Here is a 50,288-nt window from a genome sequence, read left to right on the forward strand (position 1 = left end):
CACCATCCCAGGTTATGATGGGAGATAGCGCCCCCCCCCCCCCCCCAACAACCCCCCCCCCCCCCCCCCCCCCCCCCCCCCCCCCCCCCCCCCCCCCGCGCCGGATCGGCGAAGTGGGGCGATTGCCTCGGGGGCCGAGGTGCTACCGCTTGCTCGAACGAGCGGACTTCGGGGTCACCAGCCGGCTGCCGCTCCAGTCCTTGCCCGCGTTGATGCTCTTGGTCTGGGACAGACCCGCGGTCGTCGACGCCTCGTTGATGTCGCTGGCCTCGACGTAGCCATCGCGGCCGGTCTTGGGCGTCATCAGCCAGACGGGGCCGCCTTCGTCGACCAGACCGATGGCATCGACCAGCGCATCCGTCAGGTCGCCGTCGTCGTCTCGGAACCACAGCACGACGACGTCGGCGACGTCGTCGTATTCCTCGTCGACGAGCCCCTGGCCCGTGACGGCCTCGATCCCCTCGCGGAGCTCCTGCTCGACATCATCGTCGTAGCCGATCTCCTGGACCACCTGTCCGGGCTCGAAACCCAGCCTGGCGGCAGGGTTGATCCGCTCCTCCGCGTGGTCCGCGGTCGCGCTCACGGATTGCCTCCTGTCATCTTTCGATAAGTCGTTGGAACCTCGCGTGTACGCGAAGCATTGGGCGTAGTCCACACGTGCCGGGCGGATCGCGCAAGTACCCGGCCTCCGAGACCGCCGAAACGGTGACCTTTGGGGCCGTCTCGACGCATCTCGAACCATGACGGAACGGGTCTAAGTGATGCACGCCACAGCGATCTGCCCGGTTTGTGAAGTTGCACCCCTCCATTGTGACAGCTAAGGCCGAACGGCCGTACGCAGGCGACCTCCATAGGGGGCGTATGGTTGCGATTTGGCCGTCCGCGGCCGGGCGGCCTGGGGCCGCCGCCTCGTGAGGTGGTGGTTACCCCTCAGTAGAGGTGACGATTGCGCCGCCGCGGTCCACGATGGAAAGCGGCGCGGCCAGCAGGGACAGTATTCAACCGCGTGCGCGGCATCATCGCGTGCAGAGCACGTCACGACCCGAACAGCGAAGGAACAGCGTGGCTTCCGGATCCGATCGCAACCCGATCATCATTGGCGGCCTTCCCAGCCAGGTCCCGGACTTCGATCCCGAAGAGACCCAGGAATGGCTCGACTCGCTCGACGCAGCCGTCGATGAGCGAGGCCGGGAACGTGCCCGCTACCTCATGCTTCGCCTGATCGAACGCGCGCGCGAGAAGCGTGTCGCCGTGCCCGAGATGCGCAGCACGGACTACGTCAACACCATCGCGACCAAGGACGAGCCGTTCTTCCCCGGCAACGAGGAGATCGAGCGCAAGGTCCTGAACGCGACCCGGTGGAACGCGGCCGTGATGGTCTCGCGCGCCCAGCGCCCCGGCATCGGGGTCGGCGGCCACATCGCCACCTTCGCCTCCTCGGCCTCGCTGTACGACGTGGGCTTCAACCACTTCTTCCGCGGCAAGGACGACGGCAAGGGGGGCGACCAGATCTTCTTCCAGGGGCACGCCTCCCCCGGCATCTACGCCCGCGCGTTCCTCCTCGACCGCCTCTCCGAGCAGCAGCTCGACGCGTTCCGGCAGGAGAAGTCGAAGGCCCCGTACGGCCTGTCCAGCTACCCGCACCCGCGGCTGATGCCGGACTTCTGGGAGTTCCCGACCGTCTCGATGGGCCTCGGCCCGCTCGGCGCGATCTACCAGGCCCGGATGAACCGCTACATGGAGGCGCGCGGCATCGCCGACACCTCCGACTCGCATGTCTGGGCGTACCTCGGCGACGGCGAGATGGACGAGCCGGAGTCGCTCGGCCAGCTGTCGATCGCCGCCCGCGAGGGCCTCGACAACCTGACCTTCGTCGTCAACTGCAACCTGCAGCGCCTCGACGGCCCGGTGCGCGGCAACGGCAAGATCATGCAGGAGCTGGAGTCGCAGTTCCGCGGCGCCGGCTGGAACGTGATCAAGCTGGTGTGGGACCGCTCCTGGGACCCGCTGCTCGCCCAGGACCGCGACGGCATCCTGGTCAACCGGCTCAACAGCACGCCGGACGGCCAGTTCCAGACGTACGCGACCGAGACCGGCTCGTACATCCGCGAGCACTTCTTCGGCGACGACCAGCGGCTGCGCGCGATGGTCGAGAACATGACCGACGACCAGATCCTGCACCTGGGCCGCGGCGGTCACGACCACAAGAAGATCTACGCGGCGTACGCGGCGGCCAAGGCCCACAAGGGCCAGCCGACCGTGATCCTCGCGCAGACCGTCAAGGGCTGGACCCTGGGTCCGAACTTCGAGGGCCGCAACGCGACCCACCAGATGAAGAAGCTCACGGCCGAGGACCTCAAGCGCTTCCGTGACCGGCTGCACCTGCCGATCGCCGACAAGGATCTGGAGGACGGCAACCCGCCGTACTACCACCCGGGCCGCGACTCGGAAGAGATCCAGTACATGCACGACCGCCGCACGTCGTGCGGCGGCTATGTGCCGACCCGGGTCGTCCGGGCCAAGCCGCTGAACCTGCCGGACGACAAGGCGTACGCGGCCGCGAAGAAGGGCTCCGGCCACCAGTCGATCGCCACCACCATGGCGTTCGTCCGGGTGCTCAAGGACCTGATGCGGGACAAGGAGATCGGCAAGCGGTTCGTGCTGATCGCGCCGGACGAGTACCGCACCTTCGGCATGGACGCGTTCTTCCCGACGGCGAAGATCTACAACCCGATGGGCCAGCAGTACGAGTCCGTGGACCGCGAACTGCTGCTCGCCTACAAGGAGTCGCCGTCCGGGCAGATGCTGCACGACGGTATCTCCGAGGCGGGCTGCACGGCCTCGCTGATCGCGGCGGGCTCGGCCTACGCCACGCACGGCGAGCCGCTGATCCCGGTCTACGTCTTCTACTCGATGTTCGGTTTCCAGCGCACCGGCGACCAGTTCTGGCAGATGGCCGACCAGCTCTCGCGCGGATTCGTGCTGGGCGCGACCGCCGGCCGTACGACCCTGACCGGCGAGGGCCTGCAGCACGCGGACGGCCACTCGCAGCTGCTCGCCTCCACCAACCCGGCCGTCGTCGCGTACGACCCGGCGTTCGGCTACGAGATCGCGCACATCATGCAGGACGGCCTGCGCCGGATGTACGGCGAGACGCCGGACGGCAAGGCGGGCGAGGACGTCTTCTACTACCTCACCGTCTACAACGAGCCGATCCAGCACCCGGCCGAGCCGGCCGACGTGGACCGCGAGGGCATCCTCAAGGGCCTCTACCGCTTCCGGGCGGGCGAGCAGGGCTCGATCCCCGCGCAGATCCTCGCCTCCGGCGTCGCGGTGCCGTGGGCGGTCGAGGCCCAGCGCATCCTCGCCGAGGAGTGGAACGTCAAGGCGGACGTCTGGTCGGCGACCTCCTGGAACGAACTGCGCCGCGACGCGGTGGCGGTCGAGGAGCACAACCTGCTCCACCCGGAGGAGGAGCAGCGCGTCCCGTACGTGACGACGAAGCTCCAGGGCGCCGAGGGCCCGAAGGTGGCCGTGTCCGACTGGATGCGCGCCGTCCCGGACCAGATCGCGCGCTGGATCCCCGGCACGTACCAGTCGCTGGGCGCCGACGGCTTCGGCTTCGCCGACACCCGGGGCGCGGCCCGCCGCTTCTTCCACATCGACGCGCAGTCGATCGTGCTGGGCGTGCTCACCGAGCTGGCCAAGGAGGGCAAGGTGGACCGCTCCGCGCTCAAGCAGGCCATCGACCGCTACCAGCTCCTCGACGCCTCGGCGGCGGAGCCGGGCGCGGCGGGCGGCGACGCGTAACGGCCGTACGGCCCGTATCGAGTGCCGGGACCCCGGCCGACCTCTTCGTCGGCCGGGGTCCCGGCGTATTCACGGCCGGAGCCGTGCTTTTGCCGCCGGGGCCGGCGGCACGGTGCTTTCGCGAGCCGGGGTCCGGGGGCCGGAGCCTCCGCGGGTCCGGGTCCGGGTCCGGGGGCCGGAGCCTCCGCGGGTCGGGAGACCGGTGATTTCACGGGCCAGGGCCCGGAGCTTTCGCCGAGCCGACGGCTCGGCGCTCTCGCGGGCCAGGGCCGGGTCCCTCGCGGGTCGGTGGCCGAGGCCGTCGCGAGGCCGGGCCCGCCGCCCGCGCGCCGCTCGCGGCCGGGACCGGCGCCGGGGCCCATGGCTCTCGCGGTCTGCCGTACGCGGGCCGACCATGGCCGGCCCGGCACTCCCCCGGCCGGAGCCCGACGCTTTCCCCGCCAGGCCCCAGCGCTTCCCCCGCCGGAGCCCGACGCTCCCCCAGCCAGACCCAGCGCTTCCCCCAGAACACGACGCTCTCCCAGCCAGGCCCCGGCCCTTCCCTCGGCCGGAATCGGCCCTTCCCCGGCCAGGGCCCAGCGCTTCCCCGCCGGTCGCCTGCGGGTCGTTCGTGGCCGGTCGCGGCCTCGTGGCGGAGTCGCGAAGGTCACACAGCCAGAACCCCCGGCGAGCGGCGGCTCAGTTCTCCCAGATCTTGAAGGCCCGTACCCGGTACGGGGATTCGGGGGCATAGGAGCCGGGCGGATAGGTGTTGAACTCGCCGGTCTCCGCGCATTCGGCGCTCTGGTAAGTGGTGACGGGGCGCCCGGTGCGGTTGGCGAGGGAGGCGGCGGAGGTGCCGGCGGGGAGGGGTTCGCAGCTTGCGATGTCGGTGTTGGAGAGTTCGTGCGTCTGGCGGGTGCCGCGGAAGCCGTTCTTGGGCCACAGGCACAGCTGGCCGGCGGCGCAGGCGCCGAGCCGGGGCGCGGCAGCGGCCGCGGCCGCTGCCTTCGGGGCCTTCGAAGCCGCGGCCGTGGCCGGCCCCGTCTGCGGCAGGAGTACGGCCGCGGCGGCGGCCAACGTCATGGCGACGACGATTTTGTTCATGTGGACTGCTCCCCCGTGCGGCGCGCCCATCGGCGCGCGGACCTCGATGACGGCTCCATGCCCGGGCAGTTGCCCGTGGCAGGTGCGGCACCGAGCATCGCGGGCCGCCGAAGCGGACGCCAAGGGGGTGCGGAGCGGTTCACCTGGATAGGGGGCGCTACGGGCGTCCGCCCACGGCGAAGGGGCCGAACCGGTTCAGCAACCGGTTCGGCCCCTCGCTCGTCGGGAGCCGCCGCGTCCGCGGCGAACGGCGTCAGATGTGCGCCGCGCCCGCTCCGGCCTCGGCGTTGTCCCCGCGTTTGGTGAACATCGCGACCGCGGCGGCGACGACCGCCACGATGCCGGCGACGGTGAAGGCGAAGCCCATGCCCGACACGAACGTGTCATGCGCGACGCCCGTGATCTTCTCGGCGAGCTGCGGCGGAGCCTTCGGCGGCACCGGGCCGACGCCGACGGCGACCGCGTCGGACGCCTGGGACATCTGCTCGGGCGTGAGCTTGGGCAGCCCCGCACCGGCCCACTTGTCGGGCAGGTCGCTGCTGACGCGGGAGGCCATCACCGCGCCCAGCACGGCCGTGCCGAGGGAGCCGCCGACCTGCATGGCGGCCTGCTGGAGGCCGCCCGCGACGCCGGAGTGCTCCAGCGGCGCGTTGCCGACGATGACCTCGGTGGCGCCGACCATGACCGGGGCGAGGCCGAGGCCGAGCAGCGCGAACCAGACGGACATCCCCAGGTTGCCGGAGTCCGAGGAGAGGCTGGACATCCCGAAGCAGGCGACGGCGGTCAGGATCATGCCGCCGACCAGCGGGATGCGCGGGCCGAGCTTGGTGATGAGGGCGCCGGCGATCGGCGAGGCGACGATCATCATCGCGGTGAGCGGCAGCAGATGGAGCCCGCTGTCGACCGGGCTCATGCCGTGCACGTTCTGCAGATAGAAGGTGACGAAGAACAGGCCGCCCATGAAGGCGAACGCCATCAGCACCATCAGGATCGTGCCCGCGGAGAGCGGTACGGAGCGGAACATGCTCAGCGGGATCAGCGGTTCCTTGACCCTGGTCTCCCAGAGGGCGAAGAGCACGAAGGCGACGATCGCGAGGCCGAGGAAGAGGAGCGTCTTGGTCTCGCCCCAGCCGCCCCACTGGTTCTCCTTGATGAGCGCCCAGATGAGGCAGAACATGGCCCCGGAGAGCAGCACGATCCCGAGGATGTCGAAGGACTTGGCGGCGTTCTTGGCGCGGTGGTCCACGAGGATCACCAGGCCCAGTACGAGCGCGATGACGCCGACCGGGACGTTGATGAAGAAGACCGACTGCCAGTTGACGTGCTCGACCAGCAGGCCGCCGACGATCGGTCCGGCGGCGGTGGAGGCGCCGATGACCATGCCCCAGATGCCGATGGCCATGTTGAGCTTCTCGGCCGGGAAGGTGGCGCGCAGCAGGCCGAGCGCGGCCGGCATGAGCAGGGCGCCGAAGAGGCCCTGGAGCACCCGGAAGACGATGACCAGCGCGACGCTGCTGGAGATCCCGATCGCGCCGGAGGCGAGCGCGAATCCGGCGATGCCGATGAGGAAGGTCTGGCGGTGGCCGAAGCGGTCACCGAGCTTGCCGGCGGTGATCAGCGCGACGGCGAGGGCCAGCAGATAGCCGTTGGTTATCCACTGGACGTCGGCGAGCGAGGCGCCGAGGTCCTTCTGGATGGCGGGGTTGGCTATCGCGACGATCGTGCCGTCGAGCGCGACCATCATCACGCCGATCGCGACGGAGATGAGGGTCAGCCATGGATGGCCCCGCAGCCCCTTCCGGGGCCCCGGTACGGGATGTTCCGGCGCCGCGTCGGCGACGGTGGTCTGAGACGTCATATGGGGAGATTATGGCAGTGGCTGACAATTGACAAACCAGTTCATGAGTCGGTAACTGTCATGTCGGTCACAGATATCGTGAGCAGCGGAAACCCGCCGAGGAGAGGGCCGATCGGTGAAGACCGAACAGGAGACCGAGCAGTCGGCCGCGGAGCCGGCGGCGCTCTGCGGGCTGCGCGAGCGCAAGAAGCGGCGGACCCGTGACGCACTGGTCCGCGCGGCCCTGGAGCTGTTCGTGGCGAACGGGTACGAGCAGACGACCGTGGACGAGATCGCCGACGCCGTCGACGTCTCCCAGCGCACCTTCTTCCGCTACTTCTCCAGCAAGGAGGAAGTCGCCTTCGCCCTCCAGGAGCTGATCGAGACGCGCTTCTTCACGGAGGTCCGCGCGCGCCCCGCCCATGAGCCGCCGATGGCCGCGCTGCGCAACGCCGTCGCGAACGCCTGGGCCACCATCGACGAGGAGGTGAAGACGGTCGCGCCGCCCCAACTGCACATGCGCATGTACCAGGTGATCGAGTCGACGCCCGCGCTGCTCGCGGCCCATCTGCGCCGCCAGTACGACACGGAGGAGCGGATCGCGCGGGAGATCGCCCGCCGGGAGGGTCTGGACGTCGACGCCGACCCGCGGCCGCGCGTCCTGGTGGCGGCGTTCACCGGGGCGCTGCGGGTGGCGGGCAAGATCTGGGGCGAGGGCGACGACTGGACCTCGGACGCCATGCGGGGCCTCGCCGAGACCTCCCTCGACGTCCTGGGACCCGCGCTGTCCGGGAATTGGCGGACCCCGTCCCGACCCTGACCCTCAACTCGCACTCCTGTGCACAATTGTCCGCTATCAAACGTGAGATGACTCACGCGTTTGGCGGCTACCGCCGGGTTTCTCCTAGGGTGGCCCGCGGTGACTTCCTTCCCGGAGCTCGGTGCTCCCTCCCCCCTGCCTTGGACGAACTCGGCCACGGTCTGGCGCGCGCTGCTCGCCCTCGCCGTGGTCTTCGTCATGCTCGCCACGACCGGCTGGACCGCCATCCGGAGTCACAGAGGGGAATCCGACCCGAGATCGGCCTCGCTCACCGCCTGGCTGCACGGCTCGCTCGCCGGACACCGGCTGCCCGACCCGAACAGCCCGCCGGGCGCCCTGTCGCGCTTCTTCGCCACCCTCACCGGCAGCCAGCTGAGCTACCTCGTCGACCGCTACCCGCTGGTCGTCGGCAACCTCAACGGCGCGCCCGCGCCCCTGCGCTACCGCGCCAACCGCGTCGCGCTCGGCCAGGCCCGCACGATCGAGGAGAAGCGGGCGCACGACCAGCGGCTCACCTCGCTCGGCCGGCATGAGGCCGACCGCCGCATGCACCGCTTCACCTCGCTGATGCGCGACGGGCGGCAGATCTTCGCGTTCAACCCCGCCGGATCGGGGCGGGTCGCCGAGGTCTTCGGCGACCTCGCCCACGCCGACCGGGTCTCCGTCGTGGTGCCCGGCGTCGACACCACCGCGCTGACCTACGAGAAGACGGCCCGCGCCTACACCGCGTCCGCCGGCATGGCCACCGCGCTGCACAACGCCGAGCGCCGGACCCGGCCCGCCGCGAAGACCGCCGTCATCGCCTGGGCCGACTACACCTCGCCCTCGGGACTCGGGATGGACGCGGCCACCGGCAAGCTCGCCGCCGAAGGCGCGCTGCGGCTGCGCGCCATGGTCCGGGGCCTGCCGAACGACGCGCGGGTCTCCCTGTTCTGCCACAGCTACGGCTCCGTGGTGTGCGGCGTCGCCGCCCGCGACCTGCCCGCCAAGGTCTCCGACATCGCGGTCGCCGGCAGCCCCGGCATGCGCGCCGATCGCGCGGCCGACCTGCACACCAGCGCCCGCGTCTGGGCGATGCGCGACCGCGACGACTGGATCCAGGACATCCCGCACATGGAGTGGGGCGGTCTCGGCCACGGCGCGGACCCGGTATCCACCGCCTTCGGCGCCCGCCTGCTGTCCGCCGACGGGGCGGTGGGCCACCCCGGGTACTTCCAGCCGGGCACCACCAGCCTGGAGAACTTCGCGAAGATCGGCGTCGGCGCGGCCGACTCCGTACGGTGCGCGGCGGACGACGGAAGCTGCGCCGCGGACCTGAGCTAGTACGCACGATTCCCGAGCCAGTACGCACGATTCAGGACGCGCACCCGGGCGCGTGTACGTACGTGTCATGAGGTTTTACGCGCGTAGCGCCGGAGGGGGGACAGGCGGGCGACCGCCGCCTACGATGAACGACATGGGTGATGTGCTGGCCGGTTTTCACACCGTCTGGGAGTTCGACACCGACTCCGTGCTCATCCGCTTCGAACGGGGGCTGCGCACACCGAAACTACTCCAGGCGCTGGGTGAGCGCCGCGTGCCCTACGAGGCGCTCGCCGCCGTCGAGATCACCCCGGGCAAGCGCGGCACGGTCGTGCTGCGCGCCACGCCCCGGCCCGGCGCCGACCCGCTGACCCAAGCGGCCGACGGGCAGCTCAAGGAGGGGTCCGACCCCTACCGGCTGGTGCTGCCCGCCGAGCGGGAGACCCTCGCCGAGTACTACGCCGACGAGCTGCGCGCCCGGCTCGGGCCCGATGCGGACACGGCGGCCGAGCGGTATCTGGTGGCCGCTCCCCCGCCGCCGTCCTTCAAGGCGTACGACGCCAAGGCGTCCTTCGACGGCGAGGCCGTCGTCTTCCGCTGGTTCTGGACGGGCGCGTCCACCGTCAAGTGGAAGGCTGGCGACCAGCGTTTCGCGGTGGACGAGCTGTCCGGCGTCGAGTGGCGCTCGCCCGAGATATTCAACGGGCACCTGCGGCTCCTGCCGCGCGGCGCGACCGCCGAGGACCGGCCGGGCGCCGCCGACCAGGACCCGGCGGCCGTCGTCTTCGGCATGGGCTACGGCCTCGCCCACGAGTCGCTGCCGTTCGCCGCCGCGGTCCTGGAGGCCGTACAGGCCGCGACCCCGGCCCTCGTCCCGGACCGCTCCCCCGCGGCCCGCCCGGACCCGGCCGACATCGCCGACCGCATCCGCCACCTCGGCGCCCTGCGCGAAGCCGGACTGCTCACGGACGACGAGTTCAGCCACAAGAAGACCGAGCTGCTCGCGGAGCTGTAACCCGCCCGGCCCGGGGCTCACCGAGGGAGGGGCTCGGGGCCGCAGGGCCTAGGCTGACCTGGTCATGCCCACTTTCCCCTCGTCTCCCGCCGTGCGCGGGCCGGCCCGGTGGCTGCCCGTCGTCGCGGCGTGCGCGGTGGCGGCCGGGCTGCTCCAGAGCACGTTCAACGTGCTGGTGAACGACTACCGGCTGAGCGTCGCGGTCTCCGCGGTACTCGCCGTCGCCCAGACCGTGCCGCTGCCCCTCGCGATGAGCCGGCCCCTGCCCGCCTGGGCGATCGTGTTCGCCGCCGATCTCGCGGGCGGCTTCGTCCTGCTGTCGGCCGACGGCCTGCACGGCCGGTCCTGGCCGTGGACGCCGCCCGCGATGATCGGCTACCTCCTGGTGGCGGCCGCCGTGGGACTGCGCGAGGGGCGCCGCCGACTGCTCGTCGTATGGGCGGCGACGGGCGCCACGGCCGTACTGCCCGCGGTGTTCCCGACCGAACCCGAGAACGCCACCCAGTTGCTGCTCTTCCTCCTCACCGGCGCCGTGCTGCTGCTGACCGGAGCGGTGCGCGAGCGCGGCGAGGCGCGCCGGGCGCTGGCCGCGCAGCGCGAGGTCAGCGAGGCGGAGCGGGCCCGCCGCACCCTCCTTGAGGAGCGCGCCCGGATCGCTCGGGAGATGCACGACGTCGTCGCGCACCACATGTCCGTGATCACGGTGCAGGCGGACAGCGCGCCGTACCGGCTCGGCGGCGTGCCGCCCGGGACGGGCGAGGAGTTCGCCGCCATCGCCGCGACCGCCCGCGAGTCGCTCACCGAGATGCGGCGGCTGCTAGGCGCGCTGCGCGGCGTGGACGAGAAGAGCGGCGGCGAGCGCGCGCCGCAGCCCGGCCTTGCCGAGGTGGACCGGCTGGCGGAGGCGACGGTACGGGCCGGGGTGCCCGTGGAACTGTCCGTCGAGCCGGGCCCGGGGCCGGTGCCAGGGGCCGTGGACCTGTCCGCGTACCGCGTCGTGCAGGAAGCCCTCGCCAACGTGGTGCGGCACGCGCCGGGCGCGGCCACCCGCGTGACGGTCGCCTCGGACCGTACGGGCGTGAGCGTCCTGGTCGTCAACGCCCCGGCCGCCGCGCCCGGCGCGCCGCTGGAGAGCGGCGGCACGGGCCACGGCCTGGTCGGGATGCGCGAACGCGTCCGGCTGCTCGGCGGCTCCCTGGACACCGGCCCGCTGCCCGGCGGCGGCTTCCGCGTGGCGGCGCGGTTCCCGGTCGCCGCCGCCCGTATCGACCCCGACACCGCAGAGGAACCCCACGCCCCATGACCATCAGGGTGATCATCGTCGACGACCAGGCCATGGTGCGGGCGGGGTTCGCCGCGCTGCTCGCCGCGCAGCCCGACATCGACGTCGTCGGCGACGCGGCGGACGGCCGGCAGGGCGTGGAGCTGAGCCGCCGCACCCGCCCCGATGTGGTCCTCATGGACGTACGGATGCCCGAGCTGGACGGCCTGGAGGCGGCCCGGCTGCTCCTCGCCCCGGACCCGGCCGCCGACGGCGAGCACCGCCCCAAGGTGCTGATGCTCACCACCTTCGACGTCGACGACTACGTCTACGAGGCGCTGCGCGCCGGGGCCAGCGGCTTTCTGCTCAAGGACGCGCCGCCGGCCGATCTGATCTCGGCCGTACGGGTCGTGGCCGGGGGCGAGGCGCTGCTCGCCCCGTCCGTCACCCGCCGGCTGATCGAGGAGTTCGCCCGGCAGCGCCCGGCCCCGCGCCGGACGCCCGTACCGCGTCCGCAGGGGCTGACGCCGCGCGAGACGGAGGTGCTGGGGCTGATCGCGCGGGGGCTCTCCAACCAGGAGATCGCCGGGGAGCTGTTCCTCGCCGAGCAGACGGTCAAGACGCACATCGGCCGCGTCCTCGCCAAGCTCCAGCTCCGCGACCGGGCGCAGGCCGTGATCTTCGCGTACGAGTCCGGGCTGGTGGCCCCCGGCGAGCGGTAGCGGCGTGCGGCCGGCCGGCGGCCGCACGCGCCTCGGCGGTGGTTACTCCCGGCCCGCCGACGAGAACGCCATGTCCGCGTAGCGCCCGCCCGCGACCTGGCCCGCGATCGGCTCCAGCCGGGCCAGCTCGCCGTCGCCGAGCACGATCCGCGTCGCGGCCGTGTTCTCGTCCACCCGCTTGCTCTTGGTCGTGCCGGGGATCGGCACGACGGTCAGCCCGCGCACCCGCGCCTGCTGCTGCACCCAGGCCAGCGCGATCTGGCCGGGCGTCACCCCGTGCTCCCGCGCGATGGCCCGTACCGGCTCCAGCAGCGCGGCGTTGACCGCGGCGTTGTCGCCGGTGAAGCGGGGCTGCGTGCGGCGCCAGTCGTCCTCGGGCAGGTCCTGGTCGGCGTTGGCGAAGGAGCCGGTCAGGAAGCCGCGGCCGAGCGGCGAGTACGGGACGAAGGCGACGCCGAGCTCCTGGGCCGTGGGCACCGCGCTCCGCTCCACGTCGCGGCTGAAGAGCGACCACTCCGACTGGACGGCCGCGATGGGGTGCACGGCGTGCGCGGCGCGCAGTTCGGCGCCGGTCACCTCGCTCAGCCCGAGGTGCTTGACCTTGCCCTCCTTCACCAGTTCCGCCATCGCGCCGACCGTCTCCTCGATCGGGACGTTCACGTCGCGCCGGTGCATGTAGTAGAGGTCGATCTGTTCGACTGCGAGCCGTCGCAGGCTCGCGTCGATGGCCCCCCGGATGTACTCGGGAGAGTTGTCGATGATCCGCTTGTCGGGGTCCGCCGAGTCGGCGGAGAGGGCGAACTTCGTGGCGAGGACGACCTCGTCGCGGTGGGCCCGTATGAACGGCGAGATGAACTTCTCGTTCTCCCCGTCGCCGTACAGGTCGGCGGTGTCGAAGAGGGTGACGCCCAGTTCGAGGGCGCGCTCCAGGGCGGCCCGCGACCCGTTCTCGTCGGCCGGCCCGTACGCGTGGCTCATGCCCATGCAGCCGAGGCCCTGGACACCGACCTGGGGGCCGTCGGTACCGAGGGCGACGTGTGCGATCTTTTCCGTGCTCATACAGGCATCAGGCCCTTTCGGACGCCCGTCGGGCGTCTCCGTAGGTGTCTATCTTGTAGTCGAGGACTTCCAAGGTGCTCTGCAATTCCGCGATGCGTGTGCGCACGTCCTCCCGGTGAGCGGTCAGCAGCCGCTCGCGCTCCGCGAACGTCTCCTCGCCGGCCCGGACGAGTTCCGCGTAGCGGACCATGTCGGCGACCGGCATCCCGGTCAGCCGCAACTTGCCCACCAGGTCCAGCCAGTCCAGGTCGCGGTCGCCGTAGCGGCGCTGGCCGGTGTGGGAGCGGTCGACGTACGACATGAGCCCGATCCGTTCGTACCAGCGCAGGGTGTACGCGGACAGCCCGGTGTACGTCGCCACCTCGCTGATCGTGTAGTCGCCCCGCCCGCCGGGCCGGGGGTGCTCGTGCACCTCAAGGCACCGGTCCGGACGCACGGCCCTGATCGTCCCGGTCTCGGCTTCGGTCACTGTCATGCCACTCCCCCTTCGCCCTCGCTGCGTCTTCGGCGTCTTCGGCGGCCCTTGTGGACTCTCAACGCTAGAGACTTGGAGCGCACTCCAAGCAAGCGGATCCTTGACCGGATTTTGAGCGGGTTAGGCTCGTCGCCATGGAGAGCATGGCGAGTCTGAGCAAGATCGAGAGCTGGCCGGTCGAGACCGCCGCGGCCGTGGTCGTACGGGCCGACGGCACGAGGGCCGGATCGTACGGGCCCACCGGGCACCGCTTCCCGTTGGCCTCGGTGACCAAACCGCTCGCCGCGTACGCCGCGCTGCTCGCCGTCGAGGAGGGCGCGATCGAACTCGACGAGCCCGCCGGGCCGCCCGGCGCCACCGTCCGCCATCTGCTCGCCCACACCTCCGGGCTCGCCTTCGACGAGCACCGGACCATGTCCGAACCGGGCACGCGGCGGCTCTACTCCAACGCCGGCTTCGAGGCGCTCGGCGATCACATCGCCAAGGCGACGGACATCGACTTCCCGGAGTACCTGCGGCAGGCGGTGCTGGAGCCGCTGGGCATGACCGCCACGGAGCTGGCCGGGTCGCCCGCCAAGGACGGCGTCTCGACCGCCGACGACATGGCGCGCTTCGCGGCGGAGCTCCAGGCGCCGCGGCTGCTGTCGCGCCAGACGCTGACCGAGGCCACGTCGGTGGTCTTCCCCGGGGTGAGCGGGGTGCTGCCGGGCTACGGGCACCAGCGGCCGAACGACTGGGGGCTGGGGTTCGAGATCCGCGACGGCAAGGCCCCGCATTGGACGGGGGCGTCCTCGTCGCCGCGCACGTTCGGCCACTTCGGGCAGGCCGGAACGTTTCTGTGGGTCGACCCCGAGGCCGGGGCCGCTTGCGCGGCGTTGACGGATCGGGCGTTCGGGCCGTGGGCGGTGGAGGCGTGGCCTCCGCTCACCGACGCCGTTCTCGCGGAGCTCGGCCAGGGCCACTGACTCGGGGCTCCGCCCCGGACCCCGGTCCTCAAGCGCCGGACGGGCTTGATTGGGCCGGGCTCTGCTTCGCAAGCCCTTGTCCTCAGACGCCTGACGGGCTGAATGTGGCGCGGCCTGCCCGGATGGAGCGGGTCGTCAGCCGAACGACGGTTCCCTGTGCATCTCCCACACCAGGAGCTCCGACCTGCCGATGGACCGCGCCTCGCGCGGCTCCCGCGGCGTGGTGTTCTCGACGCGGGCCGCGTCGCCCTCGTGGAGGGTCTCGTCGCCCAGGCTCACCGCGCCGCGCACCACATGCGCGTACGTCCACGGCGCGGCCGGCAGCGCCGTGCGTTCGCCCGGGGCGAGGCGGCGGACGTGGAGGACCGCTTCCGCGCGGTGCAGGGCGTACGGGGTGCCGTCGGCGATGCCGCGTACCACCTCGTAGGCGGGGTCGCCGCCGAACTCGGTCGGGGTCACCCACATCTGCACGAACCGCAGCGGGGCGCTCCCGGCGTTGCGTTCCGTGTGCCGCACGCCGGTGCCCGCGCTCAGCCGCTGCACATCGCCGGGGCGCACCACCGTCACATGCCCGGCGGAGTCCTCGTGGGTCAGCTCGCCCTCGACGACCCAGGTGACGATCTCCACATCGCGGTGCGGGTGCTCCGCGAATCCGGCGCCGCCCGCCAGCCGCTCCTCGTTGCAGGCTTCGAGCAGCCCGAAGCGCACGTTGTCCGGGTCGTAGAAGCCGGAGAAGGAGAAGGCGTGCCGTGTCTCGATCCCGGCCGCGGGGTCGCCGCCCCGGTACCGCTCGTCGCCCCGCTGCACCCGCGTCATCCGGCTACGGTAGCCCGGCCGCTCCGCACGCCGCGCGAATAGGGCAGGCTTGTCCCGTGCCTCAACCCGCCGCTAACACCCCGCATCCGCACAGTGCCACCCTGCGCCGGCTGGAGAAGTCCTCCGGGAAACTGGCCGCCAACGCCATCGCCCGGATGGATGAGCAGCTGCCGTGGTACCGGGCGATGCCCCCGGAGAACCGCTCCTGGATCGGACTGGTCGCCCAGGCCGGCATCGCGGCCTTCACCGAGTGGTTCCGGCACCCGGAGACCCCGCAGGCGATCAGCACGGACGTCTTCGGGACCGCGCCCCGCGAGCTGACCCGGGCGATCACGCTGCGCCAGACCGTGGAGATGGTCCGTACGACCATCGAGGTCATGGAGTCGGCCATCGAGGAGGTGGCGGCCCCCGGCGACGAGTCGGTGCTCCGTGAGGCGCTGCTCGTCTACGCCCGTGAGATCGCCTTCGCGACCGCGCAGGTCTACGCGCAGGCCGCGGAGGCGCGCGGCGCGTGGGACGCCCGGCTGGAGTCGCTGGTGGTCAACGCCGTGCTCTCCGGCGAGGCCGACGAGGGGGCGCTGTCCCGTGCCGCCGCGCTGGGCTGGTCCTCGCCCGACCATGTGGCGGTGCTCCTCGGCACCGCCCCGGACGGTGACAGCGAGCTGACCGTCGAGGCGATCCGGCGCGCGGCCCGGCACGCCAAGCTCCAGGTGCTGACCGGGGTGCTGGGCAGCCGGCTGGTGGTGATCGCGGGCGGCTCCGACAACCCGTTGCAGACGGCGAAGTCGCTGATCGGCCCGTTCGCGGCGGGCCCGGTGGTGGCCGGTCCGGTGGTCTCGGACCTGCTGGCCGCGAACCGTTCCGCGGCGGCGGCCACGGCCGGTCTGAAGGCGTGTGCGGCATGGCCGGACGCGCCGCGGCCGGTGCTGGCGGACGATGTCCTGCCGGAGCGCGCGATGGCCGGAGACGTGGCGGCGCGCGAGCAGCTGGTGGAGGAGATCTACAGACCACTGGAGGAGGCGGGGTCGGCTCTGCTGGAGACGCTGAGCGTCTACCTGGAGCAGGCAAGCAGTCTGGAGGGCGCGGCGCGGATGCTTTTCGTGCACCCCAACACCGTGCGATACCGCCTCCGACGTGTGACGGACGTCACTGGATGGTCACCCTCCGATGTGCGGTCCGCGTTCACGCTGCGTATCGCGCTCATCCTGGGGCGCCTGGCCGACGCCGGTACCCAGTCGTAGGCTTTTAGCGGAAACCCACAATTACCCCGACGGTTCTTCGTCCCTGTCCCCACGGGTGGGCGAGGCCGTCCGCAAGAGAGAGTGTGAGGGTGCTCGTACTCGTCGCTCCCGGCCAGGGCGCTCAGACGCCCGGCTTCCTGACCCCCTGGCTCGACCTTCCCGGCGTCACCGAACGCCTCGCGGAGTGGTCGGCCGTCGTCGACCTGGACCTGGTCCACTACGGCACCAAGGCCGACGCGGAGGAGATCCGTGACACCGCGGTGGCCCAGCCGCTGCTGGTCGCCGCCGGTCTGCTCACCGCGCGGCAGCTCTTCGCGTCCCCGGCCGACCTGATCCGCCAGGCCGGCGCCGTGGCCGGGCACAGCGTCGGTGAGATCACCGCCGCGGCCGCCGCGGGCGTGCTGTCCGAGCACTCCGCGATGGCGCTGGTCCGCAAGCGGGGACTGGCGATGGCCGAGGCCGCGGCGGTCACCGAGACCGGCATGGCCGCGCTGCTCGGTGGCGAGCCGGACGCCGTCCTGCCGCACCTGGAGCGGCTCGGCCTGACCCCGGCCAATGTGAACGGCGCGGGTCAGATCGTGGCCGCCGGCACCGCCGAGCAGTTGGCGGCGCTGGCCGAGGACAAGCCGGAGGGCACCCGCAAGGTCGTGCCGCTGAAGGTGGCCGGGGCGTTCCACACGCACCACATGGCCCCGGCGGTCGCGACGCTGGAGGCGCTCGTCCCCACCCTGGACGCGAGCGACCCGGGCACCCGCTACGTCTCCAACAAGGACGGCCGCACCGTCGCCACCGGCGCGGAGATCCTTCAGCGGCTGGTCAACCAGGTCTCGAATCCGGTCCGTTGGGACCTGTGCATGGAGACCTTCAAGGAACTGGGCGTCACCGCGATCATCGAGCTGTGCCCGGCGGGCACGCTCGTGGGTCTCGCCAAGCGCGCCCTGCCCGGCGTCAAGACGCTCGCGCTCAAGACCCCGGACAACCTCGACGCCGCCCGTGCGCTGATAGCCGAGCACGCGGCCGCGGACACCGCGGCCGACTCCGCGCAGACCCCGGCCGAATAAGGAGCCCCGAGAGCATGACTGCGAAGATCAAGCCCAGCCAGGGTTCCCCGTACGCGCGCATTCTCGGCGTCGGCGGCTACCGCCCGACCCGGGTGGTGGGAAACGACGAGATCCTCAAGCACATCGACTCCTCCGACGAGTGGATCCGTTCTCGCTCGGGCATCGCCACCCGGCACTGGGCGGGCCCCGAGGAGACGGTGGCCATGATGTCGGTGGAGGCGTCCGGCAAGGCCATCGCCGACGCCGGCATCGACCCCGCCCAGATCGGCGCCGTGATCGTCTCGACGGTCTCGCACTTCAAGCAGACCCCGGCCATCGCCACGGAGATCGCCGACCGGGTCGGCGCGGGCCGGCCGGCCGCGTTCGACATCTCGGCCGGCTGCGCGGGCTTCGGCTACGGACTGACCCTCGCCAAGGGCCTGATCTCCGAGGGCAGCGCGGAGTACGTGCTGGTCATCGGCGTGGAGCGGCTCTCGGACCTGACCGATCTGGAGGACCGCGCGACGGCCTTCCTGTTCGGTGACGGCGCGGGCGCCGTGGTCGTGGGCCCCGCGAAGGAGCCGTCGATAGGCCCGACCGTCTGGGGCTCGGAGGGCGACAAGTCCGAGACCATCAAGCAGACCCTCTCCTGGGAGGAGTACCGGGGCCGCACCGATGTGAGCGATGTACGATTCCCCGCGATCACCCAGGAGGGCCAGGCGGTCTTCCGCTGGGCCGTGTTCGAGATGGCGAAGGTCGCCCAGGAGGCGCTGGACCGGGCGGGGATCGCCGCCGAGGACCTCGACGCCTTCATTCCGCACCAGGCGAACATGCGGATCATCGATTCGATGGTCAAGACTCTCAAGCTGCCGGAGCACGTCACGGTGGCCCGCGATGTCGAGACCACCGGCAACACCTCCGCCGCCTCCATTCCGCTCGCCATGGAGCGGCTGTTGGCGACGGGGCAGGCCAAGAGCGGGGACACGGCGCTCGTCATCGGCTTCGGGGCGGGTCTCGTCTACGCCGCCACTGTCGTTACCCTCCCCTAGGCAGGAACTGCGCAGCCCGGAGCCACCGGACGCTGCACAGAGCTTCACCACTGACCAGTCAGACCGTAAAACATCGAAGGAGCGCCGCAATGGCCGCCACTGAGGCAGAGATCACCGAAGGTCTCGCGGAGATCGTCAACGAGATCGCCGGTATCCCCACCGAGGACGTCAAGTCGGAGAAGTCGTTCACCGACGACCTCGACGTCGACTCGCTGTCCATGGTCGAGGTCGTCGTCGCCGCCGAAGAGCGCTTCGACGTCAAGATCCCCGACGACGACGTCAAGAACCTCAAGACGGTCGGCGACGCCGTCTCGTACATCCTCAAGCACCAGGGCTGATCGACAGCCCACGCGTTTGTCGCCACCCGGCGGTGGCGCCGTAGATTCAGACCCCTCTACACGTGGAGAAAGAATTCCTGTGAACGCGACCAATCGCACCGTGGTCGTCACCGGTATCGGCGCAACCACACCACTGGGTGGCGACAGCGCATCGACCTGGGAAGGGTTGCTCGCCGGCCGGTCCGGCGTGCAAGCCCTGGAGGGCGAGCGGTGGGCCGACCTGCCCGTCCGGATCGCCGCCCGCAGTGCGGTCGAACCCGGTGAGAGCATCCCCCGTCCGCAGGCCCGCAAGCTGGACCGGTCGGCGCAGTTCGCGCTGATCGCGGCCCGCGAGGCGTGGGCGGACGCGGGGTTCACCGCGAAGGCCGGTGAGGACGCGAGCGTCGATCCGCACCGGCTCGGCACGGTCATCGCCTCCGGCATCGGCGGCGTGATCACCCTGCTCGACCAGTACGACGTGCTGAAGGAGAAGGGCGTCCGCAAGGTCTCCCCGCACACCGTGCCGATGCTGATGCCGAACGGCCCGGCGGCCAACGTCGGCCTGGAGGTCGGCGCCCGCGCGGGCGTGCACACTCCGGTCAGCGCCTGCGCCTCGGGCGCGGAGGCCATCGGCTACGCCATCGAGATGATCCGCACCGGCCGCGCCGACGTGGTCGTCGCGGGCGGCACGGAGGCGGCGATCCACCCGCTGCCCATCGCCGCGTTCGGCAACATGATGGCGATGTCGAAGAGCAACGACGACCCGCAGGGCGCCTCCCGCCCGTATGACGCCGACCGCAACGGCTTCGTCCTGGGCGAGGGTGCGGGCGTGGTCGTCCTGGAGTCGGCCGAGCACGCCGCGCAGCGCGGCGCGAACGTCTACTGCGAGGCGATCGGCCAGGGCATCTCGGCCGACAGCCACCACATCACCCAGCCGGAGCCCTCCGGCAGCGGCATCGCGCAGGCGCTCCAGAACCTGATGGACTCCACCGACATCAAGCCCGTCGAGATCGCGCACATCAACGCGCACGCGACCTCGACCCCGCTGGGCGACGTGGCGGAGATCAAGGCGCTGCGCAAGGTCTTCGGCGACGACGTGGACCACATGGCGATCTCGGCCACCAAGTCGATGACGGGTCACCTGCTGGGCGGCGCGGGCGGCATCGAGACCGTGGCCTCGGTGCTGGCACTGAAGAACCGTGTCGCTCCGCCGACGATCAACATCACCAACCTCGACCCCGAGGCGGATGCCGACGTCGTGCGGGACGAGGCCCGTCAGCTGCCCGAGGGGCCGGTCACCGCGCTGAACAACTCGTTCGGGTTCGGCGGCCACAACGTAGTGCTCGCCTTCCGCTCCCTGTGATCCCGCGGTAGCCGTACGTACGAGGGCCCGCCCGGTCTTTCCGACCGGGCGGGCCCTCGCGCGTACCGCCTCGTATGAGCGATGCCCCGCAGTACGCGGCGTCCTGCTCCCGTGCCTCATGCTCCCCTGCGCGCCGGAACCGCTCGGCCGCGGGAGCGGGGGCCGGGTGCGGGCCGGGGGCCCGTGGGTCCGGCCCCGCTCAGACGACCTGGTGAAGCCACCGCACCGGGGCGCCCTCGCCCGCGTACCGGAACGGCTCCAGCTCGTCGTCCCACGGCTTGCCGAGCAGCTTGGCGACCTCGGCCTGAAGGTCGGTCTCGCCGCGGGCGGACCTGGCGAGGGCGGCGCGCAGCCGGTCCTCGGGGATGAGGATGTCGCCGTGGATGCCGGTGACGGCGTGGAAGATGCCGAGGTCGGGGGTGGAGCTGTAGCGCTCGCCCTCCGCCGTGGGGCAGGGCTCGGCGGTCACCTCGAAGCGCAGCAGGTGCCAGCCGCGCAGCGCGGAGGCGAGCTTGGAGGCGGTGCCCGCCTCGCCCTGCCAGGAGAATTCGGCCCGCCAGGTGCCGGGCGAGGCCGGCTGTCTGATCCAGTCGAGCGTGACGCGCACGCCGAGTACGCCCGCGACGGCCCATTCGACGTGCGGGCACAGCGCGCGTGGCGCGGAGTGCACGTACAGAACTCCACGTGTCGTCACCGGGACCTCCAGTGCGGTTCGAGGTACGCCTTCCCCAGCGGCCTCGCGCCTGTGCCGGTCCCGCCTGGGGCAGCATCGGTCATTCTGCCCCAATGATCACTCCCGCACCAGCCAGCGAGGTTACCAACAGTAAACACTATTGGGAGCAATTATCCCGAAAAGGGACAGGATGTGACGTGCTGTGATCCGAACAGTACCGGAGTACGCGCCCGAACGGGGAAGAGCCCAACTGCCACAGGAAAAACTATCGTGCGGCGACACTGCACGGGTGACGTACCGTCGGTCAAGAAGAGATATCACCCATCGGCCGGAGGGGGAACAGGGATGCGGGGGAGCACCGCGCGAAACCGCCACGGAATCGCACGGGCCGCCGTCGCCGCCCTGACGTCGGCCTTCGTCGTCGCGGGTGCCGCCGGGTGCGACGACCAGGGCCCCACCGGCGCGGGCGGCTCCGCCGCCAAGCCCACCCCCAGGCCCACCCCCGCGTGGAACACCCGCCCCGCCTCCATCGCGTCCCTCGGCGACTCCATCACCCGTGGTTTCAACGCCTGTTCACCGCTCTCCGACTGCCCCGAGGCGTCCTGGGCCACCGGCGGCAAGGTCGACAGCCTGGCACGCCGACTGCTGCCGTCCCCGGCGGCGCACAGCTGGAACTACGCCAGCACCGGCGCCCGGATGGCCGATCTGCCCGGCCAGCTGAGCAAGGCCCTCCCCCACCGGCCGGAGCTGCTGACGGTACTGATGGGGGCCAACGACGCGTGCCGCGCGGACGTCGCCGACATGACGTCGGTGGCGCGGTACCGGGCGGATTTCGCGGTGGCGATGAAGGAGCTGCGGCGCGCGCTGCCCAAGACGCAGGTGTACGTGGCGAGCGTGCCGGACCTCAAGCGGCTCTGGGCCGAGGGGCGCGCGGACCCGATCGGCAAGCAGGTCTGGAAACTGGCCCGGATCTGCCCCTCGATGCTGGGGGACTCGGATGCGAGGGACACCGCCTCCGACGCGCGGCGCGGGCAGGTCGAGCAGCGGGTGGCCGCGTACAACGCCGCGCTGAAGGACGTCTGCGGCAAGGACCCGCTGTGCCGCTACGACGGCGCGGTCAACGACTTCCGCTTCACCGAGGCCGAGTTGAGCCCGTGGGACTGGTTCCACCCCAGCAAGGAGGGCCAGCGGGAGCTGGCATCGATGGCGTACCGCAGGATCACGGAGCGGAGCCCGGCGGCGTAGGGCGCCGCGGTCCCGGGGCCGCGGCGCCGGGAGCTCAGGCGATCGTCAGCGGTGCGCCGAGACGGCGGTCCGCTACGCTGCGCCCCGCCTCCGCGCGGTACGTACCGGGGACGAGCCGCCAGCCGCCGGCCTCCTCGTCCCAGATCTCGGCCGCCCGGCGCGGCAGTTCGACGCTCACCTCGGCGCTGCGGCCCGGCTCCGCCTCGACGGCGGCGAAGCCCGCCAGGACGCGCGCGGGGCGGTCGGCGGTGTCGCCGTCCGGGACCGCCAGATAGATCTGCACGACCTCGCGGCCGGGCCGCGCCCCGGTGTCGCGGACGCGGACGGTGACGGTGGCGCCGCTCACCTCGATGGCCTCGTACGACCAGTCGGTGTAGCCGAACCCGTGGCCGAAGGGGTACGCGGGGCGTGCGCCGGACTTCTCCCAGGCCCGGTAGCCGATGAACACGCCCTCCTCGTACGGGAGTTCGCCACCCGTCGGGGTGACGCGCACGACCGGCGCGTCCGCGAGCCGGGCCGGCCAGGTGGTGGGCAGCCGGCCGCCGGGCTCGGCCGTCCCGAGGAGGACGTCGGCGAGCGCGGCGCCCGCCTCCTGGCCCGGGAACCAGCAGAGCAGCACCGCCGCGACGTCCTCGCGCCAGCCCATCTCCACCGGGGAACCGGAGTTGACGACCACGACGGTGCGCGGATTGACGGCGGCCACGCGGGCGACCAGCTCGTCCTGGTGGCCGGGCAGGGCCAGGCTGTCGCGGTCGAAGCCCTCGCTCTCGACCCGCTCGGTGGTGCCGACCACGACGATCGCGGCCTCCGCCGCGGCGGCCTTGGCCACGGCCTCCTCGATCAACTCCTGTGCGTCACGCCGGGGTTCGCGGTGCATCAGACAGCAGGCGACGGCGGCGATCGGCGCGTCCGGGGACTTCGGCACGGTGTGGACGAGGCTGACATCGACCGGCGCGCCCGCCGTCAGTTCGGCGTTCCCGCGCTCCACGGGCGAGCCGAGGACCGCGTCGAAGAGGTCGCCGCGCGCCACGCCCTGGTCGCCGTCGAAGACCGTCTCACCGTTCACGGTCAGCGCGAAGCCGCCCACCCCCTTCGTGCCGAAGGCGTGCGGCCCGCTCTCGCGCGGGGTGAAGGCGCCGACGACCTCGACGGTGTGCAGCGCGTCGAAGGCGACGCCGTCGGGCAGGTCGCCCATCCACTGGACCTGGCCGGTCGGCAGGGACCGCTCCCCCAGCACCCGCCCGGCCTCGTCCCGGCAGACGGCGCGCAGCGCGAACCCCTGGTCGGCGATGGTGATCTCGTCGCCGGGCTCCGCGCCGACGGCGTAGTCGAGCACCCCCTCGGGGAGGGCCGCGAGCAGCCCGTCGAGCGGCGTGACGACGTGGTCGGGGAAGACCTGCGCCGAGCCCCCGCCGAGGACGCGGGCGTCGCGCGCGGCGGCCCCGAGGAGGGCGACTCGGCGCACCCCGCCGGGGTCCAGGGGCAGGGCGCCGCCCTCGTTGCGTACGAGCACGAAGGAGCGGCGGGCGATGTCGCGGGCGAGCGCCACGCCGTCGATCGCCGCGGGCAGGTCGGCGGCGGCGACGGCGGGCGGCGCGCCTTCCAGCACCCCGACGCGGGCGGCGAGCAGCAGCACCCGCCGTACGGCGTCGTCGACGTCGGACTCGGCGGCCTCGCCCGCCCGTACGGCCGCGGCGAGCGCCGGCCCGTAGACGGTGCGCGGGCCGGGCATCGCCACGTCGAGGCCGCCGGCGAGGGCCCGTACGGTGTTCCGGGCGGCCAGCCAGTCGGAGACGAGGAAGCCGTCGAAGCCCCACTCGCCGCGCAGCACCTCCCGCTGGAGGTGGCGGTGCTCGGTCATGGCGGAGCCACCCACGCTGTTGTAGGCGGACATGACGCCCCAGGGGCGGGCCTTCTCGACGATGGCCTCGAAGGGGGCGAGGTAGAGCTCGCGCAGGGCGCGGGCGGTGACCTTGTTGTCGACGGTGAAGCGCTCGGTCTCGGCGTCGTTGGCCACGAAGTGCTTGACGGTGGTGCCGACGCCGCCGTCCTGCACCCCGGCCACGTAACCGGCGCCGATCTCGCCCGTCAGATACGGGTCCTCGCTGTACGCCTCGAAGTGCCGTCCGCCCAGCGGCGAGCGGTGCAGGTTCACGGTCGGCGCGAGCAGCACGTGCACGCCCTTGCGCCGGGCCTCCTGCGCGAGCAGCCGCCCGGCCGTACGGGCGAGTGCGGGGTCCCAGGCGGCGGCGAGCGCCGTGGGGCTGGGGAGCGCGATGGAGGGGTCGTCGGCGCTCCAGCGGACACCGCGGACGCCGATCGGGCCGTCGGACATCACCAGGGAGCCGAGGCCGATGGCGGGGACCGCGGGCAGCGACCACATGTCCTGGCCGGCGAGCAGCCGCGCCTTGGTGTCGAGGTCGAGGCGGGCGAGCGCGGACGCCACAGCCTCCACAGCGCCTTTCGCGTTCCGGTTCGCGTCAGCCACGGCTGGCCTCCTCATCGATACCAAAAGCCCGATGACGCGAATAATGACACTATGATTCCGCGCCCTGCCTGTAGCACGGTAGGTGTCGTTACCCAATCGCAATATCGTTCGAAGGAGCGGCCCATGGCGGCCAGGGCGCGCGGCGAGGAGCGGCGTGCGGAGATCCTCCGCGCCACCCTCGAAGTGATCGCCGAGCGCGGCTACCGGGGCGCGACGCTCGGCGCCGTCGCGGCGCGCGTCGGCCTCACCCAGCAGGGGCTGCTGCACTACTTCCCCACCAAGGAAGCGCTGCTGCTCGCCGTGTTGGAGGACCGCGACCGGTGGGACACCGGCTCCGGTCCGAGCGGCGGCGCGGGCGGCTGGCCGCTCGGCCTGCTCGCCTCGCTCGTCGAGTACAACGCGATGCGCCCCGGCGTCGTGCAGACCTTCTCCGCGCTGCTCGGCGAGAGCGTGACCGAGGAGCACCCGGCGCGCGCGTTCTTCACCCGGCGCTACGAACGGGTGCGCGCCGACATGGCGGCCTCGCTCCGCGCGGAGTACGGCGAGCGGCTGCCCAACGGCATGGCCGCGGACGCGGTGGCTCCGCTGCTGGTGGCGGTGATGGACGGGTTGCAGTACCAGTGGCTGCTGGACCCCGAGGCCGTGGACATGCCGGCGGCGTTCCGCACCTTCGTGGCGCTGCTGGGCGAGGCGCCGGCCTGAGCGCCCGGGCCGCTCGCGGCGCCGCTGGACGAGGCGCCGGCCTGAGCGCCCGGGCCGCTCGCGGCGCCGCTGGACGAGGTGCCTGCCCGAGCGCCCGGGCTGCTCGCGGCGCTGCTGGGCAAGGTGCCTGCCCGAGCGACCCGGGTCCGCCGGGAGAGGCCCGAAAGCCTGTTACTCCGTGCTCTCCCGGTGGGACCGCAGCCCCACCTCGGACACCCCGTCCCAGTCCGTCAGCTCCTCGACCAGCGGATGCGCGGACCCCTTCCCTTCGAGCCGCAGCACCACGGCCGCCTGGCCGCCCGCCTCCCCCTCGGCGGAGTCCACCTGTACGTCCGTCACCAGGAACCCCCGGCTCGTGCACAGCTCCAGCACCCGCCCCAGCAACCCGCTGCGCGTCCGGTAGGAGAGCCGCAGCTCCACCTGTTCCACGGACGGCATCGACACCATCCGCCGCGTCATCATCGGGAAGCCGCGCACCACGATGAAGTGCACCAGCGTCGCGGCGAGCCCGAGCAGCGGCAGCCCGCCGCCGCACGCCATGCCCACGGCACAGGTCAGCCAGATGGTCGCGGCCGTCGTCAGGCCGCGCACCGCGTCGCGCCGCACGAAGATCAGGCCGCCGCCGATGAAGCCGATGCCGGAGACGACCTGCGCGGCCACCCGGGAGGGGTCCAGCTCGATGCCGTCGATCCCCGCCACCGCACCGAAACCGTGTATCGACACCTCCATGAAGAGGGCGCTGCCGACCCCCACGAGGGTGTGGGTGCGCAGCCCGGCGCTCTTCTGCCGTACCTCCCGCTCCAGCCCGATCAGGGAGGAGAGCAGGAGCGCGATCCCCAGCTCTGCGAACTGCCGGACCCCCTGTCCGCTGCTCGCGAACAAGGGGGCGGCAAAGGTGTACGGAGCGGAGATCAGCTGGTCGAAGGACATCCCCCTATTGTCGCCCCGCGCCGAACCGGCCCGGAGCGCCACACTCCGGACGCGGCGTCAACTCACGGTTCGGGGAGCGGCGTCATCTGCGCCATCGTCGTCGGCACTGTCGTTGTCAGCACCGCCGTCGTCGGCGCTGTCGTCGTCGGCACTGTCGTCATCGGCCGTCGCCTCGCCCGTGAGGTCCCGTACGAGCAGGGTCGCGCCCGCGACGGCGCCCGGCATCACGAAGACGGCCACCAGCGGGACGAGGAAGAGGAGGGTCAGCGGCACGCCGAAGCCCCAGGCGAGCAGCTTGCGGCCGCGCAGCAGCCGCAGCCGGTCCGGCAGCGCCACGCCGCGCCGCTGGAGCGCGACGGCCGTCAGCTCCTCGGTGAGGAAGAAGCCCGAGACGCAGAAGCCGATGGCCGGGATCAGGGTCTGGCCGATGATCGGCACGAAGCCGAGCGCGAAGAGCAGCACGCCCCAGCAGGCGGCCCGGGCCAGCACGCGGACGCACTCCGCGGTGCCGATCCACAGCTCCCGCCAGAGCGGCAGCCCCGACTCGTGCGCCGTGCCGCCCTCGGCGAGATCGACCTTCTCGGAGATCGCCTCGTAGAACGGGTCGCCGACCAGGAGGGTGACGGCGGCGAAGGAGAGGAGGGCGAGGAGCAGGCCGCCGCCGAAGAAGAGCGCGGCGAGCAGGCCGCGGAAGACGCCGAGCCAGGGCGAGGGCCAGCCCTCGGCGAACGGGGTCGCCCAGCCGATGACGTCTCCGGCCCAGAAGCCGAGCGCGATGACCGCGGCCGCGTACCCGACGAGGGTGATCAGCGCGGGCAGCATCCCGAGCGCCCACAGCCGCCGGTGCCGCGCCATCCAGCGCTGCCCCTTGATGAGATAGCCCGCCCCCGCCACAAGATCTCGCATGGCGGGCAAGCGTAGCCGCTGGTCAAGACCGCACCGCGCGGGCGGCGGCGCGGAGGCGGGCCCGTACGGGCGGCGGCGCGAGGACGGCCCGTACGCGCGGGGCGGCCCGTACGCGCACGGCGGCGCGGAGGCGGCCCGTACGCGCGCGGCGGCGGACCGTACGCGCGCGGCGGCGGACCGTACGCCGAAGGCCGCACCCCGGCGCGGGGTGCGGCCTCGGAACGGCCCGGGGTCAGGCGACGTTCAGCGTGACCTCGATGTTGCCGCGGGTGGCGTTGGAGTACGGGCAGACCTGGTGGGCCTTCTCCAGAAGGTCCTTGGCGGTGGCCGCGTCCACGTTCGGGATGGAGGCCACCAGCTCGACCTTGAGGCCGAAGCCGCCCTCGGGGGTCTTGCCGATGCCGACCTTGGCGGTGACGGTCGAGCCGGAGATGTCGGCCTTCTCCTTGCGGGCCACGACGCCCAGCGCGCCCTGGAAGCAGGCGCTGTAACCGGCGGCGAAGAGCTGCTCGGGGTTGGTGCCGGCGCCGCTGCCGCCCATCTCCTTGGGAGGGTTGACGACCACGTCGAGCTGACGGTCGTCGCTGGCCACGCGGCCGTCACGGCCGTTCTCGGCCGTCGCGACAGCGGTGTAGAGAACGTCCACGGACTGAATGCTCATGCTGAGATCCTCCTGCTGGTTCGCCGCGGGCGCGCGTCCACGGCGGCGTACTGGTGAGCCTAGTCGTTAAGGCTGACGATCATCTTTCCGGTGTTCTCGCCGCGCAGCATGCCGAGGAAGGCGTCCACCGCGCTGTCGATGCCGGTCACCACGGTCACCCGGTACTTGAGTTCACCGGAGCGCACCCAGGACGACACCTCTTCGACGAACCGCGGCTGGAGCGCCGAGTGGTCGGCGACGAGCATGCCCTGAAGGCGCAGCCGCTTGCCGATGACGAGGGCGAGGTTGCGCGGGGCGGGGGTCGGCTCGGTCGCGTTGTACTGCGCGATCATGCCGCAGATGGTGGCGCGGCCGTGCAGGTTGAGGGAGCTGATCGCGGCTTCCAGGTGCTCGCCGCCGACGTTGTCGAAGTAGACGTCGATGCCGTCGGGGGCGGCTTCCTTGAGCTGCCGCGCCACGGGGCCGTTCTTGTAGTTGAAGGCGGCGTCGAAGCCGTACTCCTCGGTGAGGAGCTTGACCTTCTCGTCGGAGCCCGCGCTGCCGATGACCCGGGAGGCGCCCTTGAGCTTGGCGAGCTGCCCGACCTGGCTGCCGACCGCGCCGGCCGCGCCGGAGACGAACACCGCGTCGCCCTCCTTGAAGGAGGCGACGTCCAGCAGCCCCGCGTAGGCGGTCAGCCCCGTCATGCCGAGCACGCCGAGGTAGGCGGTGAGCGGGGCGGCCTCGGAGTCGACCTTGGTGGCGCGCGCGGCGTCGACCAGGGCGTACTCACGCCAGCCGAGACCGTGCAGGACGTGGTCGCCGACGGCGAACCCGTCCGCCTGGGAGGCGATGACCTCGCCGACCGCGCCACCGTCCATCGGCTCGTCGAGCTGGAAGGGCGGCGCGTACGACTTGACGTCGTTCATACGGCCCCGCATGTAAGGGTCCACCGACATGTGCAGGTTGCGGACCAGGATCTGGCCGTCGCCGGGCTCGGCCACCGCGCTCTCGCGCAGCGCGAAGTCCTCGGGCTTCGGCCAGCCCTGCGGGCGTGCGACGAGGTGCCATTCGCGGCCGGTCGTAGGCAGTGCGGACATGAAGTGAAGCCTCCTAATGTTTCAGCAACTGAAAGAACAGTGCACCTGGATATTTCATGTTGTCAAGCAAAACGCTATCCTGGTCCCCATGGCCACTCGTACAGACGCACTGACCCTGGAGGTCGTCGACCTCATCGCCACCGTCGTGGCCCGCTACCACGAGGAGTACGAGGACGCGGCCGCCCAGCACTCCCTCACGGGCGCCCAGGCGCGCGTACTGGCACTGCTCTCCCGCGAGCCGCTGCCCATGCGGCGGATCGCCGTGCACCTCAAGTGCGAGCCGTCGAACATCACCGGGATCGTGGACCGCCTCGAAGGCCGCGGCCTCGTCGAGCGGCGGCCCGACCCGGACGACCGTCGTGTGAAGCTGGCGGCCGCGACGGAGGAGGGCAAGCGCACGGCCGACCACCTGAAGGTCTCCCTGCACTTCGCGCGCGAGCCGCTGGCCGGGCTGTCGGTCGCGGAGCGCACGGTCCTGCGCGAACTGCTCCAGCGGATGCTGGGCATCGACCCCGACTGAGCCGGGCGGGGCGGACGGCCGCGACGCGAGCGTGCCGGAGCCCCGGACGGGAATCCGTCCGGGGCTCCGGCCTGCCTGAAGCACTGCCCGCCGCTCGGTGGCGGGCGGCCTTCAGACGCGTGATCAGCGCGCGGCGGGCGGGGCCAGCCGCTGCTGGTAGTAGATGGAGCCGAAGAACGTCCCCCTGGCACCGGAGACGTACAGCGAACCGTCCTTCGCGGTGGTCAGGTCGCGGACGCCGAACATCAGCGGCTCCAGCCCGTCGACCTGCTCCCAGGCGGAACCGGTCCAGCGGGCCAGCCTCTGGTTACCGGAAAGCCCGGCATAGAGCTTTCCGTCGTAATGGGCGAAGGTCCCGACCCTGGCCTCCTCCTTGCCCGGAACATCCCGGTGGGTCCAGCTCTTGCCGTCCCAGTGAATGACGTACGCGCCGGTCCGCTTCTCCCCCTGGCCCCGCTCGTCCAGGACCGTTCCGGACACCCATACGTCGTTCGTCCCATTACTGATGACGGCGTTGAGTGCGGTACTCACCTTCGGGATCGAAGGCACCGGAAATTTCTTCCACTTGGTGCCGTCGTAGTGCATGACGAGCCCTTGGTAACGGTCGTTGGCGACGCCGCCGGCGTTGGTTTCGCCCACGGCCCAGATGTCGTTCTCCGACTTCACCTGAAGGGCGCTCAGATTGCCCTCGACACCGTCGAACTTGGTGGTGTCCCACGTCTTGCCGTTCCAATGGGTGACCGTCGGCACGAACCCGGTCTCCACCCGCGTGTTGCCGACGCCCCAGAGGCTGGTGCGGCTGACCGCCTTCGCGGCGAGGATCTCCACGCTCTTCGCGTCGGGGCTGAGGTTGGCCGACCACTGGGCGCCGTCGTAGTGGTGGACCCGCCAGTGGCCGTCGGCGCCGCTCTTGCGGCCGATGGCCCACAGGTCGTCGGGAGAGGTGCCGGTCACCGTGTCGGCCGCGCCGTCGGCGGGCAGCTTCAGCTCCTTCCAGGCCGACCCGTTCCGCTGCCACAGCCGCTGGTCGAAGTCGCAGTCACCGCACTCGCCCTGCCGGGTGGTGACGACGGAGTTCTCTCCGTCGAAGGGGAGAATGGCCGCGGCCGCGTTCTTGACGGGCTGGGGCAGCGTCTCCCAGGCGGGCGGCGCCGCCGCGTTCACGGGCGAGGCGGCCAGGGCCACGCCCACGACGGCCGTGGCCAGCAGCACCGAGGCGGCGCGCCGCCCACGGGAAGTTCGCTTGATCATGTGTCCTCCGTTGTCGTTCGTACAGCACCCCGGATCCACGCCGTGCGTGAATTCTTGTGCGCTCGCACGGCGTCGGCGGATTACCCCCGCACCGGGAGGACCGGGGCCTCGACCGGGTTATCGGAGAATCCACGCCCGGGACCGAACCTCACCACAGCTTTCCCCCCAATGGTCGCGCGGCGACACCAACGGCGGCCGCACAAAGCCGAGTCCGAGAACTGGACGGAACATATCACTTCATGATCCCGGCACTTGGGGATCGGCTGCGGACTATTTCATTCCGCACCATTCGACATGGCGGCACATCAGCAAGCGGAATCCGACCGGCCGCCGCGGACTATTCCATTCCGCCGGTACCCCGCGCCGCCATTCCGGTCGGACAAAGGGCGAGGCCGCCCTTTGTTCACCTTGTTCACCCCGAAGACGCGTCGCGTCTTTCATGACGCGGAACGCCCGCACCCCCGGACCCCGCGGTCACGTGACGTCGGCCACACCTCACTCCGCGTCGCCGCCCGGACCCGTGTTGACATCGCGGCCACTCGCCCGCCACGATGCATTCCACTAGTCGACTAGCTAATTAGCAAGGTTGGGGGAACGTATGACTGACGCGATAGAGGCGCGCGGGCTCGGCAAGCGGTACGGCCGCAAGTGGGCCGTACGGAACTGCTCCTTCCGGCTGCCGGCCGGCCGGATCTGCGGGCTCGTAGGGCCCAACGGCGCGGGCAAGAGCACGATCCTCGGCATGGCGACGCGGCTCGTACAGCCCACGGCCGGGACGCTGCGGCTGTTCGGCGTGCCGGTGACCGAGACCGCCGTACTCGCCAAGAGCTCGTTCCTGGCCCAGGACAAGCCGCTGTTCAAGCGGTTCACCGTGGCGGAGACCCTGCGCATGGGTCGGGAGCTGAACCCCGGCTGGGACCAGGCGCTCGCCGAGCGGATCGTACGGTCCGGGAACCTCTCTCTCGACGCGCGGATCGGCACGCTCTCCGGCGGCCAGCACACCCGCGTGGCGTTCGCGCTGGCCTTCGGCAAGCGCCCCGAACTGCTGCTCCTGGACGAGCCGATGGCCGACCTCGACCCACTCGCCCGCCATGAGATGGCGGGCCTGCTGATGGCCGAGGCGGCGGAGCAGGGGACGACGGTGGTGATGTCCTCCCACCTGCTCTCCGAGCTGGAGACGATGTGCGACTACCTGGTGGTCGTCGCGGACGGGCAGGTCCGGCTGGCCGGAGAGGTCGACGCCCTGCTGCCCGCGCACTCCCTGGTGATCGGCGCGCAGTCCGCCGAGGGCATGCCGCCCGAGCTGGCCCGGCACACCGTCATCGAATCCCACACCGTCGGGCGGCAGTTCACCGCCCTGATCCGCCCGGAGGGCCGGGTCGGGGACGACTGGCGGATCAGCACACCCACTCTGGAGGAAGTCCTGTTGGGGTACTTGCGGGCGCCTGACGCCCCGCCGCTGCTGACGGCCAGCGCCCGCGTCGAGGAGCAGGGAGCGGCAGCATGAGCACGACAGCACAAGCACGTCCCGAGACCACGCCCGGCACGCGACGGCCACGTGTCCTGCGCGGACTCGTCTGGCTGGTCTGGCGTCAGCACCGGGTCGCCTTCTGGATCGGCATCGCCCTGGCCGTCCTCGGCTCCGCGGTGATGATCTACCAACGCGCCGGGCTGGTGGACTTCCTGCACCACGCCGGCCACCCGGGCCAGGGGGACGCCGAGAACGGCGCCTCGTTCCAGGGCCGCTACGACTCGCTGTTCCAGAAAGCCTCCGAGTCCCTGCAGTCCCTGCCCATCCTGATCGGCGTCTTCCTCGGCGCCCCGCTGATCGCGGCCGACCGGGAGAACGGCACCGCGCGGCTGGTGACGACCCAGGCGACCGGCCGCAGCCGCTGGCTCGCGACCAAGCTCGGCATGGCGGCGGCGATCACGCTGGTGTGCACGGGCGCGCTCGCGGCGGCCTTCACCTGGCTGTGGGAGCCCGCGCACCTCCAGTACCAGGGCGGCGACTGGCTGATCAGCGGCGTCTTCGAGACCACCGGGCCGATGCCGGTGGCCTTCTCCCTGCTCTTCCTCGTCATGGGCATCGCGATCGGCATGCTCGTACGGCGGGTGGTGACAGCCATGGTGCTGACCTTCGTCGCCGGCACCGCGGTGCAGTACCTGTGGGACTACGTACGGCCGCTGCTCGGCGACCACCGCGTGCTCACCTACCCGTTCCACAGCGACGGCATCGACAAGCTGCCCTCGGGCGCGGTGCAGATCGACAACTGGGTCTCCACCGCCGACGGCAAGCTCTTCGGCTACGGCACCTGTGTCAACGACGCGCACCCGGACGCCTGCCGGGCCAAGCTCGGCATCGTCGACAACTACGTAGAATACTTCGGCTACGACCAGATGCACGGCATGCAGTGGCTGGGCGCGGGGATCCTGCTGGCGCTGGCGGCGGCCGTCACCGTCTTCGTCCTGTGGTGGGTCCGACGCCGGCCGATGTGAGGGCCGCCCCGGCCGCCGGGAGCGTGAAGCGGGACGTACGGCAGGACGCACGGCTGGACATGCGGCGGGCACGAACCGCCGCGCGGCAAGAGCGGGAAGAGACGGGGAGGGGGCGCGAGTGGTCGAGTTCCGTATCGACCGGCACAGCGGCATGGCCGCCTATCTCCAGATCGTCCAACAGGTCCAGGAGGCGCTGCGCCTGGGCATTCTGATGGAGGGTGACCAGCTGCCCACCGCGGCCCGGGTCGCCCGCGACACCAAGCTGAACCCGAACACGACGCTGAAGGCGTACCGGGAGCTTGAGCACCAGGGGCTGGTGGAGCCCCGGCCCGGCGTCGGCACGTTCGTGAGCCAGGCGGCGGCGCAGCAGGCGAAGGCGAAGCCGCTCGCCGACTCGCCGCTGCGCGGCGAGCTCACCGACTGGATGCGCCGGGCGCGGGTGGCGGGGCTGGAGTGGGGCGACGTCTCCGCCCTGATCACGGCCGCGCGCGGGGAGCACTACCCCTGACCCCTTCTGGGGGCGGGGTTCCTCAGCGGCGGATCAGCTTGTTGGCCGAGCGCGCCGCGAAGAGCAGGAGTCCGGCGGTCAGCGCCGCCGCCATCCAGGCCACGTCGAGCACGCCCCGCCCGTCCAGGCCGCGGGAGAGCACGGAGTTGAGTACGAACGTCAGCCCGCCCACCGACACCAGGGGCCCGGCCGCGTACCAGGCGATGAACAGGAAGGGCCCGGCGCCGCCCGTGGGCAGGCCGCCGCCGACGAACATCAGGTCCGTACGGGCCGGGCCGCGGCAGGCGGCGAAGACGGCGGCGGCGGCGAACGGCACCGCGCACAGCGGCATCAGCAGCAGCGGCCAGCGCACCCCCGCGAGGGCGTACGGAACGGCCGCGAGCAGCCCCAGGAGGACGCCCAGCACGGCGGGCACGATCGCGTGCTGGAGCATCAGCGAGCGGAAGCGGAACGGGGACCAGGCCGCGCGCCGTACGTCGTCCGTCTCCAGCCGCGCGGTCTCGGCGAGCGCGCCGATCGCGAAGTAGCCGAAGAGCAGGCCCAGTACGAGCCCGATCACCCGCTTCTCGCCGCCGAGCTCCACGCCGAGGCCGGAGGTCGCGGCGGCGCACCCCGTCCAGGTCAGGGCCCGGCCGAGCCTGCCGGGGGTGCGCAGCAGCGCCAGCAGGTCCCGCCACAGGACCACCAGGTACTTGTTGCGGGGCGCCCGCAGGCTGACGCGCCGGGTGGGCTCGCCGCCGCCGGACTCCAGTACGGCCAGCTTGGCGGCGCGCAGCTCCAGGGACCACATCCCGGCGGAGACGGCGGAGGAGGTCGCCGCCCGGCTGCGCAGTTGGGCGGTGGGTACGTGGGCGGCCTGCCGGTGCCCGTAGCGGAGGGCGACCGCGGCGGCGGCCACGAGCAGCACGACGGCCGCGGGCCAGCCCGGCGCGGCGCCGCCGGTGGCGGCGACCAGCGGCTGGGCGGCCCAGCCCCAGGGGCCGGACCACAGCTCGACCCACTCCAGGGGAACGAGCCGATGCCCGCCGCCCGCGAGCGCGACCTGTCCGGCCAGGAGCGCGAGCAGCAGCACGGCGAGGGCCGTCATCCGGCGCACCCGGCGGGCCAGCCGGGGCCGGCCCTCGACGACCATGCCGAGGGTAACGGCGAACATCGGCAGGCAGAGCGCCGCCGGAAGGGCGGCGAGCAGAGCGCCGCCGAACGACGCCAGGTCGATGACGCGCAGCACCACGGCCGCCGCGACGGCCGCCAGCACGCCGGGGAGCAGGGCGAGCGCCGCGGAGAACCGGAACTTGGGGTTCAGTACCGCGGCGCGGCGCACCGGATGGGCCAGCACCCAGCCGACGCTCGGGCCGGGCACGACGACCGGCCCGCGCCACAGCGCGTCACGGGCGGCGAACAGGGCGAGGCCCACGGTCAGGCCGACGAACACGGCGGGCAGGGTGTGCCGCACGTCGTCGCCGACGCCGCTGTAGTCGGCGCTGACCTGGAGCTCCCGCAGGAAGCGGATGACAAAGCCGCTGCCGTAGCCGATGACGGCGAGGACGACGCAGTAGATGAGGACGGCCGTGTCGCGGCGGCGCTCGCGCTGGTGCGCGCGCCGCTTGTCCCGCAGCCAGCGGAGCGTCTCGTCGGTGCGGTCGTCGTGCTCCTCGCTCCAGACGTCCTCGTCGTCGTGCTCCTGGCCGGGCTCGTCGGCGGCGTCTTCGGCGGCTTCTTCGGCGGTGCCGTCGGTGGCGCCGTGTTCCTCCAACCGGGCGTCGGCGGCCTCGTCGCCGCGCTCCTCCGCCGGTTCGCCGGCCGCGGTCTCCGACGCGCCGTCCCGGCCCTTTCCACGCACGCTCATGAGCGCACACCGAGCTTCTTCAGGACCGCGCCCGGGGTGCCCCGGGCGATCACCGCGCCGTCCTCCAGCGCGATCATGCGGTCCGCGACCGCCTCGGCCAGGTCCGCCTGGTGGGTGGCGAGGAGCACGGCCACGCCGTCCTCCTTCTCGCCGATCAGCAGCTCGGCGAGGCGCTGCCGGGCGTCGGGGTCGAGCCGCTGCTCCGGCTCGTCGAGTACGAGCAGGTCCCGGGGGCGTACGAGAGCCGCGGCCAGCAGCAGCGACTGCATCTGGCCGGAGGACAGGGAACCGGGCAGCGCCTTGGCGTGGTCGGCCAGACGGCGGTCGGCGAGCACCTCGTCGATCCAGTCGGCGGCGTCCTCCACGGCGTGCGCGACGGTGACCAGTTCCAGGTGCTCGCGGACGGTGAGGTCCGGGTAGCAGGCGACGGTGTCGCCGACCATCGCGACCCTGGCCCGTACGACGGGGTCGTCCTCGGAGATCGTCCGGCCCGCGAACAGCGCGCTGCCGCTCGTCGGGGTGTCCCGGCCGCCGGCGATGCGCAGCAGGGTGGACTTGCCGGAGCCGTTGTGCCCGAACAGGGCCGTGCAGGTGCCCGCGGCCAGACTGAGGTCGATCGGGTGCAGCGCCTGCCGGTCGCCGTACGACCGGCTCACCTTGCGCAGCCTCAACAGCGCCGTGTCGTCCTTCGCGGCCATCGGCCCTCCGTAAGCGCGGTGAATTCTCACCAGACCATAAGTGATGCGCCGGACCGCCCCCGGAGGCGGGCTCGTCCCGGGCTCTCGGCGGCCCGGGCCCGGGAGTTCGCCGCGCGGCCGTACGGGCCCGGTGCCGGCGCTGCCGGCGGGATACGGCCACCGGGACCGCCCGGCGGGCTCGCGGGGTTCGGCCGCGCCGCCCTCCGGTCCCGTACGGCCCATGTCGCGGAGGACGGCCTGCTGCGCCGCTCACCGGCGCCGGGACGGAGATTCGGTGCTGTTCCGCCCCGGAACCGAGCGCCCCGGCGGGGCGGGTGTGCGCGACGATGGGGCGCATGAGCTCCACGCGTGACGCCGCCGCCCCGCCGCCGTTCGGTCCGCTCCAGTTCCAGCTCGTACTGCTGCGCCGGATGGCCGACCACCAGCCGGGCCTGGTCGAGGACGCGCTGCGCGAACTGGGCGTGCGGCGGCCGGAGATGCGCGAGGCCAACCGGCGCTGGCAGGCCATGCTGCACTCGTCCCGGCGGCGCGGCGCGCGATCCCGCTACCGCTCGGTACTGGGTCCGCCCGAGTCGGTGGCCGGACGCCGCGTCGGCGACCTGACCTGCGAGGCGCTGACGTGGCCGGTGCCGCTCTGGCCGGACCTGCGGTTCGAGGTGCTGACCGCGCCGGGCGGCGGGGTGTGGAACGAGTGGCTGGTCCGCGCCCCGGGCGCCGCGGGCCCCGGCCTCCGTACGGCGGAGGACCTGCGCCCGTGGACGTGCACGGTCGACGAGGTGGCGCGGGCGTTCGCACCGGCCCGGCCCATGGAGGGCACGGCCCCGACCCGCTGGCAGCTGGCGTTCACGGCGCCGGACGCGGCGGGGACGCGGCGGCCGTACGTCGCGGAGTTCACCTGGGGGCTGCTGCAACGGGTGATGGCAGGGGCGCAGGGCGGTCCCGGGGCCTCCCCCGCGTGAGCGCGAAACACGTGAGCGACACATGAGCGCGAAACCGGCGGCGGGGGCCGCGGACCGGCTGCCCGCCGTCATGCTGGCGCTGACCGTCGTCAGCGGCTTCCTGGACGCCGTGAGCTATCTCGGCCTGGGCCGGGTCTTCACCGCGAACATGACCGGCAATGTGGTCGTCCTCGGCTTCGCCGCGGCCGGTGCCCCCGGCTTCTCGGCGTACGCGTCGCTGGTATCGGTCGCGGGCTTCCTGCTCGGGGCGGTGCTGGCCGGCCGGTTCGCGGTGGCGATGGCCGAGCACCCGACGCACACCTGGTTCGGCGGCGCGCTCACCGCCGAGGCCGCGCTGACCGGCACGGCGGCGGTCGTCGCGGCCACCACGACCGGGACCGGCCGCAGATACGCGGTGGTCGTCGTCCTCGCGGTAGCCATGGGCATCCGCAACTCCACGGTCCGCCGGATGGCCGTGCCGGACATGACCACGACGGTGCTGACCATGACGCTCACGGGCCTGGCCGCCGACTCGTCACTGGCGGGCGGCACGGACCCGAGGGCGGGCCGCCGCGTCGGATCGGTGCTGGGAATGGCGCTGGGCGCGTTCGCCGGGGCGTGGTTCGTACTGCACCACGGCATTCACTGGCCGCTGGCGATCTCGGCCGTCTGTGTGACGTCGGTGGCGCTGACGTACGGATTTCTGGGGCGGCGGGCGAGGCGGCGTGGGGACGGTGCCGCCGAGTGACCGCGGGGCCGCCGCCTGTACGTACGCGCTCCTGGGCGACCGGGGTGAGGCGGCCGGGGGGCGAGGAGGGGCGGCCGGGGCGGGGCGGCCGGGAGGCGAGGAGGGGCGGCCGGGGCGGGGCGACCGGGGTGAGGCGGCCGGGGCGGGGCGGCGCACGGGCTGTGAGAGCCCGTGTGCGGCGCCCCGCCTCCGGCTCATCCGGGGAGCAGCTCCGCGGAGACGTTCCAGGCCACGATCGCCGGGCGGTCGTGCTCGGTGCCGATGCGGCTGATCGTTCCGGTGTCGAGCCGGAACAGCGCGCCGTCGGCGGCCGGCAGGCCGAGCCGGCGCGCGGTCAGCACCCGCAGGAAGTGCGAGTGCGCCACGAGCACCACGTCCCCCGGCCCGTCGCCGCCGTCCCGCAGCAGCGGTTCGATCCCCGCCAGCACGCGGTCCGCGCGCGCCCCCACCTGCTCGGGCGACTCGCCCGGATGCTCGGCGGGGCCGGGCGCGACGCCGTCGTGCCACAGGTCCCAGTCGGGCCGGGTGCGGTGGATGTCGGCGGTGGAGATGCCCTCGTACGCGCCGTAGTCCCACTCGTGCAGGTCCGGTTCGACCTTGAGGTCGCCGAGCCCGGCGAGCTCGGCGGTCCGCTGCGCCCGCCCCAGCGGGCTCACCAGCGCCCGTACCACCGTCAGCCCCGCGAGGAGCGGCCGCAGGGCGGCCGCCTGCTCCTCGCCGCGAGCCGTCAGCGGCAGGTCCGTCCAGCTGGTGTGCTGACCCGACCGGCTCCACTCGGTCTCGCCGTGCCGGATCAGCAGCAGGTCAGCCACGGTCGACCTGTTCCTGCCCGCCTTCCTGCTGCGCCTGCGCCTGCTGCTCGGCCACGGACGCGCGTACCTCGTCCATGTCCAGCCCGCGGGCCTGACCGATGACGTCCTCAAGGGCGGCCTCGGGCAGCGCGCCCGGCTGCGCGAAGACGGCGATGTTGTCGCGCACGATCATCAGCGTGGGGATCGACTGGATCTCGAAGGCGGCGGCCAGCTCGGGCTGCGCCTCCGTGTCGACCTTGGCGAAGACCAGGTCCTCGTGGCGCTCGGCGGCGCTCTCGTACACCGGGGCGAACTGCTTGCAGGGGCCGCACCACTCGGCCCAGAAGTCGATCAGTACGAAACCGTTCCCGGAGACGATCTCGTCGAAGTTGTCCTTGGTGAGCTCAACCGTGCTCATGCTTGCCTCTCAGCTCGCGGATGCGGTCCGGATCCCCAGCCGGGAAACCAGCGATTCCCCCACCGTATTCCGAAGCCCCGGCCCCTCGTCCACCGCAGCCCACCAGGTACGGTGCCCTCTCACACGTACGCGCCGCGCGCACGTCGGGGGCGGGAGACCGCCCTCCTGAGGCGGATGGAACGGACCCGGATCCCGCCGGGGCACGGTCCGGCGGCCGACTCGGAACGGGCTCCTTCCCGGACCGGCCCCGGCCCCTTCGCCGCCCCGTACGAGCGCGGCATCATCCGACTCATCCGCCACGAGAACCACCGCCTCGACGGGCTCCCCCGCGCAGCCCGCGGGGGCGCGGTCGGGCCATGCGGATGAACGCGAGGTCTGTTCGGCTCAAGCGGTGCCGAGCGGGCCGGGCACGAACGCGATCACCCCGGCCATGAGCGGAACTCGATGGCCGCGGCCGAGAGCGCGGCTGCGGCGGCCGGTCGGGGGCCTCACTCCCGCTGACCGCCGGCAGGCGCTTCCAGCAGCCGGTCCAGCTCGCCCCCGGCACTTTCGTACCCGGCGTCGGAGATCCGTTGCAGTTCGCGCAGGTCGCCGGTCGCGACCGCACGCCGAGTGAGCAGGAATCCGGCGTGCATGGACCCTTCGTCCAATAGATCGCGCAACTCCCCGAGGTCACCCGACGCGTCGGCGAGGTCGGCCAGCCGGTCCAAGGCGGTCTCGTTGCCCGCGTCGGCCAGCTCGCGCAGGGTCTTCCGATCGAAGTTCGTGGTCGCCATGAAGCCATGCTGCACCCCTGCCCCAGGGGGAGGGTCAAGTGGGACGATGACCAGGTGATCACCATCGGCCAGTTGGCCAGGTACGTCGGAGTGTCGATCAAAACCATCCGCGTCTATCACGACAAAGGTCTGCTCCCTGAGCCCAGCCGCGATGCGTCCGGCTACCGTCGGTACGGCGCGGACGAAGCCATCGACCTGATCAAGATCCGGACGCTCGCCGAAGCCGGCGTCCCACTGGCCCGTATCCGGTACCTGAGATCAGCGGACGACGAGGAGTTCCAGCAGGCGCTGCGCGAGATCGACGACGAGCTCACCGACCGCATCCGCGACCTGCGAGCAACGCAGAGGCACCTGCGCCGTCTCGCCACCGGGCAGCCGGCACCGCTGCCCACCGAGGTCGGTGCCCATCTGGAGCACCTGTCCCGCTGGGGATTCACCCCTCGCTGGATCGACCTGCAACGCGACCTGTGGATCCTCGTGTTCGCCACCAGCCCGGACGGCGCGATCACCCTGTTTCACGACCAGGCCGAGACCCTGGCCGACCCGGCGCTACGACAGCTCTTCCTCGACTACGACCATGCGCACGGCCTCGACGCCGACGATCCCCGAATCGACGACCTCGCCCGCCGCATCACAGACGCGAACCGGAAACGCTATGGCCCCGGCGAACCGCCCACGCTGGACACGGCCTCCGAGATCCCCACTCTCATCCAGGGCGCGGTGAACGGCTCATCACCAGCATGGCGGCGACTCGACACGCTCATTCGCGCACAACTGGACGCGTGAGGCGACGTGTATGGGCGCACGGCCCCGGCTGTGTTCGGAAATCAGTCAGCGCAGACCGAGAACCACAGGGCAAGTGGTCCTTCACTGACGTAGAGGAGCAGACGGGCGTCTCGTCGGATGTGTGGATCCACTGGTACACCCACGATGAATCCGCTGGTACACCCACGATGAAGACGCCCCGCGGTGCCATCCGCGCAGACCACTGTGTGGGTCAGGGAGACCCTCTGAGGCGGACATCCCGGGTGCGGAACGGACGGTTCTCGCACCCGGAATGTCGTCTGAACCGCCGATACGGCGTCGGCCGTCGGTGACGGCCCGCCCCCGGCGGTCGCCGCTACCAGGCGCCCCCGTCGTCCTGCTGGTTCTGCTCCGTCCACCAGCCGTCCTGGCAGACGCGGCCCTCGGGGTCGGTGTCGCCCTCGGCGTACTCCCCCGAACCGGTGGTCTCGCCGTTCGGGCCGCTGCCCCAGCTGGTGTAGTAGTAGCGGCAGCCGGCGGCCTCGGGGGCGGCCTGCGCCACTGGGACGACGGACAGGGCGGCACCGGCCGCACAGACCGCCACCAGGACGGCACGCGTGAACGCTCGCATGCGATCACCTTCCACTTGTGGGGCGCGCGGTGCGCGCCCCGGAAGTGATCACTTTGGCGGGCCGGACGCCGGGGCGGCGCGCTTGCGCGAGTGTCGCGCCGAATGCCACCTGAACGGTTAACGCGCCCTTCGCCGCCGTTGACGGCGGTCGCGTCCCCGGCGTCAACTCGCCGCCCCTGGACGCTATTCGACCGCTGAGCTCCATTCGGCCGGCGCGCTGCTGAGGAGCCTCTCGATCTCGGCGACCGTACCGGCCGGGTCGGCGCCGAGGACGACGGCCATGCCGAGATCCTGGGCGGGCAGCAGGTTGCGGGCGGAGTCGTCCACGAACACGCACGCTCCGGCAGGGAGGCCCAGCAGCCCCAGCACGATCGGGTACAGCTCCGGGTCGGGCTTGCGGAGTTGGTAGTCGCCGGAGAGCACCACCGCGTCGTACTCCGTGTCGAGGCCGTACCCCGCGTAGGGGTCGTACGGCGTCCGGCCGAGGCTGTTGGAGAGGACGCCCACCCGCACGCCCGCGCTCCGGGCGGCCCGCACGGCGTCGGCGATGAGGGGTTCGGGGCGCAGGTCGGCGAGGACACGGCCCAGGAGGCCGGTCCCGGCGACGCCCAGCAGAGGCCCGGTGCACTCGTTCCACTCGGCCTGTTCGATCGCGCCGCACTCCAGGTCGGTGAAGAGCGCCCGGCCCACCGGGTCCGCCGAGATCACCCGAGTGAAGGCGTCCGGGGCCAGGCCCTCGCGCAGGCAGAAGGCGCGGGCGCACTCGGCGACGGAGGTGGTCAGCACTCCGCCGAAGTCGAGGATCAGGCCACGGGGTTCCAGTTCCAGGGAATCGGGCATGTGCGGCTCCTCGGGGACGGCCGGGCGGGCGTGTTCGCGCCGCTACGGAAAGCAATCACGGTAGTGGCCGGGCCCGCCCCGGTCAGCGAGTTCCGCCGATTCCCCCACGCGACCCGGCGCCGCGCCCGGTCGCGGGGAAGACGGATGAGGTGCGCGAGACGGAGGGCACCGCACGCGCCCCTCCGGCGAGCCCGCGACCGGGCGCGGGGAAGACGGGCAAAGACGGGGCGACGGTGACCGCGAAAGTACTGCTGGACGCGGGCAGCCGGGAGAGGCCGCCCGTGACCGCGTGAACCGGACCGGCATCGGCAGGCTCAACCGCGGCGGGGAGCGTGAAAGGGGTTGCGGGAAGCTCCGCGACGGGGCTCCCCGCACCTCCTGCCGCATTACGGAGTGGCTGTCACCCGGAGGACATGACCTCGTAGAGGTTGCGTGCGTCGTCGACGAAGTACAGCCCGCGCGGGCACAGCGGGTGGTCGATCCGGCCGTTGTCGGGCTCGTTGGGGTCGCTGCCGTACGGCACCCCGGCGGCGCGGAGCCGGGCGAGTATCCCGTCGAAGGCCGACGGGTCGACGTCGAACGCCAGGTGGTGGCCGACGGGGTTCTCGACGTGCGTGAAGTCCAGCGTCAGTGAGTCATTGACCCGCACCGGGGCGAAATGCCGGTCCGGGCCGCCGTAGTCCAGGCCCATGACGGAGGCGAAGAAACGCGCCGCCGCCTCGTGGTCGACGGCCGGGACGATGGTGTGGTTCAGCGTGATGGGCATGGTTCCCTTTCGGCTCTCGGCTTCGGCTCTCGACCGGCAGGGACAGAGCGCCGCGCGGGAAGACGCCGACGACGGCGCGGCCGGTTCCCGCCGGTCAGTCGTCCCCGTCGGCGATCAGGCCGGTCAACCGGCGCAGCTGTTGCGCGAGTTGAGCGCGTTCGTCTGGCGGGAACCGGGCGAGGCGGGCCTGGCGTTCGCGGAGCCGGGCGCGTACGGCCGCGAGCTGATCGGCACCCGCTTCGGTGAGGCTGACCAGGACTCGGCGCTCATCGGCGGGCGAGCGCCTACGGGCCACACTGCCCTTGCCCTCCAGCTGCTGGAGCATCCGGGTGGCGGTGGGGACGCTGACGTCCGCCGCGGCGGCCAACCGCCCCACCGGCAGCTCCCGTTCGGTCGCCAGTGGGTTGAGCAAGGCCAGCTGGGCGAGGGTCAGGCCGGAGCCCTCCTGGCCGGCGGCCGAGCGGGCGCGGCGCATCGCGTAGAAGAGCGCGTCGGCGGCCTGCGCCAGCTCTTCCACTCCTGAGTCCACCCCTGACTCCACTCCCGAGTCCGGGCCGGGGGCCGGACGGTGATCCGGACCGTGATCCGGGCCGTGATCCGGGCCGGGGGCCGGCGCCTCAGACGCGTCCAGGCCCCGGTCTCGCTCTCCATTGCTTCTTTCCTCCACGGTTGTTAGCTTACTAAATGAAGTCGTTAGCAAGCTAATCTTTAGGAAGGCAGGCAAATGAGCTCTCCGCGACGCGTCGACGTCCACCAGCACATCGTTCCGCCGGTATGGGCCAAGGCCCTGAGCGACCTCGGCCTGGACTCCGGCGGCTGGGCGATCCCGGCCTGGAGCGCGGCCGACACGATCGCGATGATGGACGAGCAGGGCATCGCCACCGGCGTCCTGTCGGTCACGGCGCCCGGCGTCCACCTCAACGGCGACCGCCCCCTCCCCCAAGCGCGCTCCCTGGCCCGCGCCGTCAACGAGTACGGCGCCGAAATGGCCAAGGACCACCCCGCCCGCATCGGCTCCTTCGCCTCCATCCCCCTCCCGGACGTCGACGCCGCCCTGGAGGAAACCGCGTACGCGCTGGACACCCTGGGCGCCGACGGCGTGGTGCTGATGTCCAACACCGGCGGCCGCTACCTCGGCGACGCCGCATACGAGCCGCTGTGGGCGGAACTCGACCGGCGCGCGGCGGTCGTGTTCGTCCACCCGGCGCAGCCCCCGATGCCCCTGCTGCCCGGCACCCCGGCGCCGCTGGCCGACTTCGTCTTCGACACCACCCGCACCGCCTTGAACATGGCGCTCAACGGCGTACTCTCCCGGCACCGGCAGGTGAAGGTGATCCTGTCGCACGGCGGCGGCTTCCTGCCCTACGCGGCCTACCGCTTCTCCGGCCTGACCTCCACCGCGCTCGACACCGGCCGCACGGCCGAGGACGTCATCCGCGACCTCAAGCGGTTCTACTTCGACACCGCGCTGGCGGCGAGCCCCAGTTCGCTCCCCTCCTTGCTGGCGTTCGCCGAGCCGGGCCACGTCCTGTACGGCAGTGACTGGCCCTTCGCCCCGCAGGAGGCGATCACCTACTACGACCGCTTCCTGGAGGACTACCCCGGCTTCGCCCCGGGCCAGGCCGAAGCGATCGACCGCGGCAACGCCGAAGCCCTCTTCCCCCGCCTCGCCCAGCCGAAAGCCTGAGCCGACCGTCCGGCCGGGAGCCGCATGGCACCCCGGCCGGGGCCGGCCGCGATCAGCTCCGATCAGCGGGAACGCGCCTCCGGGCCGACGCTTCAGAGGCAGCCCCAGGGTCGGAACCGGAGCCCCCGGATACCTCGGAGGCCCCAGAGACCCCAGAGGCCCCGGACGCCTCGGAGGCCCCGGACGCCGAGGCCGAAGCGACGATCCCGCCCTGCCGGGACGTACGCATGACCAGGGTGATGAGCAGGCCGGCCGCGCTCACCCCGGCGGCGACGAGCGCGGCCGTGTGCATCGAGCTCAGGAACGCCGGTCCGGCGGCCTTCATCGCCGCGGGGTCGCCCGTGGCCAGCGCCGAGGCGAGCGAGTCCGACGCCGTACGGCGGACACCGTCCGGGGAGCCGGCGAGCCGGTCGTACACGAGACCCGAGTACCGCGACCACAGAACCGATCCGAGCACCGCGACGCCGAGCGCGCTGCCGAGCTGGCGCAACGTGTTCAGCAGCGCCGACCCGGCGCCCGCGCGCTCGGTGGGCACCGAGGAGGAGGCCAGTGTCATGCCGGGCGCGAGGACGAGCGCGAAGCCGAGCTGCAGTATGAACGCGTCCGCCACGAACCAGCCGACGCTCGTACGGGCCCCCAAACCGACCACGCAGACGAACCCGGCGGTCATGAGCGCGATCCCGGCGGCGATCGTCGCGCGCGCTCCGAACCGTTCGGTCGCCACGCGCGACAGCGGCGCTCCGACCACCAGCCCCACCGACAGCGGAATGAGCAGCAGCCCGGTCTGCAACGGCGAGTAGCCGCGCAGGATCTGCAGATAGAACGTGATGAAGTACAGGTAGCCGAAGACGACGAACGAGCCGAGCGTCAGCGCCACCGCGGCGATGGTGAACGAGGCGTGCTTGAAGAGGCCGACGTCCACGAGCGGTTCGCGGTGCCGCGCCTCGACCAGGACGAGAACGGCCAGCACGGCCACGCCGATCACCGCGGGCAGCCAGGTGCCGACGTAGGTCCAGCCCTTGTCGGTGGCGTGCACCACCCCGAACACGAGCAGACCGATGCCGCCCAGGGATCCGGCGACGGGCATCATGCGCAGTTCCCCGGCCCCGCTCGCCGGAATCGTGGGGACCCACGCCAACGTGGCCGCGAGGGCGACGAGGGTGACCAGGGCGACAAGTTCCAGCACGGAACCCCACCACATGCCCGAGCTCAGCAGCGCGCCGCCGAGCAGGGGGCCGAGCGAGATGGACAGCCCGGAGGCGGCCGCCCACGAGGCGATGGCCTGGGCGCGCTTCTCCGCCGGGAAGACCCGCAGGATCACCGCGAGCGTGGTGGGCATGATCATGGCGGCGGCCACGCCCATGAGGGCGCGGACGACGATGATCGCGACGGGTGAGTCGAGGAACCCGGCCACCGCGGTCGTGACGGCGAAGGCCACCGTCCCCCAGACCAGCAGCCGCCGCAGGCCGAACCGGTCGCCCGCACTGCCTCCCACCAGCAGGAAGCCGGCGAAGGTGAGGGTGTAGGAGTTCAGGAACCACTGCTGTTCGGTATTGCCGGCCCCGAGCTCGCGCTGCATCGTCGGAAGCGCCACATTGAGAATGGTGCTCCCCAGCAGCACGGCCGAGACCGCCAGCGTGAGCGCGAACAGGGCCAGACCGGGCCGGACGGTACGGCCCCTCGTACCGGTCATCGGACGAGCTCCCGCCCTCTGTCGGACCGGGCGACGCGGTCGGCCGGTGCCGATATCCGGCCGGCCGCACTCGGGCTGCCGAAGACGCCTTCCGGCTCGATGTGATGGGTCATGACTGGTGCCTTTCGAACTGTGGGTGGCGGGGGTCGCGGACGGCCGCGGCGGCATTCCCGACCCCAGCCGCATCAGCCCTCGCGGGCAGTCGCCCTCACCCTGCTTCTCTATCACTGACCAAGAAGGTCATGCCGCAGGTATACTTGTTCAGTGACCAAGAAGCAAACCGCCGACCGCGCCAAGGTCGGGATCACCCTCGATGACGTGGTCGGCGCGGCGTTCGACGTACTGGCCAGAGGCGGCCTCGCCAAGCTCTCCACCCGCGCGATCGCGGGCGAGCTGGGGGTCAGCATGAACACCGTCATGTGGCACATCCGCACCAAGGACCGGCTCCTGGACGAGATGGCCGAGGCCCTCCTCGGGGAGGTCGACCTGGAGAACCTGCCCGAGAGGTGGGACGACCAGGTGACCGAGCTGCTGGAACGGCTGCGGCAGGCGATGCTCGGACACCGCGACGGCGCCTCCCTCGTCGCGGGCACCTTCCCCGTGGCCTCCCGGACCGTGGCCTTCACCGACCGCATGGTGGGCGCCCTCCGGCGGGGCTGCCCCACCCCCAGGACGGCCGCGTGGACGGCCTGGAACGTCTTCTACTTCACCCTCGGCCTCGTCCAGGAAGAACAGGCCGCGCTCACCCAGGACCGCGAGCAGCTGCGCGAGTTCGCGGACGAGGAGCGCTTCCCGGGGCTGGCACCGGCGCTGGACGACTTCATGTCCGTAGACTTCGGAGCCCGTTTCCGGTTCGGGATCGAACAGATCATCCGCTCCGCCGCGACGACGGCAGCCCCCGAAGACTGATGCCCGCACCCACGCCCCCAGCATGGACGGGCACGCACCAGCCCCTTGCGATACGCGGCGGCACGCCGACTACGGCTCTGCCAGGCGCCGAACAAGCACCTGCGGCGCGGTCGCCCAGCTTCACGCCGCTCGCCGCCATCTATCGGATGTCGGAACCCAGCCGCACAAGAACGGTACCGCGAATGCTCATCGCACACCCAGGAGTTCAAGAACCTTGTTGACGGCCTCGACGATCGGTACGCCGAGTGCGCCGACCGTCGCGGCGATACCCGCGACGGCGTACAGCGCTCGATGCCGTTCCTGCTCCGGGACGTTCGCCTCGGCGCGGAGCGCGGGCAGAGAGTCATCGATGGCGGAGACGCTGGCCTGCGACACCCGGGAACGCAACTCCTGCACCAGGAAGATGAGTTCGCGAAGCGCCTCCTGCGCGGCCGGAGTCATCTCCTGGGCCGGGACGACACGCTTGTCGATGCCGACGTTGCCCGAGCCGCCGCGCATGGTGACGTGGTCGCCGCTGCCGAAGTAATAGTGCTGCTCTCCGCCGCTCCTCAACTCGCCACCCCCACGTTGCCCGCGCCACCGTACATGTTGACGTTATCCCCGAAATAGTAATGCTTGGGGTTGAATGCGACGGTATTCACTTGCACCTCGAACTCGGCCGCGGGGTTCTCGATCGCATGGGCGATCTGGTGGGCGAGCCGCCGCAGTTGGTCGGAGTCATGGCTGGTCACCACGGCTGCGGAAGGGCCGGCCGTTTCGACGGACAGGACGAAGTACACAGGCGCGTTGAGCACCTTCAGCATGTCCAGCAGAGAGTAGACCAGCCCCGCGATCGCGGCGATCAGGACAAGAGCGGTGGCTCCGGAGGAACCGCCGCTGCCGCCGCTGTTCGAATCGATCGCCGCGGCCAACAGGCTCAGGAAGAGCGTCGCCACCCCGAGCATCAGCAGCCGCTTCACGAAGAGCGAAACGGCTTCCTTGCGCCGGGGGTGGATCACGAGTGTGTGCACCCGCGCGATGTTGTGCAGGGGGTAGTAAGCATCACCGACCCAGAGCAGCCGCTTACTGACCCGCAGGCCGACCCCGATCATCGGCTGCACCGATGACGCCGGTGGCACGTCAGGGTGCGGATCAGCGGCCCGCGGCGGTCCGGATGGCGGTTGCGGCGGGGCAGCCGGAGGTGGTGGAACCCCTGCCTCGGCTTGAGCCCCTATCGGCGAACCCCACTGCTGCTCCGCCGGTCCTGTTGACGTCACGCGAGTCCCCCTCGGCAGACCTCACTGCATAAGATCCGTTCACTTCGCGGCGGTGAGTCCCAGTCCCATGCACCTCACCGCGTCACACTGCTGCAAGCGATTTCACTCTCAGAAGTGTTACCACAGACTGGTGTTGCCGCTCTCTCGGATTCAGCATTTCGACATCCTGAGCAAGGAAGCGAAGTAGCAGATCCGGCAAGTTCTCGATCAGGTTCCCGAGGTTGCTGCTTACTGGCGGCGGGCGCGCCAGACGGTCCGGAGCCCAACCGACGGGTCTCGGTTCTGAAGCCGGAGATCGAGTCCTCCGTATCGTGCCGAATTCCCGTCGGCTCGGCACGGAGGACTCGACCAGCCAGGGGTACAGGGGCGTGTGTACGGTGCCCGGACATGTCCGCCCCGCAGCGATCTGCGCAACCGTCAGCGTCTCGTCCGCCCACCGCTGCCGAAGGCGTGCGACGCGCTCGGTCCTCGCTTCTCCGCACAGGTTCGCCGTCGTCCTGTGGATCCGATGGAGCACGTCCTGCTGCGAGGCGGCACCCGACTCCAGCCGGATCAGCACCGAAACCGGCCCGAACGTGATCGCCCCCCTTGACCGCGGGTCAGCGGGCGCGCCGGCCCCGAAGGAACACCCGCCGGCCCACAGCCGCGGGCACCGCACATCCCTGGCCCGGCATCCGCAACCCGAAAGAGACGGAACAGCATCACCGAGGAACCAGGCGTTCAGATGTTCGGTACACGTGGGCCCCTTACCGGAGGAGCCGCGGGGCCGCTCTTGGCGCTCCCACGAGCGCGCCACCACACAGGCCCAAGCCACAGCCGTTCGTGGCTCGGCTTCGACACGAAGGGCTCACGTTCCCGCGCCCCGAGAGGCGCCCGCTGCGCGCATAACACCCAGGAAAAAAGCGTTTCCCCAGGTCAGAACATTTCTGCACCACGAAGAAGCGGTGGGGCGGGTGGGACTCGAACCCATTCAAGTGACGCCTCTCACCTGCGGAGACACCGAAGGAACGGACATACCCACCTGTTTCCATGCGGCTGCATCCTCCTGGGTCCTGCTCGAGCGGGAGTGGTTAGGCGTTCACCACACGGCCCGTCCCCTCCCCAGGGAACCGGAAACCACCAGGGGACACCCCCACGACTGCGTCAGTCAGTCCATAGGAACACCGTGGCTCCACGATGAGGCTTAGCGGGTGACAACACACGAGTACGCCCCGTTGCTTCGGTTACGGTCCGTAGCGAATGAGCTCACTACGGACCGTCACTGCCCTGGGGTAGGCCCATATTCGGCCTGCCCCAACTGCCCCCTCGCCTGCGTGACAGCTCAGAGCAGACAGATTCGCCGACACGACGGATGACTTCCGCTGGTGCAGCGCAAACACCACGAGGATCACCCCAGAGCTGCCGTACAGATGGAAGTTCGTTTGAGGTACTGGGCGAGCTCCGCAGGCGTGACGCAGACTCGGCACGCGGACTCGCGGACGACCGGGGGCGTGAACGTGCAGCACCTGCGAATCCACCTCAAGCCCCGCAGGAGCGGGGAACACGCAAATACCAGAGATCCCCAGGGATCACCCCCGCAGACGCGGGGACCGCACCACGCACGCCAATCCATCGCCGAGCGGCCTAGACCCTTCGGACAACTATGGCCTGGAGCAGCTCTCTTCAGAATGAGAGGATGTCCGCCCCCTGCCCGCTTCGCAAGTCCCCAAGGTCGTTCTTAGGCTGCGCTCTGGGCACCGCAGTAATCAAGAGTTCCCCTCATGGGCCGTAGAGTTTGAAGACAGGTGCCCTAAATGTCGGTTCACGTGCTAGAGATCATTAATGGTTGGGGTTACGGGGGTTCGAGGTCCAAGCCGGTCTTGGCGAGGTAGCCCTCGACGAGGCCGGGATGGTGCTGCATTCGCTTGAGG

The 50,288-nt window shown here is 71.7% G+C and carries 48 protein-coding genes; 23 read left to right on the forward strand and 25 right to left on the reverse strand.

The annotated features are described in order from the left end of the window. Positions 1–142 precede the first annotated feature (142 nt). Positions 143–583: a DUF3052 domain-containing protein gene (locus AC07AB_RS09120; RefSeq protein ID WP_478562479.1), complete on the reverse strand. Its 441-nt coding sequence runs from the start codon at positions 581–583 to the stop codon at positions 143–145. A gap of 479 nt (positions 584–1,062) precedes the next feature. Between AC07AB_RS09120 and aceE the strand changes: the two genes are divergently transcribed. Next, the gene (aceE, locus tag AC07AB_RS09125) at positions 1,063–3,810 is read left to right on the forward strand and encodes a pyruvate dehydrogenase (acetyl-transferring), homodimeric type (protein ID WP_478562482.1); all 2,748 of its coding nucleotides are present in this window, start codon (positions 1,063–1,065) and stop codon (positions 3,808–3,810) included. Between the two features lie 678 nt (positions 3,811–4,488). Here aceE and AC07AB_RS09130 read toward each other — a convergent pair. After that, positions 4,489–4,896, reverse strand: coding sequence for a peptidase inhibitor family I36 protein (locus AC07AB_RS09130; RefSeq protein WP_478562485.1), 408 nt, complete (start codon positions 4,894–4,896; stop codon positions 4,489–4,491). Between the two features lie 253 nt (positions 4,897–5,149). Further along, positions 5,150–6,754, reverse strand: coding sequence for an MFS transporter (locus tag AC07AB_RS09135; protein ID WP_478562488.1), 1,605 nt, complete (start codon positions 6,752–6,754; stop codon positions 5,150–5,152). Positions 6,755–6,869: 115 nt separating this feature from the next. Between AC07AB_RS09135 and AC07AB_RS09140 the strand changes: the two genes are divergently transcribed. The 5 genes from AC07AB_RS09140 to AC07AB_RS09160 all read left to right on the forward strand — a co-directional run bounded on the left by AC07AB_RS09140 (position 6,870) and on the right by AC07AB_RS09160 (position 11,853). Then, the gene (locus AC07AB_RS09140) at positions 6,870–7,553 is read left to right on the forward strand and encodes a TetR family transcriptional regulator (RefSeq protein ID WP_478562490.1); all 684 of its coding nucleotides are present in this window, start codon (positions 6,870–6,872) and stop codon (positions 7,551–7,553) included. 99 nt (positions 7,554–7,652) lie between these two features. Then, complete coding sequence (locus tag AC07AB_RS09145) at positions 7,653–8,876, forward strand: alpha/beta hydrolase (RefSeq protein ID WP_478562493.1); 1,224 nt, start codon at positions 7,653–7,655, stop codon at positions 8,874–8,876. A gap of 133 nt (positions 8,877–9,009) precedes the next feature. After that, positions 9,010–9,870 (forward strand): DUF4429 domain-containing protein, encoded by an 861-nt coding sequence (locus AC07AB_RS09150; protein WP_478562496.1) that lies wholly within the window; start codon positions 9,010–9,012, stop codon positions 9,868–9,870. Positions 9,871–9,934: 64 nt separating this feature from the next. Beyond that, on the forward strand, positions 9,935–11,173 hold the full coding sequence (locus tag AC07AB_RS09155; protein ID WP_478562499.1) for a sensor histidine kinase: 1,239 nt from the start codon (positions 9,935–9,937) through the stop codon (positions 11,171–11,173). After that, positions 11,170–11,853, forward strand: coding sequence for a response regulator (locus tag AC07AB_RS09160; RefSeq protein WP_478562502.1), 684 nt, complete (start codon positions 11,170–11,172; stop codon positions 11,851–11,853). The genes AC07AB_RS09155 and AC07AB_RS09160 overlap by 4 nt, the downstream gene beginning before the upstream one ends. 42 nt (positions 11,854–11,895) lie before the next feature. Here AC07AB_RS09160 and AC07AB_RS09165 read toward each other — a convergent pair whose 3' ends face one another. Next, entirely contained in the window at positions 11,896–12,912 is a 1,017-nt protein-coding gene (locus AC07AB_RS09165; RefSeq protein ID WP_478562505.1) for an aldo/keto reductase, read from the reverse strand. Between the two features lie 7 nt (positions 12,913–12,919). Continuing rightward, complete coding sequence (locus AC07AB_RS09170) at positions 12,920–13,387, reverse strand: MerR family transcriptional regulator (protein WP_478562508.1); 468 nt, start codon at positions 13,385–13,387, stop codon at positions 12,920–12,922. A gap of 143 nt (positions 13,388–13,530) precedes the next feature. Between AC07AB_RS09170 and AC07AB_RS09175 the strand changes: the two genes are divergently transcribed. After that, a complete protein-coding gene (locus tag AC07AB_RS09175) occupies positions 13,531–14,352 on the forward strand; it encodes a serine hydrolase domain-containing protein (protein ID WP_478562662.1) in 822 nt (273 codons plus the stop codon). A 135-nt stretch (positions 14,353–14,487) separates the two neighbouring features. Here AC07AB_RS09175 and AC07AB_RS09180 read toward each other — a convergent pair whose 3' ends face one another. Continuing rightward, positions 14,488–15,168, reverse strand: a complete 681-nt coding sequence (locus tag AC07AB_RS09180; RefSeq protein ID WP_478562511.1) for a pirin family protein — start codon at positions 15,166–15,168, stop codon at positions 14,488–14,490. A 56-nt stretch (positions 15,169–15,224) separates the two neighbouring features. On the opposite strand from AC07AB_RS09180, the gene AC07AB_RS09185 reads away from it, so the two are divergent. The 5 genes from AC07AB_RS09185 (at position 15,225) to fabF (ending at position 20,178) form a co-directional block, all read left to right on the forward strand. Next, positions 15,225–16,409, forward strand: a complete 1,185-nt coding sequence (locus AC07AB_RS09185) for a PucR family transcriptional regulator (protein ID WP_478562514.1) — start codon at positions 15,225–15,227, stop codon at positions 16,407–16,409. 89 nt (positions 16,410–16,498) lie between these two features. After that, positions 16,499–17,470 (forward strand): ACP S-malonyltransferase, encoded by a 972-nt coding sequence (locus AC07AB_RS09190; RefSeq protein ID WP_478562517.1) that lies wholly within the window; start codon positions 16,499–16,501, stop codon positions 17,468–17,470. A gap of 14 nt (positions 17,471–17,484) precedes the next feature. Next, the gene (locus AC07AB_RS09195) at positions 17,485–18,498 is read left to right on the forward strand and encodes a beta-ketoacyl-ACP synthase 3 (protein WP_478562520.1); all 1,014 of its coding nucleotides are present in this window, start codon (positions 17,485–17,487) and stop codon (positions 18,496–18,498) included. An 89-nt stretch (positions 18,499–18,587) separates the two neighbouring features. Further along, positions 18,588–18,836 carry an acyl carrier protein gene (locus AC07AB_RS09200; RefSeq protein ID WP_478562523.1) on the forward strand — a complete coding sequence of 83 codons (249 nt, stop codon included), beginning with the start codon at positions 18,588–18,590 and terminating at the stop codon, positions 18,834–18,836. 79 nt (positions 18,837–18,915) lie between these two features. Then, positions 18,916–20,178, forward strand: a complete 1,263-nt coding sequence (fabF, locus tag AC07AB_RS09205; RefSeq protein WP_478562526.1) for a beta-ketoacyl-ACP synthase II — start codon at positions 18,916–18,918, stop codon at positions 20,176–20,178. Between the two features lie 199 nt (positions 20,179–20,377). On the opposite strand, the gene AC07AB_RS09210 is transcribed toward fabF, so the two are convergent. Beyond that, positions 20,378–20,872, reverse strand: coding sequence for a DUF3145 domain-containing protein (locus tag AC07AB_RS09210; protein ID WP_363229598.1), 495 nt, complete (start codon positions 20,870–20,872; stop codon positions 20,378–20,380). A 324-nt stretch (positions 20,873–21,196) separates the two neighbouring features. On the opposite strand from AC07AB_RS09210, the gene AC07AB_RS09215 reads away from it, so the two are divergent. Next, entirely contained in the window at positions 21,197–22,096 is a 900-nt protein-coding gene (locus AC07AB_RS09215; protein ID WP_478562529.1) for an SGNH/GDSL hydrolase family protein, read from the forward strand. A gap of 34 nt (positions 22,097–22,130) precedes the next feature. Here AC07AB_RS09215 and AC07AB_RS09220 read toward each other — a convergent pair whose 3' ends face one another. Further along, positions 22,131–24,599, reverse strand: coding sequence for a beta-glucosidase (locus AC07AB_RS09220; RefSeq protein WP_478562532.1), 2,469 nt, complete (start codon positions 24,597–24,599; stop codon positions 22,131–22,133). A 108-nt stretch (positions 24,600–24,707) separates the two neighbouring features. Here AC07AB_RS09220 and AC07AB_RS09225 point away from each other — a divergent pair, with 108 nt between their 5' ends. Continuing rightward, positions 24,708–25,286: a TetR/AcrR family transcriptional regulator gene (locus AC07AB_RS09225; RefSeq protein WP_478562534.1), complete on the forward strand. Its 579-nt coding sequence runs from the start codon at positions 24,708–24,710 to the stop codon at positions 25,284–25,286. Positions 25,287–25,457: 171 nt separating this feature from the next. Here AC07AB_RS09225 and AC07AB_RS09230 read toward each other — a convergent pair whose 3' ends face one another. The 4 genes from AC07AB_RS09230 to AC07AB_RS09245 form a co-directional block, all read right to left on the reverse strand. Continuing rightward, complete coding sequence (locus AC07AB_RS09230; protein WP_478562537.1) at positions 25,458–26,216, reverse strand: MgtC/SapB family protein; 759 nt, start codon at positions 26,214–26,216, stop codon at positions 25,458–25,460. A 57-nt stretch (positions 26,217–26,273) separates the two neighbouring features. Continuing rightward, on the reverse strand, positions 26,274–27,122 hold the full coding sequence (locus AC07AB_RS09235) for an EI24 domain-containing protein (protein ID WP_478562540.1): 849 nt from the start codon (positions 27,120–27,122) through the stop codon (positions 26,274–26,276). Between the two features lie 232 nt (positions 27,123–27,354). Then, positions 27,355–27,783: an organic hydroperoxide resistance protein gene (locus AC07AB_RS09240; RefSeq protein WP_478562543.1), complete on the reverse strand. Its 429-nt coding sequence runs from the start codon at positions 27,781–27,783 to the stop codon at positions 27,355–27,357. Positions 27,784–27,842: 59 nt separating this feature from the next. Then, positions 27,843–28,862: an NADP-dependent oxidoreductase gene (locus AC07AB_RS09245; RefSeq protein WP_478562546.1), complete on the reverse strand. Its 1,020-nt coding sequence runs from the start codon at positions 28,860–28,862 to the stop codon at positions 27,843–27,845. 88 nt (positions 28,863–28,950) lie between these two features. Here AC07AB_RS09245 and AC07AB_RS09250 point away from each other — a divergent pair, with 88 nt between their 5' ends. Further along, positions 28,951–29,382 carry a MarR family winged helix-turn-helix transcriptional regulator gene (locus AC07AB_RS09250; protein WP_478562549.1) on the forward strand — a complete coding sequence of 144 codons (432 nt, stop codon included), beginning with the start codon at positions 28,951–28,953 and terminating at the stop codon, positions 29,380–29,382. 123 nt (positions 29,383–29,505) lie between these two features. Here the strand turns inward: AC07AB_RS09250 and AC07AB_RS09255 are convergent, their stop codons facing one another. Beyond that, positions 29,506–30,633, reverse strand: a complete 1,128-nt coding sequence (locus AC07AB_RS09255) for a hypothetical protein (protein ID WP_478562551.1) — start codon at positions 30,631–30,633, stop codon at positions 29,506–29,508. Between the two features lie 598 nt (positions 30,634–31,231). On the opposite strand from AC07AB_RS09255, the gene AC07AB_RS09260 reads away from it, so the two are divergent. The 3 genes from AC07AB_RS09260 to AC07AB_RS09270 all read left to right on the forward strand — a co-directional run bounded on the left by AC07AB_RS09260 (position 31,232) and on the right by AC07AB_RS09270 (position 33,637). Then, the gene (locus AC07AB_RS09260; RefSeq protein ID WP_478562554.1) at positions 31,232–32,140 is read left to right on the forward strand and encodes an ABC transporter ATP-binding protein; all 909 of its coding nucleotides are present in this window, start codon (positions 31,232–31,234) and stop codon (positions 32,138–32,140) included. Next, positions 32,137–33,129 (forward strand): ABC transporter permease, encoded by a 993-nt coding sequence (locus tag AC07AB_RS09265; RefSeq protein ID WP_478562557.1) that lies wholly within the window; start codon positions 32,137–32,139, stop codon positions 33,127–33,129. The genes AC07AB_RS09260 and AC07AB_RS09265 overlap by 4 nt, the downstream gene beginning before the upstream one ends. A gap of 151 nt (positions 33,130–33,280) precedes the next feature. Next, a complete protein-coding gene (locus AC07AB_RS09270) occupies positions 33,281–33,637 on the forward strand; it encodes a GntR family transcriptional regulator (RefSeq protein WP_478562665.1) in 357 nt (118 codons plus the stop codon). A gap of 22 nt (positions 33,638–33,659) precedes the next feature. On the opposite strand, the gene AC07AB_RS09275 is transcribed toward AC07AB_RS09270, so the two are convergent. Together AC07AB_RS09275 and AC07AB_RS09280 are read right to left on the reverse strand one after the other, a co-directional pair. Then, entirely contained in the window at positions 33,660–35,483 is a 1,824-nt protein-coding gene (locus AC07AB_RS09275) for a hypothetical protein (RefSeq protein ID WP_478562560.1), read from the reverse strand. After that, complete coding sequence (locus tag AC07AB_RS09280; RefSeq protein ID WP_478562563.1) at positions 35,480–36,181, reverse strand: ABC transporter ATP-binding protein; 702 nt, start codon at positions 36,179–36,181, stop codon at positions 35,480–35,482. Before AC07AB_RS09280 ends, AC07AB_RS09275 begins: the two co-directional genes overlap by 4 nt. A gap of 326 nt (positions 36,182–36,507) precedes the next feature. Here AC07AB_RS09280 and AC07AB_RS09285 point away from each other — a divergent pair, with 326 nt between their 5' ends. Beyond that, positions 36,508–37,140 (forward strand): hypothetical protein, encoded by a 633-nt coding sequence (locus AC07AB_RS09285; protein ID WP_478562566.1) that lies wholly within the window; start codon positions 36,508–36,510, stop codon positions 37,138–37,140. 22 nt (positions 37,141–37,162) lie between these two features. Beyond that, positions 37,163–37,867: a YoaK family protein gene (locus AC07AB_RS09290; protein WP_478562569.1), complete on the forward strand. Its 705-nt coding sequence runs from the start codon at positions 37,163–37,165 to the stop codon at positions 37,865–37,867. Between the two features lie 194 nt (positions 37,868–38,061). On the opposite strand, the gene AC07AB_RS09295 is transcribed toward AC07AB_RS09290, so the two are convergent. The 3 genes from AC07AB_RS09295 to AC07AB_RS09305 all read right to left on the reverse strand — a co-directional run bounded on the left by AC07AB_RS09295 (position 38,062) and on the right by AC07AB_RS09305 (position 39,852). Further along, positions 38,062–38,679, reverse strand: coding sequence for a histidine phosphatase family protein (locus tag AC07AB_RS09295; RefSeq protein ID WP_478562572.1), 618 nt, complete (start codon positions 38,677–38,679; stop codon positions 38,062–38,064). Further along, entirely contained in the window at positions 38,672–39,076 is a 405-nt protein-coding gene (gene trxA, locus AC07AB_RS09300) for a thioredoxin (protein ID WP_478562575.1), read from the reverse strand. The genes AC07AB_RS09295 and trxA overlap by 8 nt, the downstream gene beginning before the upstream one ends. Before the next feature lie 488 nt (positions 39,077–39,564). Then, positions 39,565–39,852, reverse strand: coding sequence for a hypothetical protein (locus AC07AB_RS09305; protein WP_478562578.1), 288 nt, complete (start codon positions 39,850–39,852; stop codon positions 39,565–39,567). 54 nt (positions 39,853–39,906) lie between these two features. On the opposite strand from AC07AB_RS09305, the gene AC07AB_RS09310 reads away from it, so the two are divergent. Further along, positions 39,907–40,638 (forward strand): MerR family transcriptional regulator, encoded by a 732-nt coding sequence (locus AC07AB_RS09310; protein WP_478562581.1) that lies wholly within the window; start codon positions 39,907–39,909, stop codon positions 40,636–40,638. 334 nt (positions 40,639–40,972) lie between these two features. Here the strand turns inward: AC07AB_RS09310 and AC07AB_RS09315 are convergent, their stop codons facing one another. The 4 genes from AC07AB_RS09315 to AC07AB_RS09330 all read right to left on the reverse strand — a co-directional run bounded on the left by AC07AB_RS09315 (position 40,973) and on the right by AC07AB_RS09330 (position 43,362). Beyond that, positions 40,973–41,227: a hypothetical protein gene (locus AC07AB_RS09315; RefSeq protein ID WP_478562584.1), complete on the reverse strand. Its 255-nt coding sequence runs from the start codon at positions 41,225–41,227 to the stop codon at positions 40,973–40,975. A 183-nt stretch (positions 41,228–41,410) separates the two neighbouring features. Further along, complete coding sequence (locus AC07AB_RS09320; RefSeq protein WP_478562587.1) at positions 41,411–42,067, reverse strand: HAD-IA family hydrolase; 657 nt, start codon at positions 42,065–42,067, stop codon at positions 41,411–41,413. A 400-nt stretch (positions 42,068–42,467) separates the two neighbouring features. Then, positions 42,468–42,833, reverse strand: coding sequence for a VOC family protein (locus tag AC07AB_RS09325; RefSeq protein ID WP_478562590.1), 366 nt, complete (start codon positions 42,831–42,833; stop codon positions 42,468–42,470). Between the two features lie 94 nt (positions 42,834–42,927). Beyond that, the gene (locus tag AC07AB_RS09330) at positions 42,928–43,362 is read right to left on the reverse strand and encodes a MarR family winged helix-turn-helix transcriptional regulator (protein ID WP_478562593.1); all 435 of its coding nucleotides are present in this window, start codon (positions 43,360–43,362) and stop codon (positions 42,928–42,930) included. A gap of 195 nt (positions 43,363–43,557) precedes the next feature. Between AC07AB_RS09330 and AC07AB_RS09335 the strand changes: the two genes are divergently transcribed. Then, the gene (locus tag AC07AB_RS09335; protein ID WP_478562596.1) at positions 43,558–44,520 is read left to right on the forward strand and encodes an amidohydrolase family protein; all 963 of its coding nucleotides are present in this window, start codon (positions 43,558–43,560) and stop codon (positions 44,518–44,520) included. Positions 44,521–44,572: 52 nt separating this feature from the next. Here AC07AB_RS09335 and AC07AB_RS09340 read toward each other — a convergent pair whose 3' ends face one another. Further along, positions 44,573–46,213, reverse strand: coding sequence for an MFS transporter (locus tag AC07AB_RS09340; protein ID WP_478562599.1), 1,641 nt, complete (start codon positions 46,211–46,213; stop codon positions 44,573–44,575). A 264-nt stretch (positions 46,214–46,477) separates the two neighbouring features. Between AC07AB_RS09340 and AC07AB_RS09345 the strand changes: the two genes are divergently transcribed. Next, positions 46,478–47,122, forward strand: a complete 645-nt coding sequence (locus tag AC07AB_RS09345; RefSeq protein WP_478562602.1) for a TetR/AcrR family transcriptional regulator C-terminal domain-containing protein — start codon at positions 46,478–46,480, stop codon at positions 47,120–47,122. A gap of 186 nt (positions 47,123–47,308) precedes the next feature. On the opposite strand, the gene AC07AB_RS09350 is transcribed toward AC07AB_RS09345, so the two are convergent. Next, positions 47,309–47,674 carry a hypothetical protein gene (locus AC07AB_RS09350; RefSeq protein ID WP_478562605.1) on the reverse strand — a complete coding sequence of 122 codons (366 nt, stop codon included), beginning with the start codon at positions 47,672–47,674 and terminating at the stop codon, positions 47,309–47,311. Continuing rightward, on the reverse strand, positions 47,671–48,213 hold the full coding sequence (locus AC07AB_RS09355; protein ID WP_478562668.1) for a DUF6232 family protein: 543 nt from the start codon (positions 48,211–48,213) through the stop codon (positions 47,671–47,673). The genes AC07AB_RS09350 and AC07AB_RS09355 overlap by 4 nt, the downstream gene beginning before the upstream one ends. Positions 48,214–50,288 lie beyond the last annotated feature (2,075 nt).

The organism is Streptomyces sp. NPDC044033, assembly GCF_056434425.1.

Coding starts and splice junctions, on each gene's coding strand:
- AC07AB_RS09130 (WP_478562485.1), bottom strand. CDS start 4,896: ATGAACAAAATCGTCGTCGCCATGACGTTGGCCGCCGCCGCGGCCGTA.
- AC07AB_RS09135 (WP_478562488.1), bottom strand. CDS start 6,754: ATGACGTCTCAGACCACCGTCGCCGACGCGGCGCCGGAACATCCCGTA.
- AC07AB_RS09150 (WP_478562496.1), top strand. CDS start 9,010: ATGGGTGATGTGCTGGCCGGTTTTCACACCGTCTGGGAGTTCGACACC.
- AC07AB_RS09155 (WP_478562499.1), top strand. CDS start 9,935: ATGCCCACTTTCCCCTCGTCTCCCGCCGTGCGCGGGCCGGCCCGGTGG.
- AC07AB_RS09160 (WP_478562502.1), top strand. CDS start 11,170: ATGACCATCAGGGTGATCATCGTCGACGACCAGGCCATGGTGCGGGCG.
- AC07AB_RS09165 (WP_478562505.1), bottom strand. CDS start 12,912: ATGAGCACGGAAAAGATCGCACACGTCGCCCTCGGTACCGACGGCCCC.
- AC07AB_RS09170 (WP_478562508.1), bottom strand. CDS start 13,387: ATGACAGTGACCGAAGCCGAGACCGGGACGATCAGGGCCGTGCGTCCG.
- AC07AB_RS09175 (WP_478562662.1), top strand. CDS start 13,531: ATGGCGAGTCTGAGCAAGATCGAGAGCTGGCCGGTCGAGACCGCCGCG.
- AC07AB_RS09180 (WP_478562511.1), bottom strand. CDS start 15,168: ATGACGCGGGTGCAGCGGGGCGACGAGCGGTACCGGGGCGGCGACCCC.
- AC07AB_RS09195 (WP_478562520.1), top strand. CDS start 17,485: ATGACTGCGAAGATCAAGCCCAGCCAGGGTTCCCCGTACGCGCGCATT.
- AC07AB_RS09200 (WP_478562523.1), top strand. CDS start 18,588: ATGGCCGCCACTGAGGCAGAGATCACCGAAGGTCTCGCGGAGATCGTC.
- AC07AB_RS09215 (WP_478562529.1), top strand. CDS start 21,197: ATGCGGGGGAGCACCGCGCGAAACCGCCACGGAATCGCACGGGCCGCC.
- AC07AB_RS09220 (WP_478562532.1), bottom strand. CDS start 24,599: ATGAGGAGGCCAGCCGTGGCTGACGCGAACCGGAACGCGAAAGGCGCT.
- AC07AB_RS09225 (WP_478562534.1), top strand. CDS start 24,708: ATGGCGGCCAGGGCGCGCGGCGAGGAGCGGCGTGCGGAGATCCTCCGC.
- AC07AB_RS09230 (WP_478562537.1), bottom strand. CDS start 26,216: ATGTCCTTCGACCAGCTGATCTCCGCTCCGTACACCTTTGCCGCCCCC.
- AC07AB_RS09235 (WP_478562540.1), bottom strand. CDS start 27,122: ATGCGAGATCTTGTGGCGGGGGCGGGCTATCTCATCAAGGGGCAGCGC.
- AC07AB_RS09240 (WP_478562543.1), bottom strand. CDS start 27,783: ATGAGCATTCAGTCCGTGGACGTTCTCTACACCGCTGTCGCGACGGCC.
- AC07AB_RS09245 (WP_478562546.1), bottom strand. CDS start 28,862: ATGTCCGCACTGCCTACGACCGGCCGCGAATGGCACCTCGTCGCACGC.
- AC07AB_RS09250 (WP_478562549.1), top strand. CDS start 28,951: ATGGCCACTCGTACAGACGCACTGACCCTGGAGGTCGTCGACCTCATC.
- AC07AB_RS09255 (WP_478562551.1), bottom strand. CDS start 30,633: ATGATCAAGCGAACTTCCCGTGGGCGGCGCGCCGCCTCGGTGCTGCTG.
- AC07AB_RS09260 (WP_478562554.1), top strand. CDS start 31,232: ATGACTGACGCGATAGAGGCGCGCGGGCTCGGCAAGCGGTACGGCCGC.
- AC07AB_RS09265 (WP_478562557.1), top strand. CDS start 32,137: ATGAGCACGACAGCACAAGCACGTCCCGAGACCACGCCCGGCACGCGA.
- AC07AB_RS09270 (WP_478562665.1), top strand. CDS start 33,281: ATGGCCGCCTATCTCCAGATCGTCCAACAGGTCCAGGAGGCGCTGCGC.
- AC07AB_RS09275 (WP_478562560.1), bottom strand. CDS start 35,483: ATGAGCGTGCGTGGAAAGGGCCGGGACGGCGCGTCGGAGACCGCGGCC.
- AC07AB_RS09280 (WP_478562563.1), bottom strand. CDS start 36,181: ATGGCCGCGAAGGACGACACGGCGCTGTTGAGGCTGCGCAAGGTGAGC.
- AC07AB_RS09285 (WP_478562566.1), top strand. CDS start 36,508: ATGGGGCGCATGAGCTCCACGCGTGACGCCGCCGCCCCGCCGCCGTTC.
- AC07AB_RS09290 (WP_478562569.1), top strand. CDS start 37,163: ATGAGCGCGAAACCGGCGGCGGGGGCCGCGGACCGGCTGCCCGCCGTC.
- trxA (WP_478562575.1), bottom strand. CDS start 39,076: ATGAGCACGGTTGAGCTCACCAAGGACAACTTCGACGAGATCGTCTCC.
- AC07AB_RS09305 (WP_478562578.1), bottom strand. CDS start 39,852: ATGGCGACCACGAACTTCGATCGGAAGACCCTGCGCGAGCTGGCCGAC.
- AC07AB_RS09315 (WP_478562584.1), bottom strand. CDS start 41,227: ATGCGAGCGTTCACGCGTGCCGTCCTGGTGGCGGTCTGTGCGGCCGGT.
- AC07AB_RS09320 (WP_478562587.1), bottom strand. CDS start 42,067: ATGCCCGATTCCCTGGAACTGGAACCCCGTGGCCTGATCCTCGACTTC.
- AC07AB_RS09325 (WP_478562590.1), bottom strand. CDS start 42,833: ATGCCCATCACGCTGAACCACACCATCGTCCCGGCCGTCGACCACGAG.
- AC07AB_RS09335 (WP_478562596.1), top strand. CDS start 43,558: ATGAGCTCTCCGCGACGCGTCGACGTCCACCAGCACATCGTTCCGCCG.
- AC07AB_RS09340 (WP_478562599.1), bottom strand. CDS start 46,213: ATGACCGGTACGAGGGGCCGTACCGTCCGGCCCGGTCTGGCCCTGTTC.
- AC07AB_RS09355 (WP_478562668.1), bottom strand. CDS start 48,213: ATGATCGGGGTCGGCCTGCGGGTCAGTAAGCGGCTGCTCTGGGTCGGT.